This is a genomic window from Synechococcus lacustris Maggiore-St4-Slac (assembly GCF_024345595.1).
Classification (GTDB): domain Bacteria; phylum Cyanobacteriota; class Cyanobacteriia; order PCC-6307; family Cyanobiaceae; genus Synechococcus_D; species Synechococcus_D lacustris.
Map to the genome: position 1 here is coordinate 1 of NZ_JAGQBK010000010.1, position 55976 is coordinate 55976.

Sequence of the window (55976 nt, forward strand, 5' to 3'; positions counted from 1 at the left end):
CAACCCTTGGCCGCAAAACAACCGAGAGCGGCAATACCCCGAAAGGATAGTTTTTAAAGTTAATAGAATTTGAGTAAAAAGAACCACTGAAATCATAGCCCTGAGCTAATCGCTTATCCGCCAGAAGCTTTGGCGCGGCGTATAAAGGAGTAAAACTTGAATTCCAGGGCTCTACCATGTTTTCAAATTGCACCAGATCAATAATATTAGCCCCAGCAATCTGATCAGCTTCCTTTAGATTATCTTGGATAAACTGAGGATAAGTGAGTAGCATAGAGCCTTGAATATTATAGGTTTTATCCTTCACTGAAAAACCATAAACGTTATCTATCCACATGGAAACCTCAATCACTTCAGTACTTAAAGCCTGCTTCTGAGCTTTAACTTGCAGAGCAGGCCCAAACAGCCCTATCGCCAGCAAGGAAACTATAAATAGCTTAAAAAACCAGTGCCTAGACACAGAAGTAATGTTGGATATTATTAAGCAGCTTAATACATAAGATGCTTCGCGTACCCACCTGGTGCAACTCGCTAGATAATCAATGCGTTCTTGCCCTCTGCCTTGGCATAAGCGGCGGCGTCCTACTACCCCAATTAGCTCCATTTTTGGTTCCACTCGGCAACATCTTTCTGCGTGCATCTCAAGTTGTAGTGATGCCATTTCTCATTTGTGAGCTAGTTGCCTCTCTCGGATCGCTTTCAAATAAGGCGATTAGCAATCTATTTCGCGGTGGCTTATTAAGCTTGCTACTAATATGGGGAATGGGTGCAGCAATGGTGCTTTGGCTTCCGCAATACCTGCCAAATTCTCCTGCTTCTAATTTCTTTAATCCAAGTCAACTTAAACCACAAAATCCCACAGACCTGATCGCACTTTACATACCATTTAATATATTTTCAGCTTTAGCCTCAGATAATTTTCCCGGAGTTGTTCTTTATAGCGCAGTCCTTGGCATTATATTACAAAGACAATCTAATCGCACTAAAATTTTAGATCTATTAAACCCCTTAAGGGATCTATTTAAAGCAAGCATTAAACTTGTATCAAAGATTATACCTATTGGTATATTCGCCCTATGCTTTAATACTATTGCCACTAGCAACAGCGATCAGCTATTAAAGTTGCAAGGATTTGTATATTTATGTGCCATAGCTTTTTTGATAATCAGCTTTGCTTCATTAAGCTTAGCTACCTCCCTTACACCTTTCAGCCCTCAACAGCTCTGGAAAGCAACTAAAGGTCCATTTGCACTCACCGCTAGCAGCGGCAATCTACTTATAGCTTTGCCAATCCTTATAAGTAATCTAAATCAACTTCTACTTAGCACTAAAGCAAGCTCTGAAGAAAAAGAAAAAGAAATTGCAGCGATTATTTCAGTTGGTTTTACTTTACCAATGCTTGGTCAAATCGCAAGTTTGCTTTTCATTCCATTTGCGGGTTGGTATGTGAATCAACCATTGAACTTTTCCAAAACACTAACAGTTCTTGGAATCGCAATACCAAGTTTAGCCGGGGGACTTAAAACAGCTTTTCAGGCAGGCCTTTCAGAGGCGGGCTTACCTCTGAATCTAATGCAACTAATGTATATAAATTCTGAATGGCTATATAGGTTTGAAAAAGTGATTTCCCTTGAGGGATTATTACTAATGGCACTACTTACCTGCTGCTTCAGCATGGATAAACTGCGCTTAAAACCCTTACTACTTTCAATTGGACTGTTAGCCTGCATCGCAATAAGCAGCTTGCTTGGCAATGCATTGAAAACAGGACTGGGAAACATCATGATTAGCAAATACAACAACAATATCACCTTAATGAATCTAAAATCACTGATACCGGAACCAAGAGGATCTAAACTGTTAAAAACCTTGCCCGCAGCCAATTCAAATCTAGATGAAATTCGTGCCAGAGGCTTTCTGAGGGTGGGGTTAAATCGTAATTCAATGCCATGGGTATATCGCAATCGCGCAGGAGAATTAGTGGGATTTGACGTAGATTTAGTTAATTCATTAACTAAAAGTCTTAACTTGAAAGTTGCTTGGAAAGAAGGAAATCTTAATGATCTGGAAAAGCTAATAAATCAGCAACGCCTAGACATCGCCATTGGTGGAATAGATGCAAATCCTGACTATGCCTCTCAGTTCTCAATGAGCAAAGGCTATCTAAAGGTACACCTTGGGCTAGTAGTTTCTGATCAAATATTACCAAGGCTCCAGCAGATACAACAGCGACCTCTCGATCGCCATTTGGTAATTGCGATCAGCGATCCAGAATTAATTAACGAAGAAGTGCGCGATTACATCGCTAAAAACCTTGGCACCAGTGAGAAACCGATACAAGTTAAGTTAGCAGTTGTTTCAAATCAAGCTGAATTCTTTAGCAATTCCACCAACAGATATGATGCTTTGCTAACCAGCGCTGAGGGGGGGGCCACCTGGGCAGTATTGCATCCAAGCTATAGTTTATGGACTCCTTTTTACAATAAATTTTCCAGCGAACTTGTAATAATTTCAGCCAAGGAAAATCATACATTGACTGATTACATCAATGCATGGCTGGAGAAAACAACAGTTCAAGAACTTATAAGCAAACTATATAACCACTGGATTATTATTAAACAATCCAGTGGTTAATATCTAAGCTCCAAGGCTTTGGCAGCACTGGCTGAAAACTGCAGCGGGATCTGCAGCGGTTGTTATTGGTCTACCGATTACTAACTGGCTAGCGCCAGCGGCAAGGGCTTGGCCAGGGGTTAGCACCCGTTTTTGATCATTGCAATCGCTGCCATGGGGCCTAATGCCAGGGGTAACAAGGGCAAAAGGCTGGGGGTGGGCTGCCCGCAAACTTGCCACCTCGAGGGGTGAACAAACACAACCGGCAATACCTGCAGCGGTGGCCAACTGGGCAAGGCGATGCACATAACGATCGATCGGTTCGCTAATCGCCAACTGATCTGCAAAACAAGGGGGATCCCAACTCGTTAGCACCGTTACGGCTAGCAATTTGGGCAGTGGTAAACCAGCCGCAGTTGCCCCTTCAATCGCCCCCTCTTGGGCGGCCTGCAACCCCGCCAAGCCTGCTGCTGCATGAACAGTGATCAGGCCAGCACCAAAACTTGCCGCCTGGCGGCAAGCAGCGGCCATGGTGGCAGGAATATCGTGAAACTTCAGATCAAGGAACACCTCTAGGCCGAGGCGCCGCAATTCAGTTACCACCTCGGGGCCACCGGCCACAAATAACTCCAAACCCACCTTTACCCAGCGCAAATCTGGGATAGAGCGCACAAAAGCCAACGCCTGCTGCGGAGCCATGCCATCAAGGGCAACAACCAGCTGGTTGGAGGCTTTCATCAGGGTGTTCATAAAGCTTTTAAGCGCCGAAATATTTTTTTGCCCAACTGCAACACCTTGCCTTCTAGTTCAGTTGCAGTTTGGAATTCCTGGTTGGGATCACTCAATTTTTCACCATCCAACTTCACACCACCGCCTTGGATCTGCCGTTTTGCTTCACTGCTGCTGCAAATGCCCGCGGCGCTGAGCAGATAAAAGGCCTTGGCTGGAAAATTCACAGCCCCAAGTGAAACCTCAGGCACTTCAGCCGAGGCGGCAGCACCAGCCACCAAATTGGCGGCATCGGCTTGGGCTGCGGCAGCTGCCCGATCGCCATGGCGTAAGCGGGTTACCTCAAGGGCCATCGCCATTTGCCGCTCCCTGGGATTGCTGGGCAATGCCCCTAATTCGAGGTTGGTGAGCAAGGTGATGTATTGATCCACCAGCCCATCGGGCACCTTTTCCAGCTTGGAATACATCGATAGGGGGTCTTCCTTTAAACCAACAGTGTTACCGAGGCTTTTACTCATCTTTTGCACCCCATCAAGGCCGGGGAGGATCGGCATTAGCAGGCCAAATTGAGGTTTCATACCAAAATGACGCTGTAAATCCCTACCCATAGCCACATTAAATTTTTGATCCGTACCGCCAAGTTCCAAATCGGCTTTAATCGCCACTGAGTCGTAACCCTGGAGCAAAGGATATAAAAACTCATGTAATGAAATCGCCGTGCCACCGGCATAACGATTGGCAAATTCTTCCTTTGCAAGCATCTGACCAACGGTGCTTAACGCCAATAATTCAATCACTTTCGGTAGATTTAAATCCGTTAACCATTCACTGTTGCGGCGCACCTCAAGGCGATTGGGGGTGTGGAAATCCAAAAGTGAAAGGCTTGGATCTTGGCCTTGGCCCAATTGCTCCAAATAGGTGGTGGCATTGGCTTCCACCTCATCGCTGCTTAGTTGCACCCTGGTGGCACTTTTACCGCTGGGGTCGCCAATGCGAGCAGTGAAATCACCAATAATCAACACCGCCGTGTGGCCAGCATCTTGAAAAGCTCGCAATTTGCGAAACAGGATCGAATGGCCTAAATGAATTTCACTGCCGGTGGGATCAATACCTAATTTAATCCGTAAAGGTTTATTAGTTAGAGCGGTTTCAGCGTTATCAGGGAATAGATCAGCCACCCCGCGGCTAAACCAATCAAGGTTTTTATTTAAGCTCAAGATTCTGCCTCAAGCTGGGTTTTCATGCGCTCTAAGGTGAGATTCATCTGTTCAAACATCTGCTCTGGTGTAATGCCGAATTGACTCAACTGTGTGCGCAATTGTTCCACAGTGAGCTTGGCTTGAAAATCTTCAGATAGCTCAAAGCGTTTCATGAAAACGCGGTAGCGATCCATGAGTTCTTCCATGCGCTCGATAAAAAGCTTCTTGCCTTCACGGTCAAACTTTCCATACTCGCCTCCCAGCTGCATCAGCGACTGGTAATCGGCAAAAAGGCGCTTGGCCTCATCCTGCACGATGTCGGATTCAAAAAAGCCCATGGGCCGCCGGGGTAAGCCGCCATTCTGGGCGGCCTCCTCCCCCTGGCCAGGGCGGATGGCCGACCCGATACTGACCCCAGATTGATATTTCGCCAAACCACCTATGGCGCAAGGCCACTGGCTGGATCCCCTCGCCCGCCAGGTGTTGCGGGTTTTGAAGCAACCGCCAACTCAAACAAAAAAAACAGCAGCAACCCCCCTCAGGGTTTGGCAGATCGATGTGAACAGGGCCAGCCTCAACGATTGGCTCAAACTGCCCGGCTGCCAACAGGCTCAAGCTGAGTTGCTGTTGCGGCTCCAGAAGGGGGGAGTGCAGTTGAGCGGCCCCGCCGATCTGGCCCAACTGTTGGAGCTGCCGGCCGCCCAGCTAGAAGCCTGGAAACCCCATCTTTTGTTTCGTTGGTACAGCGAACCGCCAAGCCCCTTACCAGCAGCGATCAACCTCAATAGCGCCCCTAGCGCTCAACTAAAAAGCCTGGATGAACTCAACCCCGAACGTTGCAAACGCCTGTTGCGGGAGAGGGCACGCCGGCCATTTTGCGACCTGGCCGACCTCCAGGAGCGGCTTGGTTTACCGGCGTCTGTGGTGGAAGCCTTGATCGGCAGGGTGTGCTTTGGCCAAAGCAATGGCCCGGCCTTGCCAAGCACCAAGCCGTGAGCAAAGTTCATCAACCAAGCCTGTTCAAAGGGATTGCAGGCGGCAACACCGCAGCGGAATTGCAGCTGGGTCCAGATGCCCTACAAGCCTGGCAAGGGCGGGTGTTGCAATACCAACAACAGCAACGCAAACCCTGCCACCCGGGCCAGGGGCAATTATTTGCCATTCCTAGCGACCCCGCCATACCAACTGCGGCAGTGCCAGATCCCCTATCGCTGCCAGCCCAACATCTGCAGTTTTGGCGCTGGCCTGCCCCACCCCAGAGGGGTGCTGCCCTTTATTTCGTGTTCGATCACAGCCTTGGTGCTGGCAATGATCTGTTGCTCTACCTCGGTGAAACCTGCCAGGCGGATCGCCGCTGGAAAGGCGAGCACGATTGCAAGGCCTACCTGGCCGCCTACGGGGAGGGGTTGGTGCGTTGCGGCCAACTACCGCAACTAAGCATTCGTTTCTGGTGTGATGCCCCAAGCAACACCCGCGCCCGCCGCTTGTTGGAGCTTGAGCAAATCCAGTTGTGGCAACCACCATTCAATAAAGAATGCCGCCAACGCTGGCAAACACCATTTCAGAACAGCTAAACCGGCTTGCCCTAATCGCTCAGTACGATCGCGCCAACCGATAACCGCTAGCCCTATGGAATTCCGTTGCAGCAATCAACCCCTGGCGGATGGCGCCTGTGATGCCCTAGGCCTTGGTTTATTCAGCAACCATTGGCAGGAGCAATTAAAAAGCCTTGCCCCGGCCGTTGCCAGCACCGCCACTGCCCTCTTGCAGCAACGGGAGTTCAAAGCAAAACCCGGTGAATTGATCAGCCTCACCCTGCCCGGCGAGCACCCCGCCCTGTTGCTGGTTGCTGGCCTTGGTGAACCAGAAAATTTTGATGGCTTTGCCCTGCGAACCGCGGCAGCTCAATTGAGCAAGGCCAGCCTTGGCAGCGGCTGCAAGCAATTGGGCCTTGCCCTACCGCTTGAAGGCCTGGCCCCGTCAGAAGCAATCGCTGCCCTAGTGCAAGGTTCGCGCTTGGCTTTATTTAAAGATGAGCGCTTCCGCAGTGCACCCGAACCGCGCCAGGAGCCCGATGTTTGCTGGTTGTTGGGGGTTAACCCTGAGCAGCAAGGGGAACTAGAGCACCAGCAAGCAATTTGCGCAGGGGTTGAATTAGCCCGGGAATTGGTGGGGGGTCCACCCAATTTAGTGAATGCCTTAAGCCTGGAGGCCACTGCCCGCAGCCTGGCCCAGGAATTTGATTTGGAATTAACCGTGCTTGATGAGCAGGGTTGCCGCGAAAAAGGGATGGGTGCCTTCCTGGCGGTAGCTCAAGGGGCCTGCGTTCCCCCCCGCTTCATTCACCTTGTTATTCCCGCCCAGGGGCCTGCCTTGCGGCGGGTAGTGCTGATTGGCAAAGGGCTCAGCTTCGATTCCGGTGGCTACAACCTCAAAACCGGTGGCAGCCAGATTGAACTAATGAAATTTGATATGGGTGGCTGTGGCGCCGTTTTAGGCGCTGCCCGCAGCTTGGCCAGCCTGCGGCCTGAGGGGCTTGAGATCCATGTAATCAGTGCCACCACCGAAAACATGGTGAGCGCTGAGGCAATTCATCCGGGTGCAATTATCACCGCCTCCAATGGCAAAACAATTGAGATCAACAACACCGACGCTGAGGGCCGCCTCACCCTCGCCGATGCCTTGGTGTATGCCTCTGCCTTAAAGCCGGATGCAATTGTTGACCTCGCCACCCTCACTGGCGCCTGTGTGGTGGCCCTTGGCGATGAAATTGCTGGTTTGTGGAGTGCTAATGATCAATTGGCTGATCAACTAATCGAAGCTGGCCGGGCAGCGGGGGAACCCCTTTGGCGCATGCCATTGCAGAAGTCTTACAAAGATGGGCTAAAGAGTGGCCTGGCCGACATGAAAAACACCGGGCCACGGCCCGGCGGTGCCATCACCGCAGCATTATTTCTGCAGGAATTTGTTGATGGGCAGATTCCTTGGGCCCACCTCGACATTGCTGGGCCGGTTTGGAACGAAAAAGGGAAAGGGCCAGATCCCTCTGGTGCCACCGGTTTTGGCGTTCGGCTGTTAGTTAATTGGTGTAAAGCCATTGCGGCAGGGGCTAAGGAAGAGTTAAGCCTGGAATGAGGCAAGCAAAAATCAGCACGTGATTCAACAAAGCGGATTCCAACTCACCGGATCCGACAACACCTCCTTTTGGTTTGAAGCAACCGTTCAAGGCCAATGGGATGGGGAGCAGGGCAAGGCCTGGGAAACTGCCCTTGAGGAATGGCATCGTTTCAAAAGCCAGGCCGCCAAAATGCTTGAGCGGCATGTTTCAAATCAAGAGCTGCGGCTGCAGCTGGCGCGGCAATTGGCCGATGCCGCCTTCCCAACTGCAACCTTGAGTGTATAAACGTGGCCAACAGCAGGAACCGCAATTGGTTAAAACTCCCCACGGTTCCAGTGAAGTGGGCTTGGTATCTCAAGGCTCAATCAGGAATATTGCTGTTGCCAGTGGGTTTATGCCTCTTTGGAGAGGCCGTAATGAGGCGATCGGCTTACCCAGCCAAACCATGGTTTTGGCTGGGCACCTTGAGCTTGATCTGCATTAACGCCGGGGTGGGCCTAATGATTGAAAGTGGCCTATTCCGCGGCCATCCCCGCCGCTAATTCCCGCAGGCCACGAAATTGGGGTGATTGCAACTCGTGGATTTGCCAGCGGGCTCTGGCATCACAATCGGCAAGTAAGCGATCTAAATCGTCGGCAGCATGTTTGGGGCTCTCGTAGGGGCCCACATATCTGGTGGCCAAACCCTCTCGAATCAAAAGTAGATACATAACCAATTCCCTTCCACAGGGGAATTTAGCGGGGTTCGCCAGCCTTTAGCGGTAGTGATGACCACATCACCCCCTTGCGCGCTTTTTTACCCCACACCGCATCTAAGCGAGCATCCCTACCGCAACTCCAGCGGTAGAAGTTGTATTTCGCCTTGTTGAGATCGGCGTAATTCTGGTGGTAATCCTCCGCAGGCCAAAAGCGCTTGAGGGGTTCGATGGCAACCCGTAAAGGTTTAGGGGATTTCAACTCTGCTTTGGCGGCAGCTGCACTGGCTTCTGCCGTTGAACGCTGGCTGGCATCGGCAACAAAGATCACCGGTCGATAGGAATCGCCTCGATCACAAAATTGACCATTGCCATCGGTGGGGTCGACATTGCGCCAATAGGAACGCAACAGTGCGGCGTAGCTCAATTTTTCGGGATCAAAACGCACAGCTACGCTCTCCACATAGCCGGTGCCGCCAGCACTCACCTGCTTGTAGGTGGGGTTGGGCCTATCACCGCCGGAATAGCCGCTTTGCACATCCAGCACCCCGGGCAGCTTCTCCAGATCATGCTCTAAACACCAAAAGCAACCGCCAGCGAGAACAGCTTGATTGATGGGAGCTGCCTGCACCGGCTGGCTGATTAACAGCAAAAGCACCCCAAACCAACAACTAAGAGCTTTAAACACAAACCCCTTACGGTTTAACAACAGCATCAAGTATGAGGGCTGCAGCCCTTTGGGTTACACCCGGCTCACCCAGTAGCGCCCGCAAGCGGCCATAGCCGGCCAGCATTTCTTGGCGGGCCATCGGGTTTTGCAATAGGGGCAGGGCCTCTGCCACCAGTTGATCCACCTGGAGCTGCTCCTGCAAGAGCTCTGGCACCAAGCGCTCCCCAAGCACCAAATTCACAGGCGAGATGTGCTCCACCTGGAAGCGCAATAGGCGCCTCGCCATGAGGGCCGTAAGCCGGCTAACCCTGTAGCCCACCACTTGGGGTACCCCCCGCAGGGCTAATTCCAAATTGACGGTGCCCGATTTAGTTAGGGCCAAATCAGCTGCGGCACAGATAGTTGGCCTGAGGCGATCCCCCTGATCGGAATTAAGCACCGTTGCTTTTAAACCAACGCGATCGATCACATCGCGCAGGGGCTGCTCAAACCCAGGCTGGGCCGATGGGGCAATCACCTTCAGTTTGGGACAAATTTTTTGCAACCTGGCGGCCGCTTCGGCAAGGGGCGGCAGCAGCCAGCGCAATTCCTGTTTGCGCGAGGCCGGCAGCAGCAACAGCAGCGATTCGTCTTCGGCAATGGCTAGCTCCTGGCGGGCAGCGGCGCGGCTGGGCAGCTCGCCAAGGGTGTCTAGTAGGGGGTGGCCAACCCAATGCACCACAGCGCCTCGCTCCCGGTAGAAACGGGCCTCCTCAGGAAAAATCGCAAGGATCTGATCGCTGAACCCAATCAAACGGGTGGTACCCCCCTCCCCCATGCGAAATGCCCATTCCTGGGGGGCGATGTAATACAACACCGGTAGCTCCGGCCGCTCCCGCTTTACCCGACGCCCCAAGGGGGTGTTACCGCCCATGTAATCAATTAACACCACCCCATCAGGGGGATTGCTCGCCAACCATCTGCGGGCCTTGCCTTGCAGTTGAAGTGTGGGCAACACCAGGGGCAATGCCTCCCAGAGGCCAATGGCCCCAAGGGGTGTTGTGTTGGCCAACAGCTCAGCCCCGGCTGTTTGCATGCGCGGGCCCCCGAGGGCACTCACCCGCAGGGTTACACCCCGTTTCCTTGCTTCCTGGTGGAGGGCCTTAATCAACAAACTGCCCTGGAGATCCCCAGACACCTCTCCGGTGCTGATCAACAGATGGGTCACGGGCGCTGGGCCGGCAATGGCCCCCGGCGGCCAGCGCTGCAGCTGCTCTCTAAAAATGCCACCAGCTTTTCAGCAGCAGCTGAAAGCTGCTGCTGGCGCGCCTGTTCAAGGGCTTGGCTCAGGGAATATTCACTGCGGTAGATCAATTTCCACAGCAACTGCAATTCCTTCAGCACCGCCCCGTTATCGGCATCGGCAAGGCCACTGCGCCGCAGGCCAATCAAATTGAGGCCCCGCAAGCGGCCTGGATGGCCCTCAACGATGGCGTATGGGGGCACATCGCGGTCGATGCGACTCATGCCGCCCACCATCGCCAAACTGCCGATGTGTACAAATTGATGGATACCCAACACACCTCCGATCACAGCTCGGTCGTCGATATCCACATGGCCTGCCACCGCCACCCCATTGGCAATCACGATGCGATTGCCAAGCCGGCAGTTGTGACCGATATGGCTGTAGGCCATCAATAGGTTGTGGTTGCCAAGCACGGTGCGTTCACCGGAGGCCGTTGCCCTGTTGATGGTTACGTATTCACGAATGCGATTGCCATCGCCGATAACAACTTCAGTGTTGTCGCCGGCATATTTGAGGTCTTGGGGTTCAAGGCCAATGCAGGCGCCAGGGAAAATATGGTTGTCGCTACCAATGGTTACCTGGCCGTCGATAACCACATGGGGACCAATGCGGCTACCAGCGCCAATGCGCACCTGGGGGCCAATCACAGCAAATGGACCAACGCTTACACCTGCTGCAAGGCAGGCGCCTGGATCGACCAGAGCGGTGGGGTGAATCTGGGTTGCCAGGGTTGATGCCGCCATGGGTCAATCCACCAGTGAAAACATCAGTTCTCCGGAACACACCAAAGCACCATCAACGGTTACCTCGGCATGCACTTTGCCAAAACGCTTGCGTTTGAGGCTGAGCAACTCGCAGGTGATTAGCAACTGATCCCCCGGCACTACCGGACGGCGAAACCTTACGGCGTCGATACCTGCAAACACAAAAAGACCCTTGGGTAGATCTGGCATCTGGGTAACTATCAAACCACCAACCTGAGCCATCGCCTCAACGATCAAAACCCCTGGCATCAATGGGCGCCCAGGGAAATGGCCCTGAAATTGTGGCTCGTTGATAGTTACATTCTTTAAAGCCACTGCCCGTTTGCCAGGTTCATGCTCAAGCACCCGATCCACTAGGGCAAACGGATAGCGATGGGGCAGCAAATTGAGGATCTGTTCACTGCTGAGGCTGGTGGGATCAGTGCTGGTCATTCGGTCAATTTGAGGTGTAGGGCAGCGGCCAGCTGGGTGTGTAGGGCGTGGGAACCGCGATAGGCCATCACTTGGGCTTGGGGTAAACCAACCAAGGCCAAATCGCCAATTAGGTCTAAAAGTTTGTGCCTAACCGGTTCATCAACAAAGCGCAGGGGGGGATTAAGCCAGTTCTCACCATCACAAACCAAGGCATTATCCAGGGCGCCCCCCTTAATCAAGCCCGCTTTCAACAACATCTCCACCTGGTCGCGAAAACCAAAGGTGCGGGCCGGAGCGATCTGCTCCACAAAAGCAGCCGGGGTTAGCACTATCGAAAACAACTGTTTGCCGATGGCGGGGTGGGGAAATTCAATTGCAGCGCTCAGTAGCAATTCAGCACTTGGCAGGGCAGCAACAAAACCCTGGCCCTGCTGAAGGGTGATCGGCTCAGCCAGCCCAGGCAGGGGTGGCCTGGGGCCCAAATCAGTTGGCAGCGCCTCTGCAATGGCCTCAACCCATGGCAAGGCAGATCCATCGAGCAGGGGCACCTCCTCGGCATCGAGCCAAATTTCCGCCTGGGTGATACCAGTGCCCGCCAAAGCTGCCAGCAGATGCTCCACCGTTGCCAGGTGGCGATCGCCAAGGCGCAAGGAGGTGCAAAGGCGCGTGTCTTGCACAAGGCTGGGGTTTAGCAATTGCGCTGGATCATTGGGCCGATCCAGCCAGCCCACCCGCAAACCAGGCGCTGCACCTGGTTGCAAGCGCAAGGTGCAATTAGCGCCGGAATGCAAGCCGATGCCACTGCGCTCAACCGCATTCCGCAGGCCCCAGCAACGGTTGTAGTTAGTTGGCCACTGCACCTTTAGAACTTAAAGCCAACGCCAACATTGAAGCGCCAATTACCGGTTAGATCCTGGCTTGCCACCTCAAGGCGCAGGGGGCCCACCGGAGTGGTAACAATCACACCGGTACCAATGGAGAAACCCTGGCCGGTTTTAAGCAATAGGCCGCCCGGATTACCTGGCACTTGGTTCTGGCTGCCGAGGGTGGAGCCGGCATCGATAAAGAACTCACCACTAATGATTTTAAAAATCGGAAAGCGGTATTCAATTGTTCCTTCGATGTAACTGCGACCCACACCCAAGTCGCAGTCGTAATAACCACGCACTGAGTTGCTACCGCCCAAACAAAATGCTTCATAGGGGGGGAGACTGCCGGTTACATTGCCAGCGGATAACTGGAAAGCAATCGACTGGGAGCAATCTTCTGGCTCACCTTTCTTAGGCCTGCAACCTTTATATAGTTTGAGATAGTTAACGGGTATAAAATGGGTGGCGGAAGCCCGCTGACGGTTGAAGGTGGGGGAATTTTCACCAACACTTAAATACTGTTCAGTGCTTGCGGTGAAAAATGTACCGGAACGGGGATTCTTATTATCATTTAGGGTGTTATAAGAAACCGCAAATCTCCCCCCCACCAGTTGGTTTTTACTGGCGCAATTGAAACCAAGGCAAATGATTTCATCCGTATCGGCATAGATATCACCGTTGTTAGTGAATGGAGCGGCACCATATTTACGCTGGGTGCTGAATCCATTCATTGTTGTTACCTCCTGACCACTTAAACCAAATATCATCGTCCATAAATTGCGCCTATAGGGATCACCACCCCGCAAGGGGCGCACATACTGGAGGTTTGCACCGGTGCGTTGAACCCTAACCAAATCTCCTTCCGCTTCATAGAAGTTGTAACCATTGAAGTAACCAAATGCCGCAGCAGCAGTGCTATCAAAACCGATATCTTCTACATTAAGAACTAAATTATCAGGGCGACCAAAAGCGCGATTCAAATAAATAGCTTGGGCAAGGTTAACCGAAGTGGCCGGTGGTTCATAAAAGCCGCTTATGGTGCGGATAGCGCCATTATTTTGGCTTTGAAATGCTTGTGGTATCTCCCTACTTAAGAAACCCTTTAAGCGCAAACTACTGCGGTTTGGATCATCCTTTAGCCAGGGAATCTCAAAGCTTAAATCCGCCAAAGCGCCATACTGGCCATAGGTAAAGTTCAAACCTAAGTTCCAAGCATTACCCCAAAGATTATTTTCCTGTAGCTGGATTTGGCCAAACAAACCCTGGTTTTGGCTAAAGCCAACACCGCCGGAAAGGGAGCCGGTTGATTGTTCGGTAACACCCAAAACAATTGAAACCTCCCCTGGCTTGCTGGGGTTTGGCTTGAGCGTTACCTTCACATCGGAAAATAAACCGGTGGCATAAAGGCGTTTGATATCGCCTTCTAACTGGCGGCGATTAAACAACTTGCCGGGCCTGAGGGATATTTCTCGGCTCACTACCCAGGGCTTGGATTTGCCCTTAATCGGCTTGCCTTTTTCATCGGTTGCATCACCATTTGCATTAAGGAATTGCACCTCAATGGCCTCTACGGTGCCCTCTCGCACCGAAAGCTCCACCACCCCTTCTGGGCTAACCCTGGTGGGACCGCTGATGCGGGCTAAGGAATATCCCTGCTCGGCGTACCACTTCTGCAACTCCACCATGCGGCGGTCGAGGCTTTTTAGGTTCAGGGTGCGGCCGTAATCAGAGGCAAAAACATCATTTATGCGCTCTTTTGGCAAAAGCGCCTTGGGGTTATTGAGTACAACCTCCTTCAGCACTGGATTTGGGGTTACGTTCACCACAAGGCGAACCCCTAGGGGGCCGTCTGTGGGTTGAATACGAACATCGCTAAACCAGCCTGTGGCGTAGATAGCTGCTAAATCTGTTTTAAGGGCGCTGCGGCTGGTGCTTATGCCTGGCCGCACCGTTAGGGAGTCGTATACAGCCCGCTCTAATCGTTCCTTATCGGGATGATCTTCAAGGCCAACAACTGCCACTTCGCTAATTAAAACCTTTGCTTCTCTTGCACTGTTGGCTTCGCTCGCGCTGTTGGAATCGAGTTGTTCCGATGCAGGGATAGCTCCCTTGGTCTGGGCTTGAGCTGGGTTAAAGCTTCCGATTGCAATTAAACCCGCCCCTAGCAATGGAGCTGAAAAACCGCCTAACAACAGGGCCTTCCATAGGCGGGCTGAAATCAGCTGGGAACTACCTATGCCCGAACTACCTATGGCCATGGTGAAGTTACACAAGCGGCAATCTCACCGCATATGCGGGGAACTTACCGGTAATGCCTAGGGGTTGGCCCTAACCCTTGGACCCGTTTGAGTACCTCCCCATAGGCCTCCACAACTCCGCCTAGATCCCTGCGAAAACGATCTTTGTCCAAAATGCGCCCCTCCTTTTCAGCAATTGCCCGCTGATCCCAAAGCCTGCAGGTGTCTGGGCTGATCTCATCGGCAAGCAACATGGTGCCCCCAGGTTTGCGACCAAATTCCAGCTTGAAATCCACCAAAGTGATCTCGATGGCAGCTAACAACCCCTGCAAAACAGCATTCACCTGGCGGCTAAGCGCTTCCAACTGAAGCCGCTCCCCTGGGCTAACAAGCCGTAAAAGCTCAAGGCGAGCCTCCGTGAGCAAGGGATCGCCCAGCTGATCATCTTTGTAATAGAGATCCAAAAGTGGGGGCTCCAATGGCGTATCAGGCGCTATTGGCATTTGTTTGCATAGGGATCCCGCCGCTAAGTTGCGCAACACCACCTCTAGGGGAACGATCTTCACCTCCTGCACCACCATCCAGCCGGGCTCAAGGCAGCCCAGGTAGTGGCTGCAAACCCCACGGGTTTCAAGCGCCTCAAACAACCTGGCGGATATTTCCCAATTCAGCAGGCCTTTGCCCCCCAGCTGGGCTTTTTTCTGGGCGTTAAATGCAGTGGCATCATCTTTGAATTGCACTGCCACCACCCCTTCACGGTTGGTGCGAAACACTTTTTTTGCTTTGCCTTCATGGAGCAAGGCCCCGATCTCAAGGTTTGTCATGGGCGCAGCGGGGAGCGAACTGGTTGATCAAGCAATTGCGCTAAGCGATAACGCACAAGTTCCAGTTCTAGGGCCCCATCTTTCGTTCTAAAGGCCAAATCCTGCAAAGTAGGCACCACTCCAGAAGCAGAATCACTGCGATATTCCCTCCATAGGCGGCTCAACTTGATGGCCTCCAACTGGGGTGCGGTGATCGGTGCCCGCGGTTGCCAGCGGGGACCCGTGATTGTTTCTTGCTGCAATTGATCCTCCAACAAAAGCCGGCGAGCATTTAAATTGCGCGACTCTTCAAAACGGCTGCGCAAGCGCAATTTATCCTCCTGTTCATGCAATTTATTCAGGCTAAGCAAACCTTTTTCCGAGCGGCCAAAGGCCATTAGCGTTCGAATATTTGAACCACGGGGATCCAATTGCCGCTCCAAGAAAAGCAACCGCTCTTCCCGTTGCAATGCCTCTGGATTGAGCTTGCCACTGGCTAGGTCTTGGCTTAGTTCCAGATTTAATTGCTCCCGTTCTTGCAACTGCTGCACCAATTGGCCGAAAAGACTTAGGCCCTGTTCTTTTTCCTTTTCCGTAATCGCTAGGGATGCCAAGGCATCTGTCAATTCTTTACTCACCTTGCTGCGCCGCCGATCCCCCAGCTGCCTTGGCAGAAGCCCAAATTGCGCTGGTGCAAGTTTCCAGCTTTGGTTTCCAGCCACCAACTGGCCGGCTGTTGCTAAGCGCAGCCGTTGCAAATCCTCAAGTAGGGCTGGCAGTGAAAACAAGCCTGGGTAGGGATCAAAACCCAGCCGTTGTTCAAAGCGTTGTTCAAGTTTTTCCTCTTGGCGTAAACGTTCCAATTCAGCTTGTTCCCGCAATGGGGTGAATGCTTCCCAAGCACTACCCCCCAGGGGGGGATCGGCAAGCAACTCACGCTGGCGCCTATCTATGGCATCCAATTCCCGCAGTGGATTGCCAGCGCTGCTTTGTAACGCCTGGCGATTCACCCGATCCAGCAGCCAAGGATCATCAGCCTGGCGGGCTTGGTTTTCTTGATCCGCCAACACATCCAGCAACCGCTCGCGATGGTTGATCTGCTGAGCCAACCGTTTAGCCAGTTCAAGCCGAGCAAACGGAACAGCTTGATTTGCAGCTGAAACCGGCTCTGTGTTTAAAGCCAAAAGGGCCGACAGCAGTGCCCCCTTACTCAATTCCAATGGTTCTTGGCGGCTGAGCAGCCGCTGGGCCAAGGGCGGGTTGCTGCTGCCATCAGCTATGCGTGCCACTAGGGCCTGCCTCACCCCCATGGCATCTTCCAAGCGACGGGCCAGGCGTTCCTGGCGGTTGGTGGTTTGAGCCGCAGCAGCACTATTGCCGCTTGCCAATTGCAAAGCCCTCTGCTGCATCAGCAATTCAGCACTCACGCCCCATGCCTCAGCGAGGGCCGATTGGTTCAGGGCACTTGGTATCAAACTTTCAGCCCGCTCCGCTTCGCCGCCCTTAACAAGCAGGCGCACTGCATCAAGCTTGCGGCCAGCACTAACCGCTGGGGAGGGATCGGGCTCCATAAGGAGGCCAACAGCTTCAGGTAAGGCGTCTATGGCTTCCAATTGCAATACCTGCTGTTCAAGCCCAGAGCGCTGGCTTTGAGCTAGGGGCAATAGCTGGCCGGCAAGAACCTGGGGGTTCCCTTTGGAAAAACGCCTTAAGGCAAGTGCCGCCCTGCGATGGTTCAAGGCAGCGTTAGCGGCTTGCCATTGCAGCAATAGCCATTGCTCCCTTGGTTTGCCCACGGCTGGGCTAACGCGATTGAGCACCTGCAGTGCTGCCTCCGGCGCTTTGCAGGCCAGCAGTGCTTTGGCATCAGCTAACACCACTGCCAATGAATGATCATCGGCGTTGATTTCCAGCAAACGCGGCCGCAATAAACGCAAACGCTCATCAAGGCCCAGGGCTAGCGCTTCCCCACAGCCCTCCTGGAGTTGCTGGCGATCGCCTTTTTGCAACAGCAACTCAAATTCCTCCACCGAGCTGGCACCAGGGGGGAGAGGGGGGGCAGGCCTGGGAGCTTTTGCCAGCAGACCACCTGCCAACACCCAAGGGACCACAGCCGCGGTAATAGTGAGGAGCAATGGCTAGATGGAGCTCCGGGCAAGTATGGCTGTGGCGCGAATTTTGGTGGTGGGCTCCGGCGGTAGGGAAAACGCCCTGGCTTGGGCTTTAAGCCGCTCGAAAGGGAATCCCCAGGTGTGGCTTGCCCCTGGCAATGGCGCCAGCAACTGGATTTCTGGGTGTGAAACGCTTCAGATCGCCGCAACAAATGCAAGTGGCCTTATCGCTGCCTGCGCCACTCATCAAATCGAATTGGTATTGATCGGCCCAGAGGGGCCATTGGCCGCTGGCCTTGCCGATGAGTTGCGAGCAGCCGGGATAGCCGTGTTTGGCCCAGGGGCAGACGGTGCTCAATTAGAGGCAAGCAAACAATGGGCCAAACAACTAATGAAGGAGGCGGGTATTCCCACTGCCGATTTCTGGGTGGTGAATAGCGCCGAGGAAGGCTGCCAAATCACAAGGCAACTCAACCGCCCCCTTGTGGTGAAAGCCGATGGACTGGCAGCAGGTAAAGGTGTAACCGTTGCAAATAGTGTGGCCGAAACGATTGCAGCAATTGAAGCTTGCTTCTCAGGCCGTTTTGGTGCCGCCGGCGATCGGGTGGTTTTAGAGGAAAGTTTGAGCGGTCCAGAGGTGTCGGTATTTGCCCTCACCGATGGCAAGCAGCTGTTGCTTTTGCCCCCAGCCCAAGACCACAAACGTATTGGTGAAGGAGACATTGGAGCAAACACCGGCGGCATGGGTGCCTATGCCCCTGCCCCTTTATTAGATGCAGCTGGCCTAGAGCAAGTGCGTGAACTGGTGCTGGAGCCGGTTTTAGCTGCTTTGCGCCAGCGCGGCATCAGCTATCGGGGGGTGCTCTATGCGGGCCTGATGCTCACGGCCACAGGCATCAAAGTGATCGAATTCAATTGCCGCTTTGGTGATCCTGAATGCCAAACGCTGATGCCTTTGCTTGAAGGCGATCTAGCTGGGGTTCTGCTGGCCTGCGCCGAAGGCCGGCTTGAAAGCGCCCCAGAATTAACCGTTAAATCCCTCTGCAGCGCCTGTGTGGTGGCTGCCGCCGCAAATTATCCAGAGGAACCACGCTTGGGTGATCCCATCATTGATTCCCAGCAAGAGGGCCCTAACCCTGGCAACCAAAACAGCCAACTGTTCTATGCCGGAGTGCAGGCCAGCAGCTCTGGCCCATTGCTAACGAGTGGCGGCCGGGTGCTGGCGGCCGTGGCCCAAGCTGCTGATTTCGATGCTGCTTTTAAAGCTGCCTATGAACGGCTAAGCCAAGTGCAGTTTTCTGGCATGCAGGTGCGGGCCGACATCGGCCATCAGGTGAGGCAGAACTACCGATAGCCACAACTAACTAGGCTTAAGCCCTTCAATACTTAGTCCCCTGACCAGCACCGCCCGCCCAAGTTTGCTGGAAGCAATCGCCAGATGGTGGCAAGAATTCAGCCTGCAAACCAAATTATTGGCGGTGGCCACCCTAGTGGTGAGCCTCTTGATGACAGGTCTTACCTTTTTCTCCCTCAATGGCATCCAAAAGGAAGCCCGCATGGGCGACACGCGCTATGCCAGAGACCTTGGCTTGCTGCTAGCCAGCAATGTGGTGCCGTTGGCAGCGGAGGGGCACGACAGGGAATTAGCACGGGTAACTGAGGAGTTTTGGCGCACAAGCCGCAGCCTCAGATACATCTTTTATGCCGATCCTGAAGGGGTTATCTATCTGGGAATTCCCGTTAGCAAAGTTGATGGTGGCAATGATTTATTGCTAAGCCGCAGGCTTGAGCTACCCGCTGATTTACAGCAAAGGCCTCAGAACCCCTTAATTCGCCAACACCTAACCCCAGATGGTTTGGTAACCGATGTGTTTGTGCCGATGCTGGCTGGCGAACGCTACTTGGGGGTAATGGCCCTTGGCGTAAACCCAAATGAAGCGGTGCTTGCCAGCGCTGCCCTCACAAGGGATGTAACGGTGGCGGTTTTTGTTTCTATTTGGGTGTTGGTGATTCTTGGCGCAGTATTTAATGCCCTCACGATTACCCGGCCTGTTAAGGAGCTTTTAAAAGGGGTTAGGGCTGTGGCAGAGGGTGATTTCGGCACCCGCATCGCCTTACCCATGGGTGGAGAGCTGGGGGAGCTATTGAATGGCTTCAACAACATGGCCACCCGGCTGCAGGCCTACGACGCCGCCAATATTGAAGAGTTAACAGCGGCCCAGGTAAAACAACAATCCCTAATTGCAACGATGGCCGATGGGGCATTGCTACTTGATAAGGAGGGAAATGTGGTGCTCTCAAATCCCACAGCCCGCCGTTTATTTCGCTGGGAGGGCAGAAATCTAGAAAACGTTGATTTATTAAAATTACTTCCAGATAGCCTGGCGATGGAATTACAAGAACCGCTTGAGCAGATGCTTAGCGGTAAAAGAGATAACGCTGAATTGCGTTGCGCCATGGGTGAACCGGCGCGCACCCTGCGGCTCGTACTCCAGGCGGTACGCGATGGCAGCGGCGAATCATTAAAAGGCATCGCAGTTACCGTGCAAGACCTCACAAGGGAGGTGGAATTAAATGCAGCCCAAAGTCGCTTTATAAGCAACGTATCCCATGAATTACGCACACCCCTATTTAATATAAAAAGCTACGTTGAAACCCTCCACGATATGTGGGATCAACTAAATGATGATCAACGCCAGGAGTTTCTATTCACTGCAAATGCGGAAACCGATCGCCTAACAAGGCTGGTAAACGATGTGCTTGATCTCTCAAGGCTTGAATCCGATCGGGTTTGGTCTTTTGAACCAATGGAATTAGATACAGCGATTGAACAAACCCTGCGCAGCTATCGCCTCAATGCCCAAGATAAAGGTGTGAGCTTGGAACTTGATCTATCCGCTGACCTGCCAAGGGTGAGGGGAAACTACGACATGATGCTGCAGGTTTTTGATAATTTGGTTGGCAACGCGCTTAAATTCACACCCCCGGGCGGAATGGTGCAACTAAGGGCTTACCCATGGCCCGATACCTGCCCGGTGCAGCAATCCGACAACAGCTCTCCCCTACCTCGCATCAGGGTAGAAATTGCAGACAGTGGTAGCGGCATCGGCGAAGATGATTGCCGCCAGGTATTTGAACGCTTCTTCCGGGTTGAAAACGCTGTGCACACCGAAGCTGGCACCGGCCTCGGCCTATCAATTGTGCGGGGAATTCTCGATAAACACGGCACCCAAGCAAGAATAGTTAGTGAATTGGGCACAGGCACAACATTCTGGTTTGAGCTACCCCTTGAGCAATCGGACGGCGACGAAGTAATGCTATCAAAAACAAGCAATAATTAAGTAGTAATCAAAGGCTTTCATTGTCAACCCCACGGGCAATGCGGGCCAATTCGCTGCGCTCATCCGTTGTAATTCGATGGGGAACACCACTAATTATTCTTTCAAAATTGGCAAAGGAATCTTTAATCTCAGGGCCATTTCCTGTGATTACGAATTCACGTATTGCCTTGTCGTGCCAGGAACCACGCATTTTAAACACGTTTAACGCCCGAGACATCTCACCGCGAATTTCCACATATTGGAGGAGAAGTATGGTGTCTGTGATTGTAGAAATATGGGAATCTGTAATCGAATGACTCCCCATAAATTCTTCGGATGTATTTGTGAAGAAGCCCGCAATCTCCTCCTGTTTTGCATAACCGGTAACCCCGATTACAAACTGACGGAATGCATTGTGGCTAATGCCACGGGCCAAGGCAGAGAGGGAATCAATCGCCATTCGAGATGGCTTGAATTGACTAATTTCAGTTTTTATGATTTGCAAATGATCTTCCAAACCAGTGGATTCTGGGTAGGCGCAGATGATTTTGAGCATGCCGTCTGATTCCATCTGCTCAAAATCGATCCCCCAACTGGTTGCATTGCGCAGCAGCTGGGCCCGCGACTCCTCATAGGCAAACAAAATTGCTCGCTCTTTATTAACGCAGGCATTTTCTAGAAATTTACTCACCAGCAATGTTTTTCCTGTTCCTGTGGCACCTGTGGCCAGGATTATTGAATCCTTGAAGAAACCACCACCACACATTTCATCTAATTTTGGCACCCCGGAACTAATTCTCACATTTGAAGAACGCTGGGTAAGCCGCATTGCTCCGAGCGGGAAGATACTGATGCCATGCACACCCATGGTGAAAGGGAATTCGCCTTTCATGTGCGTTGTGCCCCGCAGTTTGAGAATTTCGCAGGTGCGCCTACGCCGCTCTCCCTCTAGTACATTGCGCAAAATAACAACATTATCCGACACGAACTCCTCAACTCCATAGCGGGCGATTGGGCCGTATTCATCTATTCTTTCAGTGGTCATAACAGTTGTTACACCAATTTCTTTTAGCCTGGCGATCAGGCGAAAAATCTCGCGCCGCACAACAGAAACCGCATCATATTGCTGAAATACGGCAGTGATGGAATCAATCGAAACACGCTTGGCTTTATATTTTCTAATCGCATAGTTAATACGCTCAATCAACCCTGAAAGGTCGAAGCTGCCAGCCACATCCTGACCCTCTGGATCCGGAGAAGCATCTAAAATAAATAACTTATCATTATCAACCATAGACTGCAAATCCCAACCAAAACTGGCGGCATTTCGCAAAATATCGAGCGGTGATTCTTCAAAGGTTACGAAGATTCCCGGTTCATCAAAATGCTTGATTCCGTTATATAAAAAGTGCAATGAAAATACTGTTTTACCGGTGCCAGATGTGCCGCTGATCAAGGTGGAGCGGCCTATGGGTAGGCCGCCGTGGCACACATCATCAAAACCTTCAATCCCCGTGGCCAGCTTTTGCACCTGGCTGAGATGGGTTTCGGCTGAACTTTGGAACATGGGTGAACTGCTCATTGCTTGAGGTTATTCAGAAACTTCATCAAAGGAATATCCATCCGCATCATCGGAGAGCTCTTCATAGAGAAGGTCGAGGCCAATTAGCACCCGTTCTCGATCTGAGAGGTCGCCGATAATGCGTCGCACTGGAGGGGGAAGGATTTTTGCAAGCGTTGGGGTGGCGAGAATCTTGTCCTCCTCCGCCAATTGGGGTTGCTTGAGCACATCGATCACCTTGAGGGCATAAACCCCACGGAACTCGGTTTCAAGGATGTTGCGCAGGGTTTTGAGGGCCCGCATTGAGTTTGGCGTGTTTCCAGCCACATAAAGCTTGAGGATGTAGGTCTTACGGGGGCTCATGAAGACTCCTCCTGAAGTCGGTCCGCTGCCTTTGAACGAGCAAAGCTGCCCAAAGGCTCGGGGGGAATGGAACGGCGATACATCTCACAAAGGTGAGCCATCACGTCGAGCAAAGCAAGGCGGTAGTCCTGAAGGAACTCACTCTGATGTCCCTCTACACGTAGCTGCTTAGACCAGCCATCGATCAGATTCATATGTATTTCAACAGCCTTTGTAATCGGCAAATCACTAAAGAATGCTGTGTTTACGAAGCTTTCAATCGCTTGGTTAGCAGCGGCCGGATCTCTGAAATAACTCAGCAACAGGTCGCGATAGCTGCGTTTTAACGATTGGATCAATTCGCTTTGCTCAGCATCGCTGAGGTTGCGCAAAAACAGCTGGGGGTCGCGCTTGTAATACACCCCAAGGAAGCCAAGCCGCTCCTCCAACCGCTGCGATAAACGCCAAGCCCCCTGGGCGTGGTGATCCTGCTGGGCCGTTTTTAAAAGCCGTTTTTCCAGGAAATTGCAAACGGCCGCATCCAAGCTGTAGGGCAGCTGGGCCAATTGATCGGCTGGCAGATGCAATTCAGCTTCGTGGTAAGTGGTTTGGCCGTTTACGGCACCAATAACCACCGCGGGCAACATCAGCCCCTGGGCCCGCAATAAATCAAGGCTGCTGCCATCGAGCACGCCCTGTTCAATCAACACCCCATCCAAGCCATCCCAGCAGCTCTGCAGCTCCGCCAGCAACTTGCCTGGGTCTGTGGATATGGTCCTGATGCCATAGCGACCCTCCCCTAGGCCCAGGCGACAGGAATCGAGCAGCAGCTCGTTCTGCAACAAAGCACCAATCACCAGTTCAGGAACCTCCATGCCCCCCAGTCTTGACGAAAGCAAAAGCGATCTGGGAAGATCTTTGTTTGTTTTCCAATTGGCGTTGCCCCAGGCCCAAAATGACCGCTTGGTCTGCCTGAGCAATGCTGGAGTTCAGCCATGACCAACAGCCCATACGCCATTGTTGAGGCCTCAGGCCAACAATTTTGGCTCCAGCCCAATCGTTACTACGACATCGATCGCCTAGCGGCTGATGTGGATGCAGTAATCACTTTAAAAGAGGTGTTGCTGGTTAACGATGGCAAAGCCACCACCTTGGGCAAACCCTATGTGGCGAACGCTGAGGTGAGCTTGAAGGTGATGACCCACCGCCGCGGCCCCAAAATAATTGTGTACAAGATGCAAAAGAAGAAAAAAACACGCCGCAAAAACGGTCACCGCCAAGAACTCACCCGGGTGATGGTTGAATCGATCACGGTGGGCGGCAAAAGCATCGCCTGATTTGGTATCGGGTTGGCAAACAGGATTGCTAGCCGCTGTTTTAATCCGTTCTAGAATCTGTTTCAAATACTTTCCGCACCCCCAACCAGCAACTCCCCATGGCCCACAAAAAAGGTACCGGTTCAACCCGCAACGGTCGCGATTCCAATTCAAAAAGACTTGGTGTTAAGCGATACGGCGGCGAAAAAGTAACCGCAGGCTCAATCTTGATCCGCCAACGGGGCACCTCCGTGTTGCCCGGCTTAAATGTGGGCCAAGGGTCAGACGACACCCTTTTTGCCTTAATTGATGGTGTGGTGAAATTTGAAACAATCCGCCGTTCCACCCGGGAACGCAAGCGCATCACCGTTGCTCCCTTTTAAAAACCTGTTGGCCCACAACCAAACAGCCCAAGAGGGTTAGCAACATAACAACTACACTTAAAATTGATGGATTTTTACTAACTTCCATCAATTCAAAGGGCATACTAATAACTAAAATTGTTAGCAGCAGCTTTTCACCCCAAGCTTTTTTACGTAAGGTTCCTATGGCAGCCAAGCTGATTAAACAGGCGTAGATCCCAGAAAAGATGGCTATCTGCTCTAATTTTTCAGGTCCTGCAGCCATTCCTTTTTGCGCCATCCCTAGTAATATCCGTTGATTTGAGCCTGATAGTTGTTGAACCAGCAGGGGTAATTCGTCATAACGGAAACTCCCCACCATGGCGGATAAGGATACAAAAAACAGTAAAATTGCTAAAAGAATTTTTTTGAGAATAATTAGGTTGAGCAACATTAGCGCAGGCCGTAAATGCGGGCAGTAATCAGATAGGGATGGAACTGTTCCAAATACAAATCTTGTAATGTTTGAAAAAATTTCTCAACCAGTTCAGGCCCATCAAAATGGAACGGGTATTCGCCATTAAAACCCTTAAAGAAGTACCAATTCATTAATGCCGCACCGGTTTCTGCTTTTAATCTTTTAGCAAATAGTTCTAATTGCAGCGCCGGATCAGGCAGATGCTCTAATACATCCAAACAAACTAAACTATCAAATTGCTCTGGTAATTCCGGCGCCGTTAAATCCCGCACACAGCGCAATTTATGGGCCAAGCCAAGGCTTTGCGCCCGTTGGCTTACAAAATCACGATTCCAGCCATTCAGATCCACCATCCACACCTGTTCCACCTGGGGCAACTGGGCCGCAGCCAGGGCATGGCTACCGATACCACCACCAAAATCAAGATGTTGACCCTTTGCAATCAATGTCTGCAAACGGAGGGTATCGGCAATATATGCAGCGCTATTGAGATGCCAGGCGGCTAATTCATAAAGATGGCCGTCCCCCACCTCAGTTTCGTAAAAACTTTCCACCTCCTTAACTAAAGCCTCCGCCTTGCAGGCAAAGGCCCCTGGATGGAGTGCCGCAAGGGCCTCTGTGCTGCAGGGCAGCCTTGCCTCCAAGCTGCTTTGCCCAATCTGCAAAAACTCTGCAAGCTGGCTTTTTAAGGCAAAGCCATCCCTTAAGAAATCGCCAATGCTCGGGTGATCAACCACCAGGCCGCAAACCGCAATCCCCCAACTTAGAGGGATGCAACCATGGCAAAACACATCTAATCCGCTTGCGCCCAACCCCAGCCAGTTCCTGCGGATTTCTGGTGATCGACAAACCCGCCGGCTGCACCTCCCACGACTGCGTTGCCATTGCCCGTCGCATGCTCGCCATTCGCCGCGTGGGCCATGGCGGCACCCTTGATCCTGCCGTTACGGGTGTTTTGCCCCTGGCGGTGGGTCCTGCCACCCGCTTGCTGCCCTACCTAGATGGCACTAAGGCCTATGTGGGTTGGATCCAATTGGGAGTTAGTACCAATAGCGACGACCTCAGCGGTGAATTAATCCAGCAAACCCCCTGGCCAAAACTTGAGCGGGCTGCCCTGGAGGATGTGTTGCTGAAATTTTGCGGCGAACAACCCCAGCGACCGCCAAATATCAGTGCTGTTCATGTGGATGGCGAAAGGGCTTACAAAAGGGCCCGCCGCGGAGAGCAGCTGGAAATTGCTCCCCGCATGGTGTGCATCCATCATTTGCAATTAATAGATTGGCAAGCTGCAGAGGGCCGCTTTGCCATTGAGATTCGCTGCTCCGCTGGCACCTACGTGCGTTCCCTAGCGCGGGACATTGGCGCAATGCTTGGCTGTGGCGCTGCCCTGGCTGAATTGCGTAGAACCGGCGCCCTTGGCTTTGAACTTCACCAGGCGATCCCCTTAAACCAATTAACCCCCCAAACGCCCCTTGTGGATCCCCTCATCGCCCTGGGCCAAAAGCCTCGCCGCCAATTAAGCCATCAGGAGTGGCAGGGTTGGTGCCGCGGCCAAAGGTTGCAACCCACTGGCGCTGCTGATTTGAACGGCACTGAGGTGGTAATAATCCTGCGGCCCGATGGCAGCTTGGCGGGGCTTGCCCACCCCACCAGCTCAGGGGAACTCCAACCACGGGTGGTATTTGATGCCGCCGGTTAAACACAAACATGAGTTCAAACACAAACAGCCGAGCGATCCGCTAACACCAAACAATTTGGGTGGCCTTGCAACCAACTGGCGGGCACTAATTGTTGGGGTGGTTCCTGCAACACCCGGCGCAGCACAGAACTTTTGTTTGCACCAGTTACCACCAGTAGAACTTCTTCTGCCGCCAAAATATCGGCTAAGCCCAAAGTAATTGCCCGCTCTGGCACAGCCTTTGCCTCCCCTCCAAAGGCAGCGGCATTTTGCTGGCGGGTGGCATCGCTCAGCTCCACACATCTACAGGGTGCAAAAGCATCACAGGGGGGTTCGTTAAAACCCACATGGCCGTTTTCACCAAGACCAAGCAATTGCAGGCCAAGGCCATGGGTTTGCACCTGCTGGCGATAGCGCAGGGCCTCGAGATGGGGGTTTGGGGCCAAGCCATTGGGCAACTGCATGCGTGCAGCTGGAATCGCTAATGGCTCCCCCAAATATCGGGCCATATAGGCAGCAAAAGAGCGGGGATCATCGGGCCCCAAACCCACATATTCATCAAGGTTGAAACTGCGCCAATGGCCCAGGGCATTGGCGCCTGCCCGCTGCAATAGGGGCACAAGCCATTGATAAACAGCAACCATGGTGCGCCCGGTGGCTAAACCCATGGGTGCTCTTTTGGGGTCGAGCAAAACCTCAGCCAAAATGCCGGCGGCCCTTTCAGCCACCGCCTCAGAACTATCGAATACCTCGAGCTTCATGGAGCTGGCGGCGAGTTTGGCCAATCGGCGGCGCTGTAGGGCTCAAGCCTTGTGCCGCTGTAGTAGTGGCGCAAGATGTGGCTAAATTCTTGCCCCTGTTGGGCCATGCCATAGGCCCCCCATTGGCTCATGCCCACCCCATGGCCATAGCCGCGGCCGATAGCCAATAGCCGCGGCGCTGGCGGCAAGCCGAGCCAATCGCCAAGGGCCTCAAGGGGAGCCGGTGCCGGTGGCGCTTGTTCAAATTTCACAAAGGTGCTGCGCAAGCCGAGTCGAGCCCGTAATTCCCCTGCACCCAAGCGCAGTTCCCCCTCTGGCCCCCGCACTAAAACCTTTGTAAGCCTGCCGGTGCTGGTGGTTTGCAGCGGCTGGATGCTGTTAACGCCTCCAATTTCCCGAAATGAATTGAGCAAGCTGAGCTCATCCAGGGGTTTTGTCCAGCGAAATACGGGGCTGCCCTGGTCGTAGTCGGCCACACTTTTTAGGTAGGGCAACTGACGGGGCCACACCTCGCCGCTGTTTTCGGTGTAGCCCCCACTGCTGCTGTGGAACACCGCATCGATCACGCGATTGGCATAGGTGAGCACAAGGCTGCGGGTGCTGTTTACCGCTTGCCTGGTGCTATCTGTTTCGGTTTCCAAACCCCGATAAACCTGGCTGCTAACCGTTGCCTTGAGGTCGTAAGGGGCCTCGGGGCGCAGCTGGCGAAGGGCATAGCTGCGGGCCGCCACCGACTGCACCCTGAGGGCCTCCAGGGGCCACTGGGGCGGCATTTCCGCCCCCACAACACTGGGTAAATAACTTTCGATGCCAAGGCGATTGATCGCCTGCAGGCGGCCCTTCTCAAGCCGCACCAGAAGTCGACCCCGGTAGCGCCTTTGTTGCAACCAAAGGCTGTCGTTTGGTGGTTCAGGGCTAATCCATAGCTCCGAGATCGGCCCGGCTGGCAAACCTGCAATTTCGTTGCCTTCCACCCGCAGGGTTAGTCCCCCCGCCACAGCGCCAAGGGAGCGACCATTGCCTGCCTGCAGCACCAGCCTGCCCTCCGCTGGGGATACCCGCAGGGCAGCAGCTTCCTCCACCAGCACCCGCACCTCTGGTTCCCTCACCAAGGCGAAGGGAAGCAGCAGCGCCATCAAAAGGGGGGAATTCCAAGCCATCTAGCTGGGCAGAGTTGCTTTGCCGTGGCACCATCAAAGCCGGCGCCGGTCGATAACGCCATTGCAGATCACTTTTCTGGGCACTAGTTCCGGAGTGCCAAGCCGCAGCCGCAATGTTTCTGCGGTGGCTGTGCGCTTGCCCCAGCGCTCCGACCTGTGGCTGCTCGACTGCGGCGAGGGCACCCAGCATCAATTCATGCGCAGTGATTTACGGGTATCGCAGCTGCGGCGAATTTTTATCACCCACATGCATGGCGACCACGTATTTGGGTTGCCGGGTTTACTGGCAAGCCTTGGCATGGCAGGTAATTGCCCAGGGGTAGACCTCTACGGCCCGGCCCCTTTGGAAGCATTTGTGCTGGGTTCCCTGCAGCATTCATCCACCCGCATTGGCTATCCGTTGCGATTTCACAAAGTTGAGGCAGCCGCCAACAGCGGCGCCCCTTTGCTCAAAGACGGCGACCTAACGGTGCGCTGCGCCCCCTTAACCCATCGAATTCCAGCCTTTGGTTATCGGCTCCAGGAAGAGGAACGCCCAGGTCGTTTCAATATCAACCAAGCCAGGGCCCTCAATTTGCCCCCAGGCCCTTTATTTGCCCGGCTTAAGGCTGGGGAAACGGTGAGTTTGGCGGATGGCCGTGTAATCAGGGGGGCAGACCTCTGCGGACCCGTGCAAGCGGGGGTTTCCATGGCCTATTGCACCGACACGGTGTTCAGCGAAGCGGCTGTTCAACTCGCCAAAGGGGTAGATCTCCTAATCCACGAGGCAACCTTTTCCCACCGCGACGCGGAAATGGCCTACCAACGCCAACACTCCACCAGCACCATGGCGGCCCAAACCGCTGCCGAAGCAGGGGTTCACCAGTTGGCACTAACCCACCTAAGCCCCCGCTATGCCCCAGGCAACCAAGAAAATGCCGAGGATTTATTGCGGGAAGCACGGGCAATTTTTCAAAACACCTTGCTTGCTAAAGACTTCCTAACGCTCGAATTAAGCCCTGGGGCCTGCAACAGTGTGTGAGTCACCAGGCTGATTAGCCCCTTTGGAGTGGTTTTGCGTGATACAAGAGCTCAGGAGTCCGTAACGTTGCCCGCTTCCTCCATGTCGACTGTTTTTCAGGGTTTGCGGCGCCTAGCCGTGCTGCTGTTGCTTCCCGTTGTTCTGTTATTGCTGCCCAGCACTGCTGCGGCCCTGCAATGGGACGCTGCAACCCTCACCGTACCGGCAGATCCCAATGGCACTCAGATCACCTTCAGTGAATCTGAGATCAAAGCGGGCCGCAAAATTTTCAATACCAGCTGCGGCACCTGCCACGCCGGCGGTATCACTAAAACCAACCAAAACGTTGGCTTAGATCCAGAAACCCTTGCCCTTGCCACCCCTCCAAGGGATTCCGTGGCGGCATTGGTGGATTACATGAAAGATCCCACCTCCTACGACGGTGAGATGTCTATTGCGGATCTGCACCCCAGCCTTAGGAGTGCCGATGTTTTTGTGCAAATGCGCAACCTCACGGATGAAGACCTACGCCGCATGGCTGGCTACATCCTTGTTGCACCAAAAGTGCAGGGTTTGCAATGGGGTGGCGGCAAGATCTATTTCTAAATAGGTTGTTTTGCTGATTTATTGCTGATCCGGGTTTTCCCGGCGGCTATACCACCACTCCTGCAATTCAGGGCTGAGCCTTTCGGCAAAAAGCGTGAGCACAGCTGTGGTGGACCGCAGGCCTGGCTGCAGCAGCTCAACCGCATAGGTGGGGCAACGCCGGGCCGCCAGGTCGGGCACAAACCTTTTACCCACCCGCCGCCAACTTGGTTCCTTGCTGCGCCATTGCAACCGGCAGCAGGGCCACGGCAGCTCCTCGCGATCAAACAACCGGCAGCAGGGCCCGATCACCCGAAAGGTATACATACCACCGGGACTTGGTTGCTCACTGCCGTTTGGCAATAAACGGTTGTGGCTTGGGGGCACCGGTGCAGGCACTTAGGCGAAATGAGGGTGAAAAGGCTAAAAAAAAGCCACCCCCGCAGGGGTGGCTGAGCTTGAAGCAATAAACAGCTCAGTAGAGCTCTTCTTCTGAATGGGTTTTGATCGTGCAGTCGCTGGTGGGGTAGGCCACGCAGGTGAGCACGAAGCCAGCTTCGATCTGGTCGTCGTCTAGGAAGCTTTGATCGCTCTGATCAACGGTTCCAGCGGTGAGTTTGCCGGCGCAGGTGGAGCAGGCTCCAGCGCGGCACGAATAGGGAAGATCGATGCCCTGCTCCTCGGCTGCGTCGAGGATGTACTGGTCATCAGGTACTTCAATGGTCTTGTTCAGGCCCTCGCTTTCGTTAACGAGGGTGACCTTGTAGGACGCCATGGCAATGAAGGTTTCTCAGGTCCACGGCGAACCGGGCCTGTAGGGGCTCGACCTTTGTACACCTAACTGCCGCCCCTAGCGGCCACTAGCTGGGAAGGCCAATGCTTTCCGCAACTTGTATAAGTGAAATTTATCAATCAAAAACTGCTATCGGCGGATTTCCAGCAGGGCCCATCGGGATTGTTCTGCAGCCAAATGGCACTGCCAGCCCATGGTTTTCAATTGCTGCGCCAAAGGTTCCACCTGTTCCACCAATAGGCCGCTGAGCAAGCCAACCCCCTCTTGAGCAATTAATTGCTCAAACCATGGGGCGAGCTCAGCCAACACCGGAGCAAGGATGTTGCAAACCAGCACCTGGGCCCGGCCATGGCCGAGCAACTGCTTTAGCTCAGGCGCTGAACCCAGCCGCACCTGGAGCAACTCCCCCATGCCATTGAGGTTGGCATTGGTGTTGGTTGCCAATATCGCCAGGCTGTCGATATCGGTAGCCACCACAGAGCCCGCCCCCAAGGCCAGGGCAGCTAAACCGAGAATGCCGCTGCCGCAGCCCAGGTCGGCCACCAAGCCCCCCGCTAGAGGCAAACGCTCCAGGCTTTGCATGCACAAACGGGTTGTGGGGTGACTGCCCGTGCCAAAAGCACTGCCTGGATCCAACAACAGCACCTGGCGGTTGCTGAATTCCTCAGGGCATTCCAACCAAGCCGGCAGGATCAACAGCCGTTCCCCCACCGGGTCGGGCTGCCAATGCCGTTTCCAGCTATGGCTCCAATCCTCCTCCGCCTGTTGTTGCCAGCTCAAGGGGGGCAATACCGCGGCAAATGGCTCTGCCATGGCCGCAAGGGCTTCCCCAAGCCGCATTCGCTCGCCATCGGGCCAATCCACAGCCGGCAGCCAGGCCACCAGGGTGCGGTGGCTTGGCTGCTCCGGCTTGAATTGAATCGCCACCCTTGAGATGCCAAGGGTTTCAAGCCGCCAAATCAACGACTCTTCCAAATCGCCAGAGGGTTCAATCTCCAGCCTCCACCAGCTGGGGGATGGCAACGAAGTCATTGTTTAAAGGGTGACCGGATGGGCCTCCTGGATGCCATTAATGGCATAGATGCTGGTGAGCAAACTCGGTGGGATTGGGTCATCAAGGCTCAGCACCATCACCGCATCGCCCCGCACGATGCGCCTACCCACCTGCATCGAGGCGATATTCACGTTGTGCTCGCCGAGCAGGGAGCCGAGGTGGCCAATGATGCCAGGCATGTCCCGGTGGCGGGTAAACAGCATGTGCCGGCTGGGGGGCACATTGAGGGGGAATTCATCGATGCTGGTAACACGCAGTTCCCCGTCGGCAAACACCGCACCGGTAACCGTGTGGCTGCCCTGGGAATTGCGGCAGGAAAGCTGCAGGGAGCCGCCGGCAAAATCACGGCTGGCATCATCTTTGATCTCGAGCACATGAATGCCGCGGCCTTTCGCCTCGAGGGCTGCATTCACGTAGTTGATTTTATCGCCCAAGGCCGAGCTCAATAAACCCTTTAGGGCTGCCACCACCAAGGGTTGGCTGGGATGTTCAGCAAATTCCCCTTGTAGCCGCACCTCTAATTCCTGCACCGAACCCCGCGAGAGTTGGCTGAGCAATAAACCAAGGGTTTCAGCCAGCTGCAAATGGGGTTTGAGTTTTTCCATCACCTCAGGCGTGAGGCCAGGAATATTCACAGCACTGCGGGCCGGTAGGCCCAAAAGCACGTCGCGAATCTGCTCAGCCACATCAACGGCCACATTCACCTGGGCTTCTTCCGTTGATGCCCCCAGGTGGGGAGTGAGGATCAAACGTTCGCCAACGCTGCGCAGGGGCGAATCAGCCTCCAACGGTTCTTGGGCATACACATCGAGGGCCGCACCGGCTATCACCCCATTTTTTAAAGCCTCGGCCAGATCCGCCTCGGCAATGATTCCACCGCGGGCGCAGTTAACCAACCGGGCCGTGGGCTTCATCTTGGCCAGCAAGGCGGCGTTAACCAAATTTTCGGTTTCGGCCGTGCGGGGCAGGTGCAGGGTGATGTAATCGGCTTCCTTAAAAAGCGGCTCCAATGGGCTGAGCCGCACCCGCAGTTGTTGGGCCCGTTCATCGGAAATGAAAGGGTCGTAGGCGATTACCTCCATGCCCATGGCTTGGGCAACCCTTGCCACGTGGGAGCCGATCTTGCCTAAGCCCACCACACCGAGGCGTTTTTTATAGAGCTCATTGCCCACATAGGTTTTGCGGTCCCAACCACCTGCGGCAGTGCTGCTGTGGGCAGCTGGGATATGGCGGGAAAGGGCCAACATCATTGCCAGGGCATGCTCAGCGGCGGCAATCGTGTTGCCCTCTGGTGAATTCACCACGAGCACACCGTGCTTGGTGGCGGTAGCCACATCAACGTTGTCTACCCCCACGCCAGCGCGGCCAATGATCCGCAACCGTGGTGCTGCCTCGATAATTTCCGCCGTTACCTGGGTGCCAGAGCGAATCATCAGGCCGTCGTAATCGGCGATGATCTGCTTTAGCTCCGCTGCCGGCAGGCCCGTGCGCACATCCACATGGGCTACCTGCGAGAGAATATCTATCCCCACCTGATCGATGGGATCCGACACCAAAACTTTTGTCATCATCCGCGGGGGCATGCGGGGGTGCAGTGTAGAGACCGCTCCTAATCCTGCAAAAGCAATGGCCCTTAGCGTGGCGGTGGTGCTTGAAAGCCTCGAACGGGTAGAGGAATTGCAGCAACAGCTGAATAAACATCAGTTGGATAAACAGCAAATGCCCCTAAAGCTGCAGGCCGTTGGTGCAGGGGCCCTAGATCCCAAAAGCCTTAGCGCCCTAAATCCCGCCCTGGCGCGGCAGGCCCGTCAACGCAGCATGGTGCGCTGGCTGCTGCCATTTGGCTTTGGCGCCGGCGTGATGTTCACCTTCATCACCAACCTCGACACCTTTGCTTTTGCTGGCCCCCTCGGCCAGCCATTGATCGGTGGCCTGCTCGGTTTGGGGTCGGGATGGATGGGTAGTTTTGCCGCTGCCGCCAGTGTTACCAGCGATGGCGACGATCAGGTGCGCACGGTGCGCAATCGTTTAGACGAGGGTTTATTGGTGCTGCTGGTGGAGGCAGCACCTGGGCAAAACATTCCCTGGGGCCTAATCCAAGCGGCAAAACCGCGCTTGGTGGTGCGGCTTAAGGAGGATTAATGCTGCCCACCCGTGAGCTACTGGCAGGGGCCAGCCACCCTGAGGCCCTCAGCCAAGTGCTGCAGCTGGCTGATGTTTGTGTGCGCACCTTCCAACCGCAATGGAGTGGGTTTTTGGGGGCGCCAGAGCGGGAGGAATGTTTTGCTCGCCTAGCTCCACTTGTTGAATTAAAACTATCCAGCAGCGGTGGCTTCCCCCAAGCAGAACGCCAACGCTTGCTGCTTGAACGCAGTCAAGCTCACCTTGAGGAAAACGCAGCGGCAGCACCGTTGAAGCTGCTGGAAATAAGCGGCAATTTTTTATTCGACCCCGCTGAAGCGATCGATTTTCGCCAGGCATTGCTGGAGCAGGGAATAGAGGCAAAAGATTTGGGTGATGCCCTAGTTCGGGGCGATCGGGGTGCGCTGGTGGTGGTGAGCTTGGAGGCGGCCAGCAGCTTGATAGGAAAACCGCTGCAGGTGCGCACCATTGCCTGCCTTGTGGCTGAAACCAGCTGGGAACGCTTGCCCAATCAACTGCCAAAAGAAAAGCAACTAACCACTGTGGAGGCTTCCTTAAGACTTGACGCTGTGGCATCAGCCGGCTTTGCCATTTCGCGCAATCGCATGGCCGATTTAATCCGCCAGGGCAAGGTGCGGATCAACTGGAAAGTAGTAACAAACCCAAGCCGAGAATTAAAACTTGAGGAGAGGGTGCAACTGGAGGGCCGCGGCGAGCTGCGCTTAGCAGGGGCAATGCTCACAAAAAGGGAGCGCTGGCGCCTCTCACTGGTGCGCACGCTTTAAACGAACAATCTGCAGCCAAAGCAAGTTGCAGGCAAAGCAAGTTGTAGAGAGCAAAATGTTAGGTTCGCTCTTCTAGGGCGATTAGCTCAGAGGTAGAGCACTACCTTGACACGGTAGGAGTCACTGGTTCGATTCCAGTATCGCCCATTCAAATTTCTAGTTCGATGCAAGAGCGTGTGGTGGTGGTGGGTTTAGGCCGTTCCGGCACTGGCGCTGCCCGCTTACTTCATTACCAAGGCTCCCAGGTGAGCCTTTTTGAAAGTGGCAATACCCCTGAATTGCAGGCCAAAGCCACAGCTTTGGCAGCTGAGGGAATCGAGGTGAAATTGGCAAAACCTTTGGCGATTGCCAGTTTTGATCCCTTACCCGATCGGGTGGTGATCAGCCCCGGAATTGCCTTCAACCACTCGATTTTACAGCAGTTGCGCGATCAAGGGGTAGCTGTGGTGGGGGAGATGGAGGTGGCCTGGCATGGCCTGGCGGAGGTGCCATGGATTGCTATCACCGGCACCAATGGCAAAACCACCGTTACCAGCCTGGTGGCCCATCTGCTGCAACAGGCAGGGGTAGATGCACCCGCCTGCGGCAACATCGGCAGCTCCGCCACTGAACTGGCCCTTGCTCGAGCCAAAACCCATGGCCCCCAATGGGCAGTAGTGGAGTTGAGCAGTTTTCAAATTGAAGCGGCCCCTACCGTTGCCCCCAGGATTGGCATCTGGACAACCCTCACCCCAGATCACCTCGATCGCCACGGCAGCATCAACAACTACCGCTCCATCAAGGCAAGCCTTTTGCGCCGCAGCCAAGTGCAAATCCTTAATGCAAACGACCCCGATCTGCTGGCCCATGCCAACGACTGGCCTAAGGCCCTTTGGGTTAGTGCCGGCCCGCTCGAGCAACTACCAGCGGCCATTGATGCCCATATCTGGATTCAAGGGGGGGTTGTGCACAGCAAAAATGGGCCCCTATTCCAAACTGCGGCCCTGGCCATGCCAGGCGTCCACAACCTTCAGAATTTGGCATTAGCCACCGCCGCCGCCCTTGAGGTGGGGCTGAGCCCTGGGCAGATTGAAGCCGGCTGCCGCAGTTTTCCCGGGGTTGCCCACAGGCTGGAATTAATTCGCACCCATCAAGGAATCGGTTTCTACAACGACAGCAAGGCAACCAACTACGACGCTTCCCTGGTGGCATTGCAAGCCCTTGAAGGCCCATTGGTGCTGCTGGCGGGGGGCAGAGCAAAACGGGGGGAGCCCGCCCCGTGGCTTAAGGCCCTGGAGCAAAAGGTCAAAGCAGTTGTTTTGTTTGGTGAAGCCGCACCAACCTTCAATGAATTGCTGGGGGCCAGTGGCTTCAGCGGCAGGATCGCCAGGCGGGAGGGATTAGATCAAGCCCTGCCTTTGGCAGCTGAATTGGCAACGGAATTAGGGGCCCGTGCCGTTCTACTTTCACCCGCCTGCGCCAGCTTTGATCAATACGAAAATTTTGAGCAGCGCGGCAACCACTTCCGCACACTGGTGGAGGCCCTTAATTAGCAGCAATGGCATCTCATAAATGGTGGCTGATGAAAAGTGAGCCGGATGTATTTGGCATCGACCACCTCAAGGCAGAGGGCAGCACCCTGTGGGATGGAATCCGCAATTATCAAGCGCGCAATTTCATGCGGGAAATGCAAGTTGGCGACCGGGCATTTTTTTATCATTCCAATGCCAAGCCCCCAGGGATTGTGGGTTTGATGGAAGTGGTGGAAACAGGCATCACAGATCCGAGTCAATTTGAGCCCAGTAATAAATATTTTGACCCTGCTTCAAAACCGGAGGCTCCCCGCTGGGACTGCGCAAGGTTGAAATATCTTGGCGTTTTCGCGCAGCAGCTAAGCCTAGACAAACTGCGGGAACTATTTACGGAGGAAACCCTTCCGGTGGTACGCCGGGGCAATCGCCTTTCGATTCTCCCCGTTTCAAGCCCTAGCGCTGCGAAACTCTTGGAAATTTTGGGTGATCCCCTCCCTTAATGAAATAAATAGCTGGCATTAAAGCCAAAGCATCGCTAGGTTTGAATGAATTAATTGTTCAAACGCCATGGCCAATGCCCTCCCTGTTGGAGCAATCCTAAAATCAGGCTGGGCGGCATTTGCAAAAGCTCCATTTCTTTTTATCGGTTTTACTCTTTTAGGCGGGGCCTTAAATTTAGGCAGCCAATTCATCCAAGATCAGGCCAGCAAAAGCATTCAAGACGGATCTGGCCTTGGCTTAGCTTGGATATTAATATTTCTACTGGGATTTAGCTTGAATATTGTTGCCAGCCTTTGGCTAAATATCGGTTTATTTAGGGGTGCCTGGCGGGCATTAGGGGGCGAGAAACCGATCTTTAAAGATTTCGTAAACTGGCACGGCAAATCAATAACAAGATTATTTATGATGACATTATTTTTAGTTGCTGTGAACATGGTTGTGCTAGCAATTGCATTCCTAGCGGGCGGATTATTAAGTTTGATTCGATTGGAACTATTATTTATTCCCTTGGTGATTGCAGTGTTTACCATGATTTATTTAGCAGTTACCCAAATGTTTCATGTGCCCTTAGTTGTGGCCAGGGGTGATAAGCCAATGCTTGCATTTAAGGAGGGACGCCGCAGCGTAGACCCACAATTTTGGCCTGTTTTGGGCTTTGGCATTTTGATGATTTTAATTGGCCTAACGGGTCTATTGCTTTGCGGTGTGGGCATTCTGGTGGCAGCACCAGTGATTGTTTGCTGCCTGGTGGCCGCTTATCAGCACCTTTTTGATAGCGAGGATCAAACCGGCTTTTTAATAAACCTCAGCAAGGGCTAACGCCTCACAAAAAGCCGCCGCGGTGGAACGCTGCCAGCTTCCTTCTGCCCCCCGCTCGCCCAGGGCTGAGCTGAGCACAAAACGCAGAGCCCAGCCATTGCAATCTCCCCTGAGCTCAAGCCAAAAAGCACCTTCTTCAAGGCACAACTCAAGATTTTCTTCAGCCATTAAATGATCTAAACAGTCTTTGTATTGGCCAACGATCTTGGCGCACATGTTGCGGAATTGCTCAAATTCAGCGCTGGTAAGTTCTAAGGCCCAATCATCTGAAGCAATCAGGGCTTGATAGCCCTGTCGCTGTTTATCAATGGCCAGGCGCCAACCTGGCCCCTCCCTTTGCATCAGCCGGCGAGCAGATCAGGCAGATCTTGTTCATCGCTGAGTTCGGTGATGGCTCGCTGAACTGGTTTCACCATGGAATCTTCCAATAACCCCTCGAAATCATCAAATCGCCGCTGCTTTGCCCTGAAAGCGATGCGCACGGTGGTGAGGTATCTGTTGGTGGAATGGCGCATCAAGCTCTCACCACGCTTGGCAAGCTCCTTTGCTTCAGGTTGCTGGCTTAAAGACATGGGCATCAAAAAATATTTACCAACCTAACTCCCGTTGCCCCCTCATTCAGCCGTTGAGGTTTGACCGTCTTGAAACAGGGGTAGGCGCACCGGGAATGCCCGTTCAGGCAGCCCAGGGGCCGTTAACCGAATCGTGCGCACCAATTGCAGGGCTGCCAATGGAATCCGCACCAGATCCACCAAGCTGCTCACCTCCTCCAAATGGACCTGATCGCAACAATCGATCCGCAAAGACGACCAACCCCTACTAAAACGGCAATCCTGCAAAGGCTCCAAAGCCAAAAGCTCCTGGGGCTCCTCCCGATAAAAAGACAACACAGCACTCAACAAGCGATCCGCGGCCATCTCGAATTGCGTCTCAATTCTCTTAATCTGGCCAAATATTCGAACTTTGGCCAGATGCTCTGCAAAGGTTTCAGTATTCGTTGCAACGGCTGAACGATTGGGCCAGGGAACACTTGCCATCGACCTTGGCAGCTCCACCACGCTGGTGGGCTGGCAAGCCCAGGCTGGCACTAGTCCAGAACTGCTCTACCTGCCTCCCATCAGCAGCCCAGGCCCCCTGCCTTTCATACCCAGCCTCGTAGTTGATGAAGGTGCCCGCCCCCTCTTGGGCCAACAGGTGCTGGATGCCGGAGCCCAAGGGCGCTGTCAGCGAAATTTCAAAACACAGCTCTACAAAAACGGCACCTGCCCAGAGGCACAACAGGCTGCCGCTGCCTTGCTGGATGGCATCTGGCAAAAACTACCCCCGGATCGCATTCCCGAGAGGCTTGTGCTCACAGCTCCGGTGGAGGGCTTCAGCAACTACCGCCTTTGGCTGCAGCAATGGGCCGCCACTTTGGCGGTGCCGGAGGTGTCGCTGGTGGATGAATCCACCGCTGCTGCCCTCGGCGCCGGCCTGCCGCCTGGCAGCTTGGTGCTAGTGGTAGACATGGGTGCTGGCACCACCGACCTCTCCCTGGTGCGCTTGGAGGGGGGGGAAGGTAGGGCGATGCCAATGGCCCAACTACTGCGTTTTGGCGGCAACCAGCTACCCATAAACCGCAATGGCATAAAAACGGCCCGTGTGATTGGCAAAGCTGGCTGCCAGGTGGGTGGCCGCAGCATCGACCACTGGTGGGCCATAGCCCTCGGCGCACCAGAACCGGTGCCTGAATATTGGCTTGAGGCTGCAGAAAAATTAAAATGTGCCTTGAGCGATGCCAATTCAGCCCAGGTGCACCTCGCTGCGGCCCCAGCTGGTGAAGCCAAATTGCTGCAGGCATCCCGCCGTCAATTGGAGCAGGTGCTGGAGAACCAGGGTTTATCGATATTGCTGCAAGACCTGCTGGATGCCATCGCTGCTGCTGCACGCCGGGCAGGGGAAAATTTCGATCAACTTGATGGAATTTTGGCGGTGGGTGGTGGCAGTGCCCTGCCCTGGCTGCAAACCTGGTTAAACAAACATCTGCCTGGCCCCAAGATCAGCGTGGCCCAACCCAGCGCCGCAGTTGTATTGGGCGCCCTTGCCATGACGCCAGCCCTAAAACTCATCGATGTATTGAGGGAAGGGGTGAGCCTGCGCTGCTGGGATCGAAGGCTAGGGGGGCACTATTGGCATCCTTTGTTTTTGGCTGGCCAGGGCTGGCCCACCCCCCAACCACTGCAAATTGTGCTGGCCTGCCAGGAAGGTCAAACCCAACTTGAATTGCAATTGGGCACCCCCTTGGGCACAAGCCGCGCCGAAGTTGTTTTTAGCGATGGCATCCCAAAACTGCAGGCTCAAAGCGTGGGCGAAGCCAAGCTGAAAGTGTGGGATAAGAGGGTTGTGGAATTACCCCTAGAGCCGCCAGGTAAGGGCGGTGAAGATCGCTTCCAGCTGCAATTTCGAATTGATAATCAACGTCAGCTTTGGCTTAGGGGCATCGACCTAGTTCGCAATGAACCAATCACTGAGCAAATGCTCGGAAAACTCGAATGATTGCCCGCCGTTCCCGTTTGCCCTGGGTTTGGATAATCGGAACCCTTGGGGCTGTGGTGCTGGGCCTCACGGGCTTGGGGCTCTGGCAGAAACAACTCCCCCACAGGCTCAAACGGGCAGCTGAACGGGGTGATCTAGCCGCTTGCCTAAGGCTTGGCCGCCAGCTGGGGGCCCTGCAACCACTGCAGCCAAGCCAAGCGGCATTGCTGGAAAATTGTTTGCAACGGCGGGCCCAACGCAGCTGGGATGGTGGCCTGTGGTGGGCCGCCCTGGATCAACAGCGGCAACTGGTGCGCCGCAGCGGCAATCCCGCCAAGGCCGATTTTCAATTGCAGCAATGGCGAGATCAATTGCGCACCAAGGTGTTGCAAAGATTTCTGCGGGGTGAACTTGCCCAAGCCCTGTCGCTAATAAGCAGCAGCGGCGAAAACCGTTTCCCTGAGGGACAAGATCTGCAGGATTCAATCAAGGAAAACTGGGCGGCCAACCGTTTTCAACTGGAGCAAGCCCAACAAAAGATTGGGCAGCGCCAATGGTGGGAAGCCCTAAATCACCTCAATCAGCTCAACCACCCCTGGTGGATTCAGCAGGCCCAAAACCAGCGTTTAAAGGTGGAGCAGCAGGTAAAGGCCCTTGCCGAAAAGAAACAGCAGCAAAACAGCCATGCTGGTGTTCCCTCAGGTGGGGGGCCAGATGCCGCGGCCCTTGATGCCAGGATTCGCCAACTGGTAGCAGCTGGCAAAACCGACTGGGCTGCATTTCAAGCCGCCTGCCGCGAATTGGGGGGGGAGGTGCGAGAAGAGGGTCCCGAAAGCAGCTGCCAGGGTCGGATGAGAAGATGATTGTTAGAAAAAATGTTGTTAAGAGTGATGCAGCCAGGTGACCGGGTTCGGGTGCAGCAATCGGTGGTGGTGTTCACCCATCCGGAACATCGCGGCCAAGCCTTCGACATGAAAGGCCAGGAGGGGGAAATCAATACGGTTTTAGCTGAATGGAAGGGTAAACCGATCAGCCCCACATTGCCTGTGATAGTTGCCTTTGGCCGCTATAAGGCCCACTTCCGTAGCGATGAACTTGAAGTAATCGCCTAGTTCGTTGGCGGTTTAAGCAAAACCACACCCTCTTCACCATCCACCTCCTGGAGCATCAGGTGGATGAATTCGTGCCGGCTTGTGGGCACCACCCTACCCACAAAATCCGGCTGGATTGGCAATTCCCGATGGCCGCGATCCACCATTGCCAATAGTTTCACGCTGGCCGGACGGCCCCAACCTTGCAGCGCCTCCATGGCCGCCCGCACTGTGCGGCCGGTGAACACCACGTCGTCTACCAACACCACTGTGCGGCCATCGATGGGCACTGGCAGATTGGTTGGTTGCACCAACCTGGTTCCAACCCTGCCAAGGTCGTCGCGGTGGAAGGTGGGATCCAACACACCTTGATGAATCGGTTCACAAAGCAGACGCTGCAATTCAGCTGCTAACACCTGGGCAAGGGCCACCCCGCGGGTAGGTATGCCAAGCAAAAGCAATTGCTTGGGGTTGGCCACTGATTCGATCACCTGGGAGCAAAGCCGCAATACCGTGCGATGCAATTCCTCCGCATCGAGGATCCATAGTTTTTCGCAATTCTGGGGAGGAAATGAAGATCGCCCCATAAAGGCCCTAAACCTGGCCTCTGATCTTAGGTGTAGCAATTTCCTCGGTGCTCGAAACCTAACCGCTTTCGGTATTAGTTAATTCGTTGTGCGATGTGGATGTAACTTGCCTGATATCCAAGCTCTGCTTATCGGGTGACAGCAGCGACACCTCCCAGCACCGGCCAGGAACTGAAAGGACGCAGCCTCAGCCCCGTTGCGCCTGTGGTGCTGGTGATCCTCGATGGCTGGGGTGAAAATCCAGCCACAAACCACAACGCCATCCGTTTAGCGAAAACGCCAGTGATGGATGCCCTTTGGCATGCCTATCCCCACACGCTTATCCAAGCCAGTGGTGCCCATGTGGGCCTGCCAGACGGGCAGATGGGTAATTCAGAGGTGGGGCACCTCACAATTGGTTCTGGCCGGGTAATACGGCAAGAGTTAGTGAGAATTAGTGAGGAGGTAAAAAAAGGTCAGTTCAAGCAAAATCAAGCCTTGAATGGCATGGCTGCCAAATTGCTTGAAACGGGCGGCACCCTGCATTTGCTGGGCCTGTTATCGGATGGAGGTGTTCACAGCCACATAAACCATATCGGCGGATTATTGAAGTGGGCTGCGGCTAAAAAACTCAAACATGTGTGCATACACGGCATTACCGATGGTCGCGATACACCAACCAACAGCTCAATCGGCTTTATAAAAACCCTGCAGCAACAGATTGAAGCCGCTGGGGTGGGAGAACTCACAAGCCTTTGCGGCCGCTATTGGGCGATGGATCGCGACAACCGCTGGGAGCGCATCGAGAAGGCCTACCTGCTGTTAAGCCAACCCGGAACTTGTTCGAAGGAAACGGCTGAAACGGTATTAGCCAGGGCCCATGCCGAGGGCATCAGCGATGAGTTTTTAGAGCCGGTGCGATTCCAACCAGAATATTTTAAGCCGGGTGATGCTGTGGTGTTATTTAACTTCCGCCCAGATCGCATGCGTCAATTAACATCATGCCTGGTTAATCCAAACTTTTCAGGCTTTGAGCGGCAACTCATCCAATCGCTAGATGTTGTTACTTTTACTCAATACGAAAAAGATCTACCTGTTGCGGTAGCTTTTCCACCAGAATCACTGGATGACCTATTGGGAGAGGTGATCTCCCGCAATGGTTTACGGCAATTCCGCACAGCTGAAACCGAAAAATATCCCCATGTTACTTATTTCCTAAATGGTGGCATGGAAAAACCATATCCTGGTGAAGATCGCCACTTGGTGCCTTCTCCAAAAGTAGCAACCTATGATCAATCCCCGGCGATGTCGGCAGCAGCCCTCACAAATGGTTGCGTAGCTGCAATCCGAAAAGGTATCTATTCATTTGTTGTAATTAATTATGCAAACCCCGACATGGTGGGGCATACGGGTGATTTAAACGCCACGATCGAAGCAATCAGTTGCGTTGATCAATGCATTGGCAAACTACTTAGCGCCACTGGAAGAATGGGGGGAACCCTGTTAATAACCGCCGACCATGGCAATGCTGAATTGATGCAGGGCGCCGATGGGCGCCCCTGGACAGCCCACACCACTAATCCAGTGCCATTCATTTTGGTAGAAGGAGAACAGCGCAAATTGGCTGGTTTAGGAGGCGATATTCAATTGCGGGCAGATGCCGGTTTGGCAGATATTGCCCCCACAGTGCTTGAACTGCTTGGCATAGAGGTGCCAGAAGCGATGAGTGGCACCAGCCTTGTGGCCAATAACAAGGCAATTCAATCAACACCTACGATGGTGTAATTGCAATCAACCATGCTGATAACGATTCTCGGCTGGCTTTGGGCCGCCACGGCTGTTTTAATGATCATCTCAGTGCTGCTGCACAGCCCAAAGGGGGACGGCATGGGTGGTCTTGCCTCCAGCGGCAGCTCAATGTTCACAAGTGCCCGCAGCGCAGAAAATACACTTAACCGCATCAGCTGGACTTTACTTGCCTTATTTATGGGCCTAGCCGTTGTATTGAGCGCCGGCTGGCTGAATTAAACAATTGCAAATTTAAACTTATCTTATAAACCATTAAAAAACTAATGCCAAGAAAAATAAATGTTTCTTTGAACCGCCTAAAGAACTTTTTATTTGGCGATCCCCTGCCTACCAGCGCCCATGAAGAGGAGCGGCTTAGCAATCCAGAAGCGCTAGCAATACTTAGTTCTGATGCTCTTTCTTCGGTGGCCTATGCCAGCCAAGAAATTGTGCTTGTTTTAAGTTTAGCTGGCGCGGCTGCCCTGCAATACACCCTACCGATCACAGCAATGATCGTGCTGTTGATGGTGATTGTTGGTGTTAGTTACAGTCAAACAATCAAGGCTTACCCGCTCGGAGGAGGTTCCTACCGGGTTTCCCACGACAATCTAGGGGTATCAGCAGGACTGGTGGCTGGGGCTTCACTTTCCCTGGATTATTTACTCACTGTGGCAGTGAGTGTGGCAGCAGGTATTTCCGCCCTCACCTCCTACTTACCGGGGCTTGAAACTTTGCGAGTACCCCTTTGTTTGCTAGCTGTAGTAATACTGATGTTTGCAAATTTAAGGGGCGTTAAATCTAGCGCCAAGGTTATGAGCCTGCCTACATATATGTTCCTGGGAACAATCTTACTTTTAGTTGCGGTGGGTTTAATTCAATTAATGCAGGGATCACTCCCTGCATTGGCAGCATCGGAACAACAACAGCTTTTAAATGAAGCTGCTTCCCATCATCAAAGCAGTGCAACCATGGCGATAGGCCCAGTTTTAATGATGCGGGCATTTAGTTCTGGTTGCGCAGCCCTCACTGGCATTGAGGCAATCAGCGACAGTGTTATGGCCTTTCGCCCAGTTGAATGGCGCAATGCTCGCAGAGTATTAACAACTATGGTTGTTTTATTGGCAGTAATGTTCTTAGGAATCAGCTTACTTGCCAGCAAAACCGGGCTTTTGTATGTAGAGAATGGGCCAACTTTGCTGTATCAAATTGGCGAGAAAGTATTTGGCAATGGACCGCTTCTTCTGTTGCTACAACTTGGCACATTCTTAATACTTCTATTAGCCGCAAACACCGCCTACGCCGATTTCCCAAGGCTGGCAGCGTTCTTAGCCCAGGATGGTTTTATGCCTAGGCAGCTTGCATCCCTTGGAGATCGGCTTGTATTTAGCAACGGCATCATTTCCCTTTCTATTGGTGCTGGCGCACTGCTGATTATTTTTGGAGGCAGCGTTAGCAGATTGATACCTCTTTATGCCGTAGGTGTTTTCACAAGCTTCACCCTTTCCCAAGCAGGAATGGTTGTGCATTGGTGGAAGGAACGCAGCACCGGCTGGAAACTAAAGGCATATATAAATGGCTTCGGCTCACTGGTAACCTTAATAGTTACCGTAGTTCTACTATTTAGCAAGTTTCATCAAGGCGCCTGGCTAATTGTTATAGCAGTACCAATACTTGTGTGCCTGTTTAATGCAATTAATAAACATTACAAACATGTGGCTAAACGCCTAAGGCTTGCAACTGATGTGAAATTAAACCTGCCAATTGCACCTTCGGGAGGTACTTCTCCAGTAATCGTATTAGTGGGTCAATTACATCGCGGTAGCTTCGAAGCAATTCGCTACGCCCACAGCATTGCCACTGAACTCGTTGCTGTTCATGTTGACCTAGGTAATGGTAAGGCGGAGGCATTTAAACAGCAATGGCAAAAACAATTACCAAACATTCCATTGATGGTACTTGAATCACCCTATCGCTCACTTGTAAATCCAGTAGTTGAATTTGTTGAAGATTTTGAGAATCAACATCGTAAGGGTGCAAATTTATTTTGCACGGTTGTTTTACCAGTTTTTGTTACTCGACATCGCTGGGAAGCATTACTGCATAATCAATCCACCTATTTCCTGCGCAGCGCGCTTAGAGCAAAAGGAACCCGAATCATCACCACAGTTGGCTTCTATCTTTAATTAACCTGTGAACTCATTGTTATAAGCCTCTTCTCCATGGGAGCTCACATCTAAACCTTGGCGTTCCTGCTGATCTCCAACCCTTAGGGGAACAAATTTACGAATCAGGATTAACACCACATAAGTGCCAATCGCTACCCAAAGGATAGTGAACCCAGCTGCTTTCAATTGAATCAAAAGCTGGATTGGATTTCCAGCAAGTAATCCATTAGCCCCGGCAGGATTTAGTGTTTTCATCGCAAATATTCCTGTTAGCAAAATACCTAGCAAACCAGCTAATCCATGAACCGGTAAAACATCAAGGCTGTCGTCTAATTTTAAACGCGCTTTTAGCTGAAGCGCACTGTTGCATAGCCATGCGGCAAAGCCGCCAATAACCATTGCGGCAAGTGGGCTAACAAATCCAGCCGCTGGAGTGATTGCAACTAAACCAGCCACTGCTCCGGTGGCGGCCCCCACGGCGGTGGGCTTGCCCCGCTGGATCGTGTCTATCAACATCCACACCAAAGCAGCTGTGGCACCAGCGGTGTTGGTTGTTATGCAGGCCAGGGCCGCCAGGTTTCCAGCAACAAGCCCGCTACCACCGTTGAAACCAAACCAACCAAACCAGAGCAAACCAGCGCCAAGCAATATAAAAGTCACATTGTGGGGAGGTGCCACCTGCTGGGGGTAGGCCCGCCTGGCACCAACCACAACAGCTGCCACCAATGCCGCCACTCCCGAGGCCATTTCCACCACATAACCACCGGCAAAATCAAGGGCTCCCATGCCACCGCTAACGCCAAGAAAGCCCCCAGGCCCCCACACCATGTGGGCTAGCGGGATGTAAACAAAAGTGCTCCAAAGCAGCAGGAAAAGCAGCCAAGCCCTGAAATTCATCCGTTCCACCACCGCCCCAGACACCAGAGCGGGAGTGATGATTGCGAAAGTGAGCTGAAATAAGGCCACGGCCCCATGGCTTGGGCCCCCTTCAGTGATTGGCACCGACCAATTGGATAGCCCCGCCCAGGCAAAACCACCAATGAAAGGCGCTAATGGGCCCGATCCAGGCGAAAAAGCAAGGCTGTAGCCATAGAGCATCCAAATAACGCTCACCACTGCCATGGCGCCGAAACTCATCATCAAGGTGTTGAGCACGTTGCGGCCGCGCACAAACCCCGCATAAAAAAGCCCAAGGGCTGGGGTCATCAATAAAACAAGCGCTGCACATATCAAGATGAAAGCGTTATTGGCCAGAGCTGCAGCAGACAAATTGTTTCCAGCGATCAATGTTCACGATGAACTTTTTCTCGGTTGGCTCATGTATCAGCGGCTACCGTTTGCACGAAAAAAGGCAGAAGGGTTTCCCCTCCTGCCTTGCTTGATCTGGAGGTAATACCTCCGGGAGTGGCGCTTAGTAGTCGAAGTCGCCGCCCATGCCGCCCATGCCGCCGCCACCGCCGCCGGCAGGTGCTGCGTCTTTCTTCTCAGGAAGATCAACCACGATGCACTCGGTAGTTAGCACCATGCCAGCGATAGACGCAGCATTTTGCAAACCGGAACGGGTCACCTTGGCGGGGTCGATGATGCCAGCAGCCAGCATGTCTACGTATTCGCCGGTTGCAGCGTTGTAACCCTCATTGAAGGGTTTGTGGCGGATGTTTTCAGCCACCACAGAACCATTGGCGCCTGCATTTTCTGCAATCCGCTTGAGCGGAGCATTAAGGGCAGAGGCAACGATTCGGGCACCGAGCAGTTCCTCACCGGAGAGGTTCTGTTGGGCCCATTCCTCAAGCACAGGGGCCAGGTGAGCCAATGTGGTGCCACCGCCGGGAACGATGCCTTCTTCAACGGCCGCTTTAGTGGCGTTGATGGCATCTTCTAGGCGCAGCTTTTTATCCTTCATTTCGGTTTCGGTGGCAGCGCCAACCTTCACCACAGCCACACCGCCGGCCAGCTTGGCCAAACGCTCTTGCAGTTTTTCCTTGTCGTAGGTGGAATCGGTTTCATCCATCTGCTTACGGATCTGCTCGCAACGAGCTTTAACTGCCACCTCATTGCCCTCGGCAACGATGGTGGTGGTGTCTTTATTAATGGTGACCCTGCGGGCGGTGCCGAGCATCTCGATTTTGGCGTTCTCAAGCTTGAGACCAGCGTCTTCAGTGATCAGTTGACCATTGGTGAGCACTGCCATGTCTTCAAGCATGGCCTTACGACGGTCGCCAAAACCAGGTGCCTTAACAGCAGCCACGTTCAGCACACCACGGAGGCGGTTTACAACGAGGGTTGCAAGGGCTTCCTTCTCGATGTCTTCAGCAATGATCAATAAAGGTTTGCCAGTGCGGGCGATTTGCTCGAGCACGGGCACCAGATCTTGCACCAAACCGATTTTTTTATCGGTAAGCAGGATGTAAGGCTCATCGAGCACAGCTTCCATGCGCTCGGTGTCGGTGGCAAAGTAAGGGGAGATGTAACCCTTATCAAAACGCATACCTTCGGTAACCTCCAATTCGGTGGTCATCGACTTACCTTCCTCGAGGGAGATAACACCCTCCTTGCCAACTTTATCCATGGCATCGGCAATCATCTGACCCACTTCTTCGTCGTTGCCGGCGGAGATGGAACCAACTTGAGCGATGGCTTTGCTGTCGGTGATCGGTTTTGCCTGCTCTTCGATCTTCTTAACTAGAAAATCAGAAGCCTTTTCGATACCACGCTTCAAGGTGATGGCATTGGAGCCAGCAGCCACGTTGCGCAAACCGGCTTTAACCATGGCATGGGCCAACACCGTGGCGGTGGTGGTGCCATCGCCTGCGGCATCATTGGTTTTGGATGCAGCCTGACGAATCAGAGCTACGCCGGTGTTCTCGATGTGATCTTCGAGTTCGATCTCTTTGGCGATTGTTACACCGTCATTGATGATCTGGGGGGCGCCGAATTTCTTCTCGAGCACCACATTGCGGCCCTTGGGGCCGAGGGTTACGGCAACTGCCTCAGCAAGGATGTCGATGCCGCGTTCGAGGGCCCTACGGGCTTGCTCGTTATAAATAATGCGCTTGGCCATGGGTTAAGTACCTACGGATTGGAGTTAGTGGGAAAAAGCAAATAACTGAGGGCTGTTGCCTCAGGAAACAACTGCGAGAATGTCCTTTTCGCTGAGCAACACAAATTCGTCTCCACCGAGCTTGATGTCGGTGCCGGCGTATTTGGAATAGAGCACCTTGTCGCCAATGCTCACCTCAGGGGTTTGGCGGGTGCCGTCATCGTTGTGCTTACCAGGGCCCACCTGCACCACTTCACCCACTTGGGGCTTTTCTTGGGCGGTGTCTGGCAACAGGATGCCACCTGCGGTTTTTTCGTCGGAGGCGGAAACTTTGATAAAAATGCGGTCACCGAGGGGTTTCACGGTGGACACGCTGAGGGATACAGCAGCCATGACGTCTGGTTTTTTGTCTCAGGGCGTGGGGTTTGAGCAGAGGCGAAGGGCAATTAGCACTCGCACCGCTTGACTGCCAACTTAGTGGCGATAGCTGGTGGGACGCAATTGGGACAGCGGGACGGATCACCGAACCACTAACCGAACCACTGATCTGCGAGCCAAGCCGAGCTTGCGCCGCCCCGGTGGTAATGTTGCCCCGCCCGAAAGGCCTAGCCTTTCCGCCCTAACGCTTCAAACCATGGCCGCTGCAGCAACCGCCACAACCGGCGCCAAAGGAATCGTCCGCCAGGTAATTGGACCTGTGCTCGATGTTGAATTCCCCGCCGGCAAGTTGCCGCGCATCTTTAACGCCTTAGAAATCAAAGGCACAAATAGTGCTGGGCAAGCCATTGCCCTCACTGCAGAAGTTCAGCAATTGCTCGGCGACCATCGCGTAAGGGCAGTTGCCATGAGCACCACCGATGGCCTTGTGCGCGGCATGGAAGCCCTCGATACGGGCGCTTCGATTTCAGTGCCCGTTGGCGAAGCAACCCTGGGCAGAATTTTCAATGTTCTTGGCGAACCCGTAGACGAGCAAGGTCCTGTTGCCACAGACCTGAGATCTCCCATCCACAGGCAGGCCCCAAAACTCACCGATCTTGAAACCAAGCCCAAGGTTTTTGAAACCGGCATCAAAGTTATCGATCTGTTAGCCCCCTACCGCCAAGGCGGCAAGGTTGGCCTCTTCGGCGGTGCTGGGGTTGGTAAAACCGTGTTGATTCAGGAACTGATCAACAACATCGCGAAAGAGCACGGCGGCGTATCCGTATTTGGTGGTGTTGGCGAACGCACCCGCGAAGGAAACGACCTTTATCAAGAATTCAAAGATTCAGGCGTTATCAACGAAGAAGATCTGAGCAAATCGAAAGTAGCCCTCTGCTACGGCCAAATGAACGAGCCCCCAGGCGCTCGCATGCGGGTGGGCCTTTCAGCTCTCACCATGGCTGAACACTTCCGCGATGTGAACAAACAAGACGTGCTGCTGTTCATCGACAATATTTTCCGTTTTGTACAGGCCGGTTCAGAAGTGAGCGCCCTCTTGGGCCGCATGCCATCGGCCGTGGGTTACCAGCCCACCCTGGGCACCGACGTGGGCGAACTGCAGGAGCGCATTACCTCCACCCTCGAGGGTTCAATCACCTCGATTCAGGCGGTTTACGTACCAGCAGACGACCTCACCGATCCAGCCCCTGCCACCACCTTTGCCCACCTTGATGCCACCACGGTGTTGAGCCGCGGCCTCGCTTCAAAGGGCATCTATCCAGCCGTGGATCCCCTGGATTCCACCAGCACCATGCTTCAACCAGCCGTGGTTGGAGATGAGCACTACCGCACGGCAAGGGCAGTGCAGTCCACCCTGCAGCGCTACAAAGAACTGCAAGACATCATCGCCATTCTTGGCCTTGATGAACTTTCCGAGGAGGACCGTCGCACCGTTGATCGGGCCCGCAAGATTGAAAAATTCCTTTCCCAACCCTTCTTTGTGGCTGAGGTATTCACTGGTCAATCCGGTGAATACGTAAAACTTGCCGACACCATCAAGGGTTTCCAGATGATCTTGGCTGGTGAGCTAGATGATCTTCCCGAGCAAGCCTTCTACCTCGTTGGCAACATCGAGCAAGTGCGCGCTAAGGCCGAAAAGCTTCGTGCCCAATCCAAGGGTTGATCCCCGCTCCCATCCCTGAGGCTTAATTTCAATGCCCTTAACCCTGCGTGTGCTCTGCCCCGACCAGAGCGTGTTCGACGGCTCTGCCGATGAGGTAATCCTGCCCAGCACCACTGGTCAACTGGGGGTGCTGCCGGGCCATATTTCCCTGCTAACGGCCCTCGAGGTGGGAGTGCTTAGGCTACGGGAAGGTAGCCGCTGGACCTCCATTGCCTTGATGGGAGGCTTTGCCGAAGTGGAGGCAGATGAAGTAAATGTGCTGGTTAATGGAGCCGAACCAGCCAGTTCGATAAATGCAAGCACAGTTCAACAGGAACTGGAAGCAGCTCAACAGGCAGCAGCCAGCTTTGAAGGAAAAGCCAATAGCCCTGAAAAATTCAAAGCTAATCAGGCTTTCCAGATTGCAAAGGCAAGGCTACAAGCAACAAAGTAAAAAACAATAAATAGTAAACAATAAAAAAACCGGGCAGTTAATTTACTAACTGCCCGGTTTTTTTTATCAGGCGGTACCGCAGAAGGTAACTTCAGGGAATTTCAGTTTCGCTTCATCCAAGCCCTTACCTTTACCCTCTTCCTGCCAGTAGTTAATAACTTCAGTGGCCTTATTCAGGATTTCAACCCTTTCGTTTTCTGTTATCCAACTCTTAGATTCAATTACCCCCTTTAGGGTTTCCCATGCATCCTCCCGGGGCCAAAAGAAGTAAGCGGTGAGAGGGCTTGGGCCGCCACCAACTATTTGATCAACCGCCAAAGCAACGTTATCGGGCAACCAAAGGATTTTGAGCAAGAACCTCCCTTCATCGGCCTTTGGCGTATATCCAGAGGGCACCCCATCCGCATCAATTGTTGCCTTGGCCAGCACCGCATTGGCGCTCTTCATGCCGCTGGGCTTTTCAATAACCTCTTCAGCTACAGCTTCAGGTGATGCCTCAGTTGTTGAAAGCTCAGTTGTTGGAAGAACGGCTGCCGGATTGGCTTCAGTGGTGTCGGGATCTGTCACGGTGATGGTTTCTAGGCTCAAAAGTTGAGGGGCAACAAACCTGACGCTGCAGGTAATCAACTATTTTACCAGCCACTCTCCTTGCTCCCATCGCCACCACCGCCCTACTGCTCTTCGACATAGATGGGGTAATCCGCGATGTTGGCGGCAGCTACCGCAAGGCCTTAGCTGAAACCGTTCACCACTACAGCGGTTGGCGCCCTGAGCCCGATTGCATAGATGCCTTAAAAAGCGAAGGGGCCTGGAATAACGATTGGGATGCCAGCTTGGAATTGCTGCGTCGCAGCAACAGCCCGCTACCAACGCGACAAGAATTAATAGGCGTCTTTAGTGATTTTTACTTCGGCGGTGATCCCGATGGCCCAGCTCAACAGTGGCATGGCTTCATCGGCAGTGAGCCATTGCTGTTGGATGCTGATTTTTTTAAAGCCCTCAGCGCCGCAGGCCTGGTTTGGGGATTTGTTAGCGGAGCTGAACCCCCATCGGCCCGTTATGTGCTCGAACAACGCCTTGGCCTAATAAATCCACCACTGGTAGCCATGGGGGATGCCCCAGATAAACCCAATCCCCAGGGCTTAATCCAGCTAGCCAGCCAGCTTTTGGCTAGGCATGGCTGTAGCCCCCTAGGGCATGGGGCACCTCCGGTGGCCTACCTGGGCGACACCGTTGCCGATGTACGCACGCTGCTCAATGCCAAAAAGCTAGTTCCAAACCAGCGCTGGCTAAGTTTGGCCGTGGCACCACCCCATCTGCATTCAGCTGAAAACCAACTAGCCCGCAACAGCTATGGGCAAACACTTATGGCGGCAGGAGCTGATCGCCTACTGCTCCATCCCAGGGAAAGCCTCGAGGTGATGCTCGAGCTGAGCTAAACCATTTGAGCTGAAAATCAGCCCTGTTTTTCCATATCGGCTGGTGCTTTGAGGGCAGCGGCTGTTAACACTTCACAACCGGTTGCCGTTACGGCAACGTCATCTTCTATGCGGATGCCAATACCTTTCCAGCGGCTTTCAATCTGGGGTTGTCCATCAGGCACCGGCAATCGATCGCTCACATACAAACCCGGCTCAACAGTTAGCACCATCGACTCCTCCAGCTCCACCGGATGTTCCCCCAATCGATAGGCGCCCACATCGTGCACATCAAGGCCAAGCCAATGGCCAGTGCGGTGCATATAAAGATGGCGATAGGCACCCTGCTCGATCAAGCCATCCACATCACCTTTCAGCAAGCCAAGGCTGCGCAACCCAGTAACAAGGACGCGCACTGCGGTTTCATGCACACGTTCAGCGCTGTTGCCAGGTTTCACCTGATCCACCGCAGCCAGTTGGGCTGATAAAACAACTTCGTAAAGGGCCCTTTGTTCAGGGCTAAAACGGCCATTGATCGGAAAGGTGCGGGTGATATCACCGTTGTAATGGTCTTGAAGGCTGCAACCGGCATCGATCAAAAGCAAATCACCAGCCTTCAAAACCGCATTGTTGGCGGTGTAATGAAGGATGCAGGCGTTATCGCCGCCGGCCACGATCGAGGGATAGGCGCAGCCGCGACAGCCATTGGCAACAAAATGCTGCTCTATTAGGGCCCGCACCTGGGTTTCATTCATGCCAGGTTGCACCGCCAAACGTGCCAATTCATGGGCCTCGGCGCTGATGCGAGCAGCTTCCCGCAGCTGAACCAATTCCTCCGCTTCCTTACGCAGGCGCATGGAGTGCAAGATCGGGCAGGGGGCCACCAAGCGATCCGCTCCCTGGCCTCGCCTGGGGGCCCGATCAAGCTGCTGGGCCCAAGATTTCAACACCAACGTTTCGATGGCCGCATGGCGCCCCACTCGAAAACAAAGGCCCTCTGCCCCCTCCAAATACTGGGGCAATAATTCAGCTAATTGCTCCAATGGATGGGCAAGATCAGCGCCAAAACGCCCTACCGCCCCATCAACGCCCCAACGGAAACCATCCCACACCTCAGCCAAGGGATCCTTAGCTGGCACAAACAAAACAAAAGGATTTTCAGGCCGGTGGGGCAAGAAAAGAGCCACTGCACCGGGCTCATCAAATCCAGTGAGGTACCAAAAATCGCTGTCTTGTCGAAATGGAAATTCCACATCGGCATGGTGCCGTTGGGCCTCTGCCCCAGGGATTACCGCGGCCAGGCCGCCTAGGGCAGAAATGAACTTTTCACGCCGCTTGGCGTAGTTAATCGGCACAGTGAATCTGTCGCCCCTTGGGGCAGGCGGTTAAATGAGTGTGTCAGGTTGGCTCGCCCTTTGGGTTTCTGTGAGCGATTTCCTAGTTCTGGCTGGTTTGGTAGTGCTGGTGGTGGGTGGTTCTGCCCTTTCTTCCGCTGTGGAAGCAGCACTGCTAACGGTGAACCCCCTGAGGGTTCACGACATGGTGGCCAAAGGGGTGCCTGGGGCATTGCTGCTGCAAAAGCTCAAAGGCCGACTGCCAAGAGTGCTGGCAACGGTGGTAATCGCCAATAACCTTTTCAATATTTTTGGCAGCCTCATGCTCGGTGGCTTTGCCGCTGTGGTTTTCAAAAACCAAAAGATGGGTGGAGAAGCCCTCACAATTTTTTCCTTTGCCCTCACCTTGGTGGTGATCCTGCTGGGCGAAATCCTGCCTAAGGCCCTGGGCACACGCATGGCTGTTTCCATCTCCCTACTCAGTGCCCCAGCCCTCGCCCTAATGGTGCGTTTAGGCACACCATTAATACTTTTGTTGGAAACTTTGATGCCAGCCCTCACCGCCGAAAGTGAACTCACAACCGACGAAGAGGAAATTCGCCTACTGGCCAGGCTCGGTTCCCAAAAGGGTTTGATCGAAGCGGATGAGGCCGCGATGATCGCCAAGGTATTTCAATTAAACGACCTCACAGCAAGGGATTTAATGCTGCCAAGGGTGTCGGCCCCGAGTCTTAACGGCAATTGCCGCATCGAAGAGCTAAGGGACACCCTGTTAAGCCAGGAAGCGCCTTGGTGGGTGGTTTTAGGCGAAGAGGTGGATGAGGTTTTAGGGGTTGCAAGCCGCAATGAACTGCTTACCGCCTTGCTTCAAGGCCGCGGTAATGCCAGTGCTGCAAGCCTGTCGCAACCTGTGGAATTTGTGCCGGAAATGATCCGAGCTGATCGACTGCTCACCAGTTTTCGGCGCCGCAGCGATTCTGTTCGCGTAGTGGTGGATGAATTCGGTGCCTTTGTGGGTTTGATTGGTGCCGATGCAGTGCTGGCTGTTTTAGCCGGCTGGTGGCGCCCCCGCCATGAAGCCAGCGGCAGCAGATGACGCGCGAAAGATGACTCCCGAAAACCTTGCTGCCATCGCATCACCCCTCCAGCGTTGGCGTGCCCAACTGCAACTGAGTGGCCGTGAACAGGCCGTGCTTGGGCCCGAGCTGAGGAGCTTGGATAAACAATTGCAGCGGTTCAAGCAAGGCACCCTGCGGCTATCGGTGTTTGGCCGGGTTGGAGTGGGAAAAAGCAGCCTGCTCAATGCCCTACTAGGAGAAGCAAAATTTGCCACCGATGTGGCCCACGGCTGCACCCGGGAACAAAAAACAGCCCCCTGGCCCCAGCAAATTCCTGGCTTGGGTTCCCTGTTACTTGTAGACACCCCAGGCATTGATGAAATTGCTGGCCCCGCCCGCCAACGGCTCGCCACCAAGGTGGCCAATGGCAGCGATTTGATTTTATTTGTGCTTGATGCCCATCTCACCAGCCCTGAATTAGAAGCGCTCCAGCTATTGCGGCGCAGTGGCAAACCGCTGTTTCTTGTGGCAAACGGGGCCGACCGTTGGAGCCCAGAGCAGCGCCACAGCCTCCAGCTTGCAATCAAACAGCGGGCGGGCAGGGAATTAGAGCTGGTTTGGGTTGCTGCTGCCCCCCGCCAGGCTGAATTGCTTGCCGATGGCAGGGTGCGCAGCAGGGAGCTTGCACCCCAGGTGGAAGCCTTAAAAATTCAGTTGCTTGATTTTCTGCAAAGTTATGGGCCATTGCTGTTAACGGTTAACAGCCTGCATCGGGCCGAGGGCTTTAGCCGTCATCTCCTAGAGCAGCGCCTTA

62 protein-coding genes and 1 tRNA gene (1 of these 63 running past the window's edge) are annotated in these 55976 nt (G+C 53.7%); 30 read left to right on the forward strand and 33 right to left on the reverse strand.

The window, feature by feature from the left end:
• The coding region (locus KBY68_RS08330; protein WP_255096735.1) for a hypothetical protein at positions 1-460 on the reverse strand (460 nt) is incomplete at its 3' end.
• Positions 461-501: 41 nt separating this feature from the next.
• Here KBY68_RS08330 and KBY68_RS08335 point away from each other — a divergent pair.
• Complete coding sequence (locus KBY68_RS08335; RefSeq protein WP_255096737.1) at positions 502-2634, forward strand: cation:dicarboxylate symporter family transporter; 2133 nt, start codon at positions 502-504, stop codon at positions 2632-2634.
• Positions 2635-2637: 3 nt separating this feature from the next.
• Here KBY68_RS08335 and pyrF read toward each other — a convergent pair whose 3' ends face one another.
• The 3 genes from pyrF to KBY68_RS08350 are packed head-to-tail and all read right to left on the reverse strand — an operon-like array spanning position 2638 to position 4879.
• Positions 2638-3351, reverse strand: a complete 714-nt coding sequence (pyrF, locus tag KBY68_RS08340; protein WP_255096738.1) for an orotidine-5'-phosphate decarboxylase — start codon at positions 3349-3351, stop codon at positions 2638-2640.
• Positions 3352-3359: 8 nt separating this feature from the next.
• A complete protein-coding gene (tyrS, locus tag KBY68_RS08345) occupies positions 3360-4520 on the reverse strand; it encodes a tyrosine--tRNA ligase (protein ID WP_390625586.1) in 1161 nt (386 codons plus the stop codon).
• A gap of 35 nt (positions 4521-4555) precedes the next feature.
• A complete protein-coding gene (locus tag KBY68_RS08350) occupies positions 4556-4879 on the reverse strand; it encodes a DUF1825 family protein (protein WP_255096829.1) in 324 nt (107 codons plus the stop codon).
• A 103-nt stretch (positions 4880-4982) separates the two neighbouring features.
• Here KBY68_RS08350 and KBY68_RS08355 point away from each other — a divergent pair, with 103 nt between their 5' ends.
• The 5 genes from KBY68_RS08355 to KBY68_RS08375 are packed head-to-tail and all read left to right on the forward strand — an operon-like array spanning position 4983 to position 8201.
• The gene (locus KBY68_RS08355) at positions 4983-5537 is read left to right on the forward strand and encodes a ComEA family DNA-binding protein (protein WP_255096742.1); all 555 of its coding nucleotides are present in this window, start codon (positions 4983-4985) and stop codon (positions 5535-5537) included.
• Complete coding sequence (locus KBY68_RS08360) at positions 5489-6115, forward strand: GIY-YIG nuclease family protein (protein WP_255096744.1); 627 nt, start codon at positions 5489-5491, stop codon at positions 6113-6115. The genes KBY68_RS08355 and KBY68_RS08360 overlap by 49 nt, the downstream gene beginning before the upstream one ends.
• Positions 6116-6170: 55 nt before the next feature.
• The gene (locus KBY68_RS08365; RefSeq protein WP_255096745.1) at positions 6171-7676 is read left to right on the forward strand and encodes a leucyl aminopeptidase; all 1506 of its coding nucleotides are present in this window, start codon (positions 6171-6173) and stop codon (positions 7674-7676) included.
• 19 nt (positions 7677-7695) lie between these two features.
• Entirely contained in the window at positions 7696-7944 is a 249-nt protein-coding gene (locus KBY68_RS08370; RefSeq protein ID WP_161955800.1) for a hypothetical protein, read from the forward strand.
• 2 nt (positions 7945-7946) lie between these two features.
• Positions 7947-8201: a hypothetical protein gene (locus KBY68_RS08375; RefSeq protein WP_106499159.1), complete on the forward strand. Its 255-nt coding sequence runs from the start codon at positions 7947-7949 to the stop codon at positions 8199-8201.
• Here KBY68_RS08375 and KBY68_RS08380 read toward each other — a convergent pair.
• Genes KBY68_RS08380 through KBY68_RS08420 form a run of 9 tightly spaced genes read right to left on the reverse strand, consistent with a single transcriptional unit; the run spans position 8175 to position 17531 of the window.
• Entirely contained in the window at positions 8175-8369 is a 195-nt protein-coding gene (locus KBY68_RS08380; protein WP_106499116.1) for a hypothetical protein, read from the reverse strand. The two genes, KBY68_RS08375 and KBY68_RS08380, sit on opposite strands and share 27 nt — an antisense overlap.
• Positions 8370-8394: 25 nt before the next feature.
• Positions 8395-9069, reverse strand: a complete 675-nt coding sequence (gene msrA / locus KBY68_RS08385; protein WP_255096750.1) for a peptide-methionine (S)-S-oxide reductase MsrA — start codon at positions 9067-9069, stop codon at positions 8395-8397.
• The gene (lpxB, locus tag KBY68_RS08390; protein ID WP_255096752.1) at positions 9050-10231 is read right to left on the reverse strand and encodes a lipid-A-disaccharide synthase; all 1182 of its coding nucleotides are present in this window, start codon (positions 10229-10231) and stop codon (positions 9050-9052) included. The genes msrA and lpxB overlap by 20 nt, the downstream gene beginning before the upstream one ends.
• A complete protein-coding gene (gene lpxA / locus KBY68_RS08395) occupies positions 10228-11052 on the reverse strand; it encodes an acyl-ACP--UDP-N-acetylglucosamine O-acyltransferase (RefSeq protein ID WP_106499119.1) in 825 nt (274 codons plus the stop codon). Before lpxA ends, lpxB begins: the two co-directional genes overlap by 4 nt.
• A gap of 3 nt (positions 11053-11055) precedes the next feature.
• Positions 11056-11505 carry a 3-hydroxyacyl-ACP dehydratase FabZ gene (fabZ, locus tag KBY68_RS08400; RefSeq protein WP_106499120.1) on the reverse strand — a complete coding sequence of 150 codons (450 nt, stop codon included), beginning with the start codon at positions 11503-11505 and terminating at the stop codon, positions 11056-11058.
• Positions 11502-12347, reverse strand: a complete 846-nt coding sequence (lpxC, locus tag KBY68_RS08405; protein ID WP_255096753.1) for a UDP-3-O-acyl-N-acetylglucosamine deacetylase — start codon at positions 12345-12347, stop codon at positions 11502-11504. The genes fabZ and lpxC overlap by 4 nt, the downstream gene beginning before the upstream one ends.
• A gap of 2 nt (positions 12348-12349) precedes the next feature.
• A complete protein-coding gene (locus KBY68_RS08410) occupies positions 12350-14614 on the reverse strand; it encodes a BamA/TamA family outer membrane protein (protein WP_255096756.1) in 2265 nt (754 codons plus the stop codon).
• Positions 14615-14658: 44 nt separating this feature from the next.
• Entirely contained in the window at positions 14659-15417 is a 759-nt protein-coding gene (gene purC / locus KBY68_RS08415; protein WP_255096757.1) for a phosphoribosylaminoimidazolesuccinocarboxamide synthase, read from the reverse strand.
• A complete protein-coding gene (locus tag KBY68_RS08420) occupies positions 15414-17531 on the reverse strand; it encodes a hypothetical protein (RefSeq protein ID WP_255096759.1) in 2118 nt (705 codons plus the stop codon). Before KBY68_RS08420 ends, purC begins: the two co-directional genes overlap by 4 nt.
• A gap of 7 nt (positions 17532-17538) precedes the next feature.
• Here KBY68_RS08420 and purD point away from each other — a divergent pair, with 7 nt between their 5' ends.
• The gene (purD, locus tag KBY68_RS08425; RefSeq protein ID WP_255096761.1) at positions 17539-18861 is read left to right on the forward strand and encodes a phosphoribosylamine--glycine ligase; all 1323 of its coding nucleotides are present in this window, start codon (positions 17539-17541) and stop codon (positions 18859-18861) included.
• 40 nt (positions 18862-18901) lie between these two features.
• Positions 18902-20848 carry a HAMP domain-containing sensor histidine kinase gene (locus KBY68_RS08430; protein ID WP_255096830.1) on the forward strand — a complete coding sequence of 649 codons (1947 nt, stop codon included), beginning with the start codon at positions 18902-18904 and terminating at the stop codon, positions 20846-20848.
• A 7-nt stretch (positions 20849-20855) separates the two neighbouring features.
• On the opposite strand, the gene kaiC is transcribed toward KBY68_RS08430, so the two are convergent.
• From kaiC to KBY68_RS08445, 3 genes are read right to left on the reverse strand one after another with little or no spacing between them, the layout of a single operon-like run.
• Positions 20856-22394, reverse strand: coding sequence for a circadian clock protein KaiC (kaiC, locus tag KBY68_RS08435; RefSeq protein WP_106499127.1), 1539 nt, complete (start codon positions 22392-22394; stop codon positions 20856-20858).
• Between the two features lie 24 nt (positions 22395-22418).
• Positions 22419-22751 carry a circadian clock protein KaiB gene (gene kaiB, locus KBY68_RS08440; protein WP_106499128.1) on the reverse strand — a complete coding sequence of 111 codons (333 nt, stop codon included), beginning with the start codon at positions 22749-22751 and terminating at the stop codon, positions 22419-22421.
• The gene (locus tag KBY68_RS08445; RefSeq protein WP_255096762.1) at positions 22748-23605 is read right to left on the reverse strand and encodes a circadian clock protein KaiA; all 858 of its coding nucleotides are present in this window, start codon (positions 23603-23605) and stop codon (positions 22748-22750) included. The genes kaiB and KBY68_RS08445 overlap by 4 nt, the downstream gene beginning before the upstream one ends.
• A gap of 120 nt (positions 23606-23725) precedes the next feature.
• On the opposite strand from KBY68_RS08445, the gene rplU reads away from it, so the two are divergent.
• Positions 23726-24067 (forward strand): 50S ribosomal protein L21, encoded by a 342-nt coding sequence (gene rplU, locus KBY68_RS08450; protein ID WP_106499130.1) that lies wholly within the window; start codon positions 23726-23728, stop codon positions 24065-24067.
• A gap of 98 nt (positions 24068-24165) precedes the next feature.
• Positions 24166-24429: a 50S ribosomal protein L27 gene (gene rpmA, locus KBY68_RS08455; RefSeq protein ID WP_106499131.1), complete on the forward strand. Its 264-nt coding sequence runs from the start codon at positions 24166-24168 to the stop codon at positions 24427-24429.
• On the opposite strand, the gene KBY68_RS08460 is transcribed toward rpmA, so the two are convergent.
• Both KBY68_RS08460 and KBY68_RS08465 read right to left on the reverse strand, forming a co-directional pair.
• The gene (locus tag KBY68_RS08460) at positions 24410-24841 is read right to left on the reverse strand and encodes a DUF2127 domain-containing protein (RefSeq protein ID WP_255096764.1); all 432 of its coding nucleotides are present in this window, start codon (positions 24839-24841) and stop codon (positions 24410-24412) included. The genes rpmA and KBY68_RS08460 overlap by 20 nt on opposite strands.
• Entirely contained in the window at positions 24841-25602 is a 762-nt protein-coding gene (locus KBY68_RS08465) for a class I SAM-dependent methyltransferase (protein ID WP_255096765.1), read from the reverse strand. Before KBY68_RS08465 ends, KBY68_RS08460 begins: the two co-directional genes overlap by 1 nt.
• A gap of 65 nt (positions 25603-25667) precedes the next feature.
• Here KBY68_RS08465 and truB point away from each other — a divergent pair, with 65 nt between their 5' ends.
• Positions 25668-26564: a tRNA pseudouridine(55) synthase TruB gene (gene truB, locus KBY68_RS08470; RefSeq protein ID WP_255096767.1), complete on the forward strand. Its 897-nt coding sequence runs from the start codon at positions 25668-25670 to the stop codon at positions 26562-26564.
• A 14-nt stretch (positions 26565-26578) separates the two neighbouring features.
• Here truB and KBY68_RS08475 read toward each other — a convergent pair whose 3' ends face one another.
• Entirely contained in the window at positions 26579-27328 is a 750-nt protein-coding gene (locus KBY68_RS08475) for a glucosamine-6-phosphate deaminase (protein WP_255096769.1), read from the reverse strand.
• A complete protein-coding gene (locus KBY68_RS08480; protein WP_255096770.1) occupies positions 27301-28464 on the reverse strand; it encodes a SpoIID/LytB domain-containing protein in 1164 nt (387 codons plus the stop codon). Before KBY68_RS08480 ends, KBY68_RS08475 begins: the two co-directional genes overlap by 28 nt.
• Before the next feature lie 61 nt (positions 28465-28525).
• On the opposite strand from KBY68_RS08480, the gene KBY68_RS08485 reads away from it, so the two are divergent.
• Entirely contained in the window at positions 28526-29485 is a 960-nt protein-coding gene (locus KBY68_RS08485) for a ribonuclease Z (protein WP_255096771.1), read from the forward strand.
• An 81-nt stretch (positions 29486-29566) separates the two neighbouring features.
• Complete coding sequence (psbV, locus tag KBY68_RS08490) at positions 29567-30070, forward strand: photosystem II cytochrome c-550 (RefSeq protein WP_255096772.1); 504 nt, start codon at positions 29567-29569, stop codon at positions 30068-30070.
• A gap of 18 nt (positions 30071-30088) precedes the next feature.
• On the opposite strand, the gene KBY68_RS08495 is transcribed toward psbV, so the two are convergent.
• The 4 genes from KBY68_RS08495 to serA all read right to left on the reverse strand — a co-directional run bounded on the left by KBY68_RS08495 (position 30089) and on the right by serA (position 33464).
• On the reverse strand, positions 30089-30376 hold the full coding sequence (locus tag KBY68_RS08495; protein ID WP_255096831.1) for a DUF8632 family protein: 288 nt from the start codon (positions 30374-30376) through the stop codon (positions 30089-30091).
• A gap of 148 nt (positions 30377-30524) precedes the next feature.
• The gene (locus tag KBY68_RS08500) at positions 30525-30824 is read right to left on the reverse strand and encodes a ferredoxin (RefSeq protein WP_106499138.1); all 300 of its coding nucleotides are present in this window, start codon (positions 30822-30824) and stop codon (positions 30525-30527) included.
• A gap of 147 nt (positions 30825-30971) precedes the next feature.
• Positions 30972-31874 carry a 50S ribosomal protein L11 methyltransferase gene (gene prmA, locus KBY68_RS08505; RefSeq protein WP_255096773.1) on the reverse strand — a complete coding sequence of 301 codons (903 nt, stop codon included), beginning with the start codon at positions 31872-31874 and terminating at the stop codon, positions 30972-30974.
• 3 nt (positions 31875-31877) lie between these two features.
• On the reverse strand, positions 31878-33464 hold the full coding sequence (gene serA, locus KBY68_RS08510; RefSeq protein WP_255096774.1) for a phosphoglycerate dehydrogenase: 1587 nt from the start codon (positions 33462-33464) through the stop codon (positions 31878-31880).
• 58 nt (positions 33465-33522) lie between these two features.
• On the opposite strand from serA, the gene KBY68_RS08515 reads away from it, so the two are divergent.
• The 6 genes from KBY68_RS08515 to KBY68_RS08540 all read left to right on the forward strand — a co-directional run bounded on the left by KBY68_RS08515 (position 33523) and on the right by KBY68_RS08540 (position 37654).
• Positions 33523-34038 carry a hypothetical protein gene (locus tag KBY68_RS08515; RefSeq protein ID WP_255096775.1) on the forward strand — a complete coding sequence of 172 codons (516 nt, stop codon included), beginning with the start codon at positions 33523-33525 and terminating at the stop codon, positions 34036-34038.
• On the forward strand, positions 34038-34823 hold the full coding sequence (locus tag KBY68_RS08520; RefSeq protein ID WP_255096777.1) for a photosystem II electron transport protein, Sll1252 family: 786 nt from the start codon (positions 34038-34040) through the stop codon (positions 34821-34823). The genes KBY68_RS08515 and KBY68_RS08520 overlap by 1 nt, the downstream gene beginning before the upstream one ends.
• 75 nt (positions 34824-34898) lie before the next feature.
• A tRNA-Val gene (locus KBY68_RS08525) sits at positions 34899-34970 on the forward strand.
• A gap of 17 nt (positions 34971-34987) precedes the next feature.
• Positions 34988-36355 (forward strand): UDP-N-acetylmuramoyl-L-alanine--D-glutamate ligase, encoded by a 1368-nt coding sequence (murD, locus tag KBY68_RS08530; protein WP_255096778.1) that lies wholly within the window; start codon positions 34988-34990, stop codon positions 36353-36355.
• Positions 36356-36384: 29 nt separating this feature from the next.
• Complete coding sequence (locus KBY68_RS08535) at positions 36385-36834, forward strand: EVE domain-containing protein (RefSeq protein WP_255096780.1); 450 nt, start codon at positions 36385-36387, stop codon at positions 36832-36834.
• A gap of 67 nt (positions 36835-36901) precedes the next feature.
• Complete coding sequence (locus KBY68_RS08540; protein WP_255096782.1) at positions 36902-37654, forward strand: hypothetical protein; 753 nt, start codon at positions 36902-36904, stop codon at positions 37652-37654.
• Here KBY68_RS08540 and KBY68_RS08545 read toward each other — a convergent pair.
• Genes KBY68_RS08545 through KBY68_RS08555 form a run of 3 tightly spaced genes read right to left on the reverse strand, consistent with a single transcriptional unit; the run spans position 37631 to position 38571 of the window.
• Positions 37631-37996, reverse strand: a complete 366-nt coding sequence (locus KBY68_RS08545; protein ID WP_106499145.1) for a DUF1818 family protein — start codon at positions 37994-37996, stop codon at positions 37631-37633. The genes KBY68_RS08540 and KBY68_RS08545 overlap by 24 nt on opposite strands.
• The gene (locus tag KBY68_RS08550) at positions 37996-38226 is read right to left on the reverse strand and encodes a DNA-directed RNA polymerase subunit omega (protein ID WP_106499146.1); all 231 of its coding nucleotides are present in this window, start codon (positions 38224-38226) and stop codon (positions 37996-37998) included. The genes KBY68_RS08545 and KBY68_RS08550 overlap by 1 nt, the downstream gene beginning before the upstream one ends.
• 42 nt (positions 38227-38268) lie before the next feature.
• Positions 38269-38571, reverse strand: a complete 303-nt coding sequence (locus KBY68_RS08555; RefSeq protein WP_255096785.1) for a hypothetical protein — start codon at positions 38569-38571, stop codon at positions 38269-38271.
• Positions 38572-38668: 97 nt separating this feature from the next.
• Here KBY68_RS08555 and KBY68_RS08560 point away from each other — a divergent pair, with 97 nt between their 5' ends.
• From KBY68_RS08560 to KBY68_RS08570, 3 genes are read left to right on the forward strand one after another with little or no spacing between them, the layout of a single operon-like run.
• Positions 38669-40189, forward strand: a complete 1521-nt coding sequence (locus KBY68_RS08560; RefSeq protein WP_255096787.1) for an Hsp70 family protein — start codon at positions 38669-38671, stop codon at positions 40187-40189.
• Entirely contained in the window at positions 40186-41031 is an 846-nt protein-coding gene (locus tag KBY68_RS08565) for a hypothetical protein (protein ID WP_255096788.1), read from the forward strand. Before KBY68_RS08560 ends, KBY68_RS08565 begins: the two co-directional genes overlap by 4 nt.
• 27 nt (positions 41032-41058) lie before the next feature.
• Positions 41059-41280 (forward strand): ferredoxin-thioredoxin reductase variable chain, encoded by a 222-nt coding sequence (locus KBY68_RS08570; protein ID WP_255096789.1) that lies wholly within the window; start codon positions 41059-41061, stop codon positions 41278-41280.
• Here the strand turns inward: KBY68_RS08570 and pyrR are convergent.
• Positions 41277-41846 carry a bifunctional pyr operon transcriptional regulator/uracil phosphoribosyltransferase PyrR gene (gene pyrR / locus KBY68_RS08575; protein WP_106499150.1) on the reverse strand — a complete coding sequence of 190 codons (570 nt, stop codon included), beginning with the start codon at positions 41844-41846 and terminating at the stop codon, positions 41277-41279. The genes KBY68_RS08570 and pyrR overlap by 4 nt on opposite strands.
• Before the next feature lie 204 nt (positions 41847-42050).
• On the opposite strand from pyrR, the gene gpmI reads away from it, so the two are divergent.
• The 3 genes from gpmI to KBY68_RS08590 are packed head-to-tail and all read left to right on the forward strand — an operon-like array spanning position 42051 to position 45796.
• On the forward strand, positions 42051-43610 hold the full coding sequence (gene gpmI, locus KBY68_RS08580) for a 2,3-bisphosphoglycerate-independent phosphoglycerate mutase (protein WP_255096832.1): 1560 nt from the start codon (positions 42051-42053) through the stop codon (positions 43608-43610).
• A gap of 12 nt (positions 43611-43622) precedes the next feature.
• Entirely contained in the window at positions 43623-43853 is a 231-nt protein-coding gene (secG, locus tag KBY68_RS08585) for a preprotein translocase subunit SecG (protein ID WP_255096790.1), read from the forward strand.
• Between the two features lie 44 nt (positions 43854-43897).
• Complete coding sequence (locus tag KBY68_RS08590) at positions 43898-45796, forward strand: APC family permease (RefSeq protein WP_255096792.1); 1899 nt, start codon at positions 43898-43900, stop codon at positions 45794-45796.
• Here the strand turns inward: KBY68_RS08590 and KBY68_RS08595 are convergent, their stop codons facing one another.
• From KBY68_RS08595 to groES, 3 genes are all read right to left on the reverse strand, one after another.
• Positions 45797-47065, reverse strand: coding sequence for an ammonium transporter (locus KBY68_RS08595; protein WP_315855658.1), 1269 nt, complete (start codon positions 47063-47065; stop codon positions 45797-45799). It abuts the gene before it with no gap.
• Between the two features lie 124 nt (positions 47066-47189).
• Positions 47190-48839 carry a chaperonin GroEL gene (gene groL, locus KBY68_RS08600; RefSeq protein ID WP_106499326.1) on the reverse strand — a complete coding sequence of 550 codons (1650 nt, stop codon included), beginning with the start codon at positions 48837-48839 and terminating at the stop codon, positions 47190-47192.
• 60 nt (positions 48840-48899) lie between these two features.
• Positions 48900-49211: a co-chaperone GroES gene (groES, locus tag KBY68_RS08605; protein WP_106499325.1), complete on the reverse strand. Its 312-nt coding sequence runs from the start codon at positions 49209-49211 to the stop codon at positions 48900-48902.
• 241 nt (positions 49212-49452) lie between these two features.
• On the opposite strand from groES, the gene atpD reads away from it, so the two are divergent.
• Both atpD and atpC read left to right on the forward strand, forming a co-directional pair.
• Positions 49453-50919 (forward strand): F0F1 ATP synthase subunit beta, encoded by a 1467-nt coding sequence (gene atpD, locus KBY68_RS08610; protein WP_106499337.1) that lies wholly within the window; start codon positions 49453-49455, stop codon positions 50917-50919.
• Between the two features lie 31 nt (positions 50920-50950).
• Positions 50951-51352: an ATP synthase F1 subunit epsilon gene (gene atpC / locus KBY68_RS08615; protein WP_106499324.1), complete on the forward strand. Its 402-nt coding sequence runs from the start codon at positions 50951-50953 to the stop codon at positions 51350-51352.
• A gap of 66 nt (positions 51353-51418) precedes the next feature.
• Here the strand turns inward: atpC and KBY68_RS08620 are convergent, their stop codons facing one another.
• Positions 51419-51817: a 30S ribosomal protein PSRP-3 gene (locus KBY68_RS08620; RefSeq protein ID WP_241537018.1), complete on the reverse strand. Its 399-nt coding sequence runs from the start codon at positions 51815-51817 to the stop codon at positions 51419-51421.
• A 209-nt stretch (positions 51818-52026) separates the two neighbouring features.
• Between KBY68_RS08620 and KBY68_RS08625 the strand changes: the two genes are divergently transcribed.
• Positions 52027-52791 (forward strand): TIGR01548 family HAD-type hydrolase, encoded by a 765-nt coding sequence (locus tag KBY68_RS08625; RefSeq protein WP_261345803.1) that lies wholly within the window; start codon positions 52027-52029, stop codon positions 52789-52791.
• Between the two features lie 17 nt (positions 52792-52808).
• On the opposite strand, the gene KBY68_RS08630 is transcribed toward KBY68_RS08625, so the two are convergent.
• Positions 52809-54125: an aminopeptidase P N-terminal domain-containing protein gene (locus KBY68_RS08630; RefSeq protein WP_255096794.1), complete on the reverse strand. Its 1317-nt coding sequence runs from the start codon at positions 54123-54125 to the stop codon at positions 52809-52811.
• A 34-nt stretch (positions 54126-54159) separates the two neighbouring features.
• Here KBY68_RS08630 and KBY68_RS08635 point away from each other — a divergent pair, with 34 nt between their 5' ends.
• The gene (locus KBY68_RS08635) at positions 54160-55200 is read left to right on the forward strand and encodes a CNNM domain-containing protein (RefSeq protein ID WP_255096797.1); all 1041 of its coding nucleotides are present in this window, start codon (positions 54160-54162) and stop codon (positions 55198-55200) included.
• Positions 55178-55976, forward strand: the 5' portion of a protein-coding gene (locus KBY68_RS08640) for a GTP-binding protein (protein WP_255096798.1). Its footprint extends 521 nt past the window's final position; only the first 799 of its 1320 coding nucleotides appear in the window; its start codon is at positions 55178-55180; its stop codon lies beyond the right edge, outside the window. The genes KBY68_RS08635 and KBY68_RS08640 overlap by 23 nt, the downstream gene beginning before the upstream one ends.

Coding starts and splice junctions, on each gene's coding strand:
- KBY68_RS08540 (WP_255096782.1), top strand. CDS start 36,902: ATGGCCAATGCCCTCCCTGTTGGAGCAATCCTAAAATCAGGCTGGGCG.
- purC (WP_255096757.1), bottom strand. CDS start 15,417: ATGACAAACCTTGAGATCGGGGCCTTGCTCCATGAAGGCAAAGCAAAA.
- KBY68_RS08550 (WP_106499146.1), bottom strand. CDS start 38,226: ATGTCTTTAAGCCAGCAACCTGAAGCAAAGGAGCTTGCCAAGCGTGGT.
- msrA (WP_255096750.1), bottom strand. CDS start 9,069: ATGCTGTTGTTAAACCGTAAGGGGTTTGTGTTTAAAGCTCTTAGTTGT.
- rplU (WP_106499130.1), top strand. CDS start 23,726: ATGACCAACAGCCCATACGCCATTGTTGAGGCCTCAGGCCAACAATTT.
- kaiB (WP_106499128.1), bottom strand. CDS start 22,751: ATGAGCCCCCGTAAGACCTACATCCTCAAGCTTTATGTGGCTGGAAAC.
- lpxA (WP_106499119.1), bottom strand. CDS start 11,052: ATGGCGGCATCAACCCTGGCAACCCAGATTCACCCCACCGCTCTGGTC.
- KBY68_RS08350 (WP_255096829.1), bottom strand. CDS start 4,879: ATGGGCTTTTTTGAATCCGACATCGTGCAGGATGAGGCCAAGCGCCTT.
- pyrR (WP_106499150.1), bottom strand. CDS start 41,846: ATGGGGCGATCTTCATTTCCTCCCCAGAATTGCGAAAAACTATGGATC.
- KBY68_RS08365 (WP_255096745.1), top strand. CDS start 6,171: ATGGAATTCCGTTGCAGCAATCAACCCCTGGCGGATGGCGCCTGTGAT.
- atpD (WP_106499337.1), top strand. CDS start 49,453: ATGGCCGCTGCAGCAACCGCCACAACCGGCGCCAAAGGAATCGTCCGC.
- KBY68_RS08635 (WP_255096797.1), top strand. CDS start 54,160: ATGAGTGTGTCAGGTTGGCTCGCCCTTTGGGTTTCTGTGAGCGATTTC.
- KBY68_RS08590 (WP_255096792.1), top strand. CDS start 43,898: ATGCCAAGAAAAATAAATGTTTCTTTGAACCGCCTAAAGAACTTTTTA.
- prmA (WP_255096773.1), bottom strand. CDS start 31,874: ATGACTTCGTTGCCATCCCCCAGCTGGTGGAGGCTGGAGATTGAACCC.
- KBY68_RS08555 (WP_255096785.1), bottom strand. CDS start 38,571: ATGGCCGCGGATCGCTTGTTGAGTGCTGTGTTGTCTTTTTATCGGGAG.
- KBY68_RS08565 (WP_255096788.1), top strand. CDS start 40,186: ATGATTGCCCGCCGTTCCCGTTTGCCCTGGGTTTGGATAATCGGAACC.
- KBY68_RS08515 (WP_255096775.1), top strand. CDS start 33,523: ATGGCCCTTAGCGTGGCGGTGGTGCTTGAAAGCCTCGAACGGGTAGAG.
- KBY68_RS08355 (WP_255096742.1), top strand. CDS start 4,983: ATGGCGCAAGGCCACTGGCTGGATCCCCTCGCCCGCCAGGTGTTGCGG.
- groL (WP_106499326.1), bottom strand. CDS start 48,839: ATGGCCAAGCGCATTATTTATAACGAGCAAGCCCGTAGGGCCCTCGAA.
- KBY68_RS08570 (WP_255096789.1), top strand. CDS start 41,059: ATGCAGCCAGGTGACCGGGTTCGGGTGCAGCAATCGGTGGTGGTGTTC.
- kaiC (WP_106499127.1), bottom strand. CDS start 22,394: ATGTTCCAAAGTTCAGCCGAAACCCATCTCAGCCAGGTGCAAAAGCTG.
- KBY68_RS08535 (WP_255096780.1), top strand. CDS start 36,385: ATGAAAAGTGAGCCGGATGTATTTGGCATCGACCACCTCAAGGCAGAG.
- murD (WP_255096778.1), top strand. CDS start 34,988: ATGCAAGAGCGTGTGGTGGTGGTGGGTTTAGGCCGTTCCGGCACTGGC.
- KBY68_RS08380 (WP_106499116.1), bottom strand. CDS start 8,369: ATGTATCTACTTTTGATTCGAGAGGGTTTGGCCACCAGATATGTGGGC.
- serA (WP_255096774.1), bottom strand. CDS start 33,464: ATGACAAAAGTTTTGGTGTCGGATCCCATCGATCAGGTGGGGATAGAT.
- rpmA (WP_106499131.1), top strand. CDS start 24,166: ATGGCCCACAAAAAAGGTACCGGTTCAACCCGCAACGGTCGCGATTCC.
- KBY68_RS08520 (WP_255096777.1), top strand. CDS start 34,038: ATGCTGCCCACCCGTGAGCTACTGGCAGGGGCCAGCCACCCTGAGGCC.
- purD (WP_255096761.1), top strand. CDS start 17,539: ATGGAGCTCCGGGCAAGTATGGCTGTGGCGCGAATTTTGGTGGTGGGC.
- KBY68_RS08545 (WP_106499145.1), bottom strand. CDS start 37,996: ATGCAAAGGGAGGGGCCAGGTTGGCGCCTGGCCATTGATAAACAGCGA.
- KBY68_RS08500 (WP_106499138.1), bottom strand. CDS start 30,824: ATGGCGTCCTACAAGGTCACCCTCGTTAACGAAAGCGAGGGCCTGAAC.
- KBY68_RS08335 (WP_255096737.1), top strand. CDS start 502: ATGCTTCGCGTACCCACCTGGTGCAACTCGCTAGATAATCAATGCGTT.
- atpC (WP_106499324.1), top strand. CDS start 50,951: ATGCCCTTAACCCTGCGTGTGCTCTGCCCCGACCAGAGCGTGTTCGAC.
- KBY68_RS08460 (WP_255096764.1), bottom strand. CDS start 24,841: ATGTTGCTCAACCTAATTATTCTCAAAAAAATTCTTTTAGCAATTTTA.
- KBY68_RS08495 (WP_255096831.1), bottom strand. CDS start 30,376: ATGTATACCTTTCGGGTGATCGGGCCCTGCTGCCGGTTGTTTGATCGC.
- psbV (WP_255096772.1), top strand. CDS start 29,567: ATGTCGACTGTTTTTCAGGGTTTGCGGCGCCTAGCCGTGCTGCTGTTG.
- groES (WP_106499325.1), bottom strand. CDS start 49,211: ATGGCTGCTGTATCCCTCAGCGTGTCCACCGTGAAACCCCTCGGTGAC.
- KBY68_RS08445 (WP_255096762.1), bottom strand. CDS start 23,605: ATGGAGGTTCCTGAACTGGTGATTGGTGCTTTGTTGCAGAACGAGCTG.
- fabZ (WP_106499120.1), bottom strand. CDS start 11,505: ATGACCAGCACTGATCCCACCAGCCTCAGCAGTGAACAGATCCTCAAT.
- KBY68_RS08480 (WP_255096770.1), bottom strand. CDS start 28,464: ATGGCTTGGAATTCCCCCCTTTTGATGGCGCTGCTGCTTCCCTTCGCC.
- pyrF (WP_255096738.1), bottom strand. CDS start 3,351: ATGAAAGCCTCCAACCAGCTGGTTGTTGCCCTTGATGGCATGGCTCCG.
- KBY68_RS08410 (WP_255096756.1), bottom strand. CDS start 14,614: ATGGCCATAGGTAGTTCGGGCATAGGTAGTTCCCAGCTGATTTCAGCC.
- secG (WP_255096790.1), top strand. CDS start 43,623: ATGCTGATAACGATTCTCGGCTGGCTTTGGGCCGCCACGGCTGTTTTA.